The organism is Brevibacillus centrosporus (assembly GCF_046622605.1).
Lineage (GTDB): Bacteria > Bacillota > Bacilli > Brevibacillales > Brevibacillaceae > Brevibacillus > Brevibacillus centrosporus.
This window is the reverse complement of record NZ_CP176856.1, coordinates 5668358-5726028: the sequence shown is the minus strand read 5'-3', so window position 1 is coordinate 5726028 and position 57671 is coordinate 5668358. Positions and strand designations below refer to the sequence as shown.

General features: G+C 50.9%; 46 protein-coding genes (2 of these 46 running past the window's edge). 10 read left to right on the top strand and 36 right to left on the bottom strand.

Going from position 1 to position 57671, the window contains the following annotated elements:
* The 16 genes from ACLIN2_RS28575 to ACLIN2_RS28500 form a co-directional block, all read right to left on the bottom strand.
* Positions 1-67: the 5' portion of a PTS sugar transporter subunit IIA gene (locus ACLIN2_RS28575; RefSeq protein ID WP_092268415.1), read on the bottom strand. It extends 368 nt beyond the left edge of the window; only the first 67 of its 435 coding nucleotides appear in the window; the start codon lies at positions 65-67; its stop codon lies beyond the left edge, outside the window.
* Positions 64-2175, bottom strand: a complete 2112-nt coding sequence (locus ACLIN2_RS28570; protein ID WP_411502827.1) for a BglG family transcription antiterminator — start codon at positions 2173-2175, stop codon at positions 64-66. Before ACLIN2_RS28570 ends, ACLIN2_RS28575 begins: the two co-directional genes overlap by 4 nt.
* 61 nt (positions 2176-2236) lie before the next feature.
* The gene (locus ACLIN2_RS28565; RefSeq protein ID WP_092268417.1) at positions 2237-3679 is read right to left on the bottom strand and encodes a PTS mannitol transporter subunit IICB; all 1443 of its coding nucleotides are present in this window, start codon (positions 3677-3679) and stop codon (positions 2237-2239) included.
* A gap of 353 nt (positions 3680-4032) precedes the next feature.
* Complete coding sequence (locus tag ACLIN2_RS28560; RefSeq protein WP_411502826.1) at positions 4033-5532, bottom strand: DEAD/DEAH box helicase; 1500 nt, start codon at positions 5530-5532, stop codon at positions 4033-4035.
* Between the two features lie 208 nt (positions 5533-5740).
* Positions 5741-6118 carry a PH domain-containing protein gene (locus tag ACLIN2_RS28555; RefSeq protein WP_328210301.1) on the bottom strand — a complete coding sequence of 126 codons (378 nt, stop codon included), beginning with the start codon at positions 6116-6118 and terminating at the stop codon, positions 5741-5743.
* A 116-nt stretch (positions 6119-6234) separates the two neighbouring features.
* A complete protein-coding gene (locus ACLIN2_RS28550; protein WP_411502825.1) occupies positions 6235-6948 on the bottom strand; it encodes a cupin domain-containing protein in 714 nt (237 codons plus the stop codon).
* A 169-nt stretch (positions 6949-7117) separates the two neighbouring features.
* Positions 7118-8746, bottom strand: a complete 1629-nt coding sequence (locus ACLIN2_RS28545; RefSeq protein WP_411504612.1) for a formate--tetrahydrofolate ligase — start codon at positions 8744-8746, stop codon at positions 7118-7120.
* Between the two features lie 163 nt (positions 8747-8909).
* The gene (locus ACLIN2_RS28540) at positions 8910-10274 is read right to left on the bottom strand and encodes an FAD-binding oxidoreductase (RefSeq protein ID WP_411502824.1); all 1365 of its coding nucleotides are present in this window, start codon (positions 10272-10274) and stop codon (positions 8910-8912) included.
* 17 nt (positions 10275-10291) lie between these two features.
* Positions 10292-11566, bottom strand: a complete 1275-nt coding sequence (locus tag ACLIN2_RS28535; RefSeq protein WP_400583466.1) for a TRAP transporter large permease — start codon at positions 11564-11566, stop codon at positions 10292-10294.
* Positions 11567-11573: 7 nt separating this feature from the next.
* Positions 11574-11987, bottom strand: a complete 414-nt coding sequence (locus ACLIN2_RS28530; RefSeq protein ID WP_373863272.1) for a TRAP transporter small permease — start codon at positions 11985-11987, stop codon at positions 11574-11576.
* 123 nt (positions 11988-12110) lie between these two features.
* The gene (locus ACLIN2_RS28525) at positions 12111-13181 is read right to left on the bottom strand and encodes a TRAP transporter substrate-binding protein (protein WP_411502823.1); all 1071 of its coding nucleotides are present in this window, start codon (positions 13179-13181) and stop codon (positions 12111-12113) included.
* A gap of 80 nt (positions 13182-13261) precedes the next feature.
* Positions 13262-14032: an SDR family oxidoreductase gene (locus ACLIN2_RS28520; protein ID WP_092268426.1), complete on the bottom strand. Its 771-nt coding sequence runs from the start codon at positions 14030-14032 to the stop codon at positions 13262-13264.
* Positions 14029-15453: an aldehyde dehydrogenase family protein gene (locus tag ACLIN2_RS28515; protein ID WP_310230071.1), complete on the bottom strand. Its 1425-nt coding sequence runs from the start codon at positions 15451-15453 to the stop codon at positions 14029-14031. The genes ACLIN2_RS28520 and ACLIN2_RS28515 overlap by 4 nt, the downstream gene beginning before the upstream one ends.
* Positions 15454-15476: 23 nt before the next feature.
* Entirely contained in the window at positions 15477-16553 is a 1077-nt protein-coding gene (locus ACLIN2_RS28510; protein WP_310230073.1) for a tartrate dehydrogenase, read from the bottom strand.
* A gap of 193 nt (positions 16554-16746) precedes the next feature.
* Positions 16747-18603 carry a sigma-54 interaction domain-containing protein gene (locus ACLIN2_RS28505; RefSeq protein ID WP_411502822.1) on the bottom strand — a complete coding sequence of 619 codons (1857 nt, stop codon included), beginning with the start codon at positions 18601-18603 and terminating at the stop codon, positions 16747-16749.
* Positions 18600-20333 (bottom strand): sigma-54-dependent Fis family transcriptional regulator, encoded by a 1734-nt coding sequence (locus tag ACLIN2_RS28500; protein ID WP_411502821.1) that lies wholly within the window; start codon positions 20331-20333, stop codon positions 18600-18602. Before ACLIN2_RS28500 ends, ACLIN2_RS28505 begins: the two co-directional genes overlap by 4 nt.
* 216 nt (positions 20334-20549) lie before the next feature.
* Here ACLIN2_RS28500 and adh point away from each other — a divergent pair, with 216 nt between their 5' ends.
* A complete protein-coding gene (gene adh, locus ACLIN2_RS28495; protein ID WP_411502820.1) occupies positions 20550-22070 on the top strand; it encodes an aldehyde dehydrogenase in 1521 nt (506 codons plus the stop codon).
* Between the two features lie 3 nt (positions 22071-22073).
* Entirely contained in the window at positions 22074-22418 is a 345-nt protein-coding gene (locus tag ACLIN2_RS28490) for a DUF779 domain-containing protein (protein WP_327931186.1), read from the top strand.
* A gap of 136 nt (positions 22419-22554) precedes the next feature.
* Here ACLIN2_RS28490 and ACLIN2_RS28485 read toward each other — a convergent pair whose 3' ends face one another.
* Positions 22555-24219: a DEAD/DEAH box helicase gene (locus tag ACLIN2_RS28485; RefSeq protein ID WP_411504611.1), complete on the bottom strand. Its 1665-nt coding sequence runs from the start codon at positions 24217-24219 to the stop codon at positions 22555-22557.
* Between the two features lie 25 nt (positions 24220-24244).
* Positions 24245-24817, bottom strand: coding sequence for a class I SAM-dependent methyltransferase (locus ACLIN2_RS28480; protein ID WP_328201366.1), 573 nt, complete (start codon positions 24815-24817; stop codon positions 24245-24247).
* Between the two features lie 230 nt (positions 24818-25047).
* Here ACLIN2_RS28480 and ACLIN2_RS28475 point away from each other — a divergent pair, with 230 nt between their 5' ends.
* Both ACLIN2_RS28475 and ACLIN2_RS28470 read left to right on the top strand, forming a co-directional pair.
* Positions 25048-25740 (top strand): response regulator transcription factor, encoded by a 693-nt coding sequence (locus ACLIN2_RS28475; protein ID WP_328210312.1) that lies wholly within the window; start codon positions 25048-25050, stop codon positions 25738-25740.
* Entirely contained in the window at positions 25718-27895 is a 2178-nt protein-coding gene (locus tag ACLIN2_RS28470) for a sensor histidine kinase (protein WP_411502819.1), read from the top strand. The genes ACLIN2_RS28475 and ACLIN2_RS28470 overlap by 23 nt, the downstream gene beginning before the upstream one ends.
* Before the next feature lie 71 nt (positions 27896-27966).
* Here the strand turns inward: ACLIN2_RS28470 and ACLIN2_RS28465 are convergent, their stop codons facing one another.
* The 8 genes from ACLIN2_RS28465 to ACLIN2_RS28430 form a co-directional block, all read right to left on the bottom strand.
* The gene (locus tag ACLIN2_RS28465; protein ID WP_092268436.1) at positions 27967-28230 is read right to left on the bottom strand and encodes an HPr family phosphocarrier protein; all 264 of its coding nucleotides are present in this window, start codon (positions 28228-28230) and stop codon (positions 27967-27969) included.
* 99 nt (positions 28231-28329) lie between these two features.
* Positions 28330-29652: a 6-phospho-beta-glucosidase gene (locus tag ACLIN2_RS28460; RefSeq protein ID WP_411502818.1), complete on the bottom strand. Its 1323-nt coding sequence runs from the start codon at positions 29650-29652 to the stop codon at positions 28330-28332.
* Positions 29649-29960: a PTS lactose/cellobiose transporter subunit IIA gene (locus ACLIN2_RS28455; protein WP_411504610.1), complete on the bottom strand. Its 312-nt coding sequence runs from the start codon at positions 29958-29960 to the stop codon at positions 29649-29651. Before ACLIN2_RS28455 ends, ACLIN2_RS28460 begins: the two co-directional genes overlap by 4 nt.
* Before the next feature lie 28 nt (positions 29961-29988).
* The gene (gene chbG, locus ACLIN2_RS28450) at positions 29989-30735 is read right to left on the bottom strand and encodes a chitin disaccharide deacetylase (RefSeq protein ID WP_411502817.1); all 747 of its coding nucleotides are present in this window, start codon (positions 30733-30735) and stop codon (positions 29989-29991) included.
* Between the two features lie 24 nt (positions 30736-30759).
* Entirely contained in the window at positions 30760-32103 is a 1344-nt protein-coding gene (gene celB / locus ACLIN2_RS28445; protein WP_092268440.1) for a PTS cellobiose transporter subunit IIC, read from the bottom strand.
* 12 nt (positions 32104-32115) lie between these two features.
* Positions 32116-32418 (bottom strand): PTS sugar transporter subunit IIB, encoded by a 303-nt coding sequence (locus ACLIN2_RS28440; protein WP_092268441.1) that lies wholly within the window; start codon positions 32416-32418, stop codon positions 32116-32118.
* A gap of 204 nt (positions 32419-32622) precedes the next feature.
* Positions 32623-35313 carry a sigma 54-interacting transcriptional regulator gene (locus ACLIN2_RS28435; protein WP_411502816.1) on the bottom strand — a complete coding sequence of 897 codons (2691 nt, stop codon included), beginning with the start codon at positions 35311-35313 and terminating at the stop codon, positions 32623-32625.
* Positions 35314-35480: 167 nt separating this feature from the next.
* Positions 35481-37238, bottom strand: a complete 1758-nt coding sequence (locus ACLIN2_RS28430; protein ID WP_411502815.1) for a methyl-accepting chemotaxis protein — start codon at positions 37236-37238, stop codon at positions 35481-35483.
* A 209-nt stretch (positions 37239-37447) separates the two neighbouring features.
* Between ACLIN2_RS28430 and ACLIN2_RS28425 the strand changes: the two genes are divergently transcribed.
* From ACLIN2_RS28425 to lplT, 4 genes are all read left to right on the top strand, one after another.
* A complete protein-coding gene (locus tag ACLIN2_RS28425) occupies positions 37448-38824 on the top strand; it encodes a sensor histidine kinase (RefSeq protein ID WP_400583500.1) in 1377 nt (458 codons plus the stop codon).
* A 3-nt stretch (positions 38825-38827) separates the two neighbouring features.
* Positions 38828-39466: a response regulator gene (locus ACLIN2_RS28420; RefSeq protein ID WP_400583503.1), complete on the top strand. Its 639-nt coding sequence runs from the start codon at positions 38828-38830 to the stop codon at positions 39464-39466.
* A 154-nt stretch (positions 39467-39620) separates the two neighbouring features.
* The gene (locus ACLIN2_RS28415) at positions 39621-41735 is read left to right on the top strand and encodes an AMP-binding protein (RefSeq protein ID WP_411502814.1); all 2115 of its coding nucleotides are present in this window, start codon (positions 39621-39623) and stop codon (positions 41733-41735) included.
* Positions 41732-42922 carry a lysophospholipid transporter LplT gene (gene lplT, locus ACLIN2_RS28410; protein WP_411502813.1) on the top strand — a complete coding sequence of 397 codons (1191 nt, stop codon included), beginning with the start codon at positions 41732-41734 and terminating at the stop codon, positions 42920-42922. Before ACLIN2_RS28415 ends, lplT begins: the two co-directional genes overlap by 4 nt.
* A 170-nt stretch (positions 42923-43092) precedes the next feature.
* Here lplT and ACLIN2_RS28405 read toward each other — a convergent pair whose 3' ends face one another.
* From ACLIN2_RS28405 to ACLIN2_RS28380, 6 genes are all read right to left on the bottom strand, one after another.
* Positions 43093-45042 carry a bifunctional metallophosphatase/5'-nucleotidase gene (locus ACLIN2_RS28405; RefSeq protein ID WP_411504609.1) on the bottom strand — a complete coding sequence of 650 codons (1950 nt, stop codon included), beginning with the start codon at positions 45040-45042 and terminating at the stop codon, positions 43093-43095.
* Between the two features lie 191 nt (positions 45043-45233).
* The gene (recQ, locus tag ACLIN2_RS28400) at positions 45234-47009 is read right to left on the bottom strand and encodes a DNA helicase RecQ (protein ID WP_411502812.1); all 1776 of its coding nucleotides are present in this window, start codon (positions 47007-47009) and stop codon (positions 45234-45236) included.
* A 117-nt stretch (positions 47010-47126) separates the two neighbouring features.
* Positions 47127-47669, bottom strand: coding sequence for a VanZ family protein (locus ACLIN2_RS28395; protein WP_411502811.1), 543 nt, complete (start codon positions 47667-47669; stop codon positions 47127-47129).
* Positions 47666-48556: a D-alanyl-D-alanine carboxypeptidase family protein gene (locus ACLIN2_RS28390; RefSeq protein ID WP_411502810.1), complete on the bottom strand. Its 891-nt coding sequence runs from the start codon at positions 48554-48556 to the stop codon at positions 47666-47668. The genes ACLIN2_RS28395 and ACLIN2_RS28390 overlap by 4 nt, the downstream gene beginning before the upstream one ends.
* Before the next feature lie 108 nt (positions 48557-48664).
* Positions 48665-49777, bottom strand: a complete 1113-nt coding sequence (locus ACLIN2_RS28385; protein ID WP_411502809.1) for a sensor histidine kinase — start codon at positions 49775-49777, stop codon at positions 48665-48667.
* Positions 49767-50453 carry a response regulator transcription factor gene (locus ACLIN2_RS28380; protein ID WP_092268450.1) on the bottom strand — a complete coding sequence of 229 codons (687 nt, stop codon included), beginning with the start codon at positions 50451-50453 and terminating at the stop codon, positions 49767-49769. The genes ACLIN2_RS28385 and ACLIN2_RS28380 overlap by 11 nt, the downstream gene beginning before the upstream one ends.
* A 456-nt stretch (positions 50454-50909) precedes the next feature.
* On the opposite strand from ACLIN2_RS28380, the gene ACLIN2_RS28375 reads away from it, so the two are divergent.
* Complete coding sequence (locus tag ACLIN2_RS28375; protein ID WP_411502808.1) at positions 50910-51524, top strand: hypothetical protein; 615 nt, start codon at positions 50910-50912, stop codon at positions 51522-51524.
* A gap of 14 nt (positions 51525-51538) precedes the next feature.
* The gene (locus ACLIN2_RS28370; RefSeq protein WP_411502807.1) at positions 51539-53365 is read left to right on the top strand and encodes a cyclic nucleotide-binding domain-containing protein; all 1827 of its coding nucleotides are present in this window, start codon (positions 51539-51541) and stop codon (positions 53363-53365) included.
* 85 nt (positions 53366-53450) lie between these two features.
* Here the strand turns inward: ACLIN2_RS28370 and fumC are convergent, their stop codons facing one another.
* The 4 genes from fumC to ACLIN2_RS28350 form a co-directional block, all read right to left on the bottom strand.
* Positions 53451-54839 carry a class II fumarate hydratase gene (gene fumC, locus ACLIN2_RS28365; RefSeq protein ID WP_411502806.1) on the bottom strand — a complete coding sequence of 463 codons (1389 nt, stop codon included), beginning with the start codon at positions 54837-54839 and terminating at the stop codon, positions 53451-53453.
* 213 nt (positions 54840-55052) lie between these two features.
* Positions 55053-55730 (bottom strand): MgtC/SapB family protein, encoded by a 678-nt coding sequence (locus ACLIN2_RS28360; RefSeq protein WP_411502805.1) that lies wholly within the window; start codon positions 55728-55730, stop codon positions 55053-55055.
* 186 nt (positions 55731-55916) lie between these two features.
* Positions 55917-57293 (bottom strand): MATE family efflux transporter, encoded by a 1377-nt coding sequence (locus ACLIN2_RS28355; RefSeq protein ID WP_400583529.1) that lies wholly within the window; start codon positions 57291-57293, stop codon positions 55917-55919.
* Positions 57294-57428: 135 nt separating this feature from the next.
* Positions 57429-57671, bottom strand: the 3' portion of a protein-coding gene (locus tag ACLIN2_RS28350; RefSeq protein WP_411502804.1) for an adenine deaminase C-terminal domain-containing protein. Its footprint extends 1467 nt past the window's final position; only the last 243 of its 1710 coding nucleotides appear in the window; the start codon falls outside the window, past its right edge; it ends in the stop codon at positions 57429-57431.

Below are 57671 nucleotides of genomic sequence, written 5' to 3'. Positions count from 1 at the left end.
TGCCTTCTTCTTTGCTCGCTACCTTTGCGTTCATCATGATTTTTTCTGCTGTCAGTACGTTGCTCATTTTACTCTCTCCAATCCTGTCTTTTTCAGGCAGTAGCTGTACAGCCTGCCTGCTATCTCTTCCGTGATGCGCTGTCCTTCTCCTGATTCCATCAACCTCTGCGCTTCTTCCTCAATCAGCATCGAGCTGATCTCACTCAGCACTTCCAGCCCTTCTCGCGGCGTGCCATTGGGACTTAGCAGCATGAGCAGGATGCGAGCGGACATGTTTTCCTCGTCCATCGACCTCAAGGAGACAGGCTCCTCAAGCAGATGAACGGTGAACGACACCTTTGCGACGGCATCGCTTTTGGCGTGAAACAAAGCCATGGAGGTACCGGGTATCCCCAGACCGCCAAGCTTTTCTCGGGCCAGCAAGTGGGCCACAACCGTATGCACCTCGTGAACGCTGCCGCTTTTCTCCAGTTCGCCCACGATCGCGCTCAGCATCTGTTCCATCGTTTTCGCGCGGTTATTCCAGGTCCGCACCAGCATCCCATCCACCAATTCGGTGGCATACCGGGTATATTGACTCAACATCTTCAATTGCTGACTGGCCTGATCTGCTACAAGCGGCCGCTCTGTCCCTTCCCAGTTTGCTTTGCGCGATTGCCCCGCATTCAGCAAGTAATACTTGATCTTTTGAATGTCTTCTTGCGGCAGCAGCGGACTGACTACCACATATTCCATCGGACTTGCTGGCAACGGGATGGTGGAAATGATCAGGTCATATTCACTCTCGGGAACACGACCAAGCTCAAACAAGGACAGATTCTGCAGGCTGACGATCTCCGGAATTTCCCGGCGAATCCGCGTTGCCAAAATCTTGGACGACCCGATGCCGCTGGAGCATACGACAAGCGCCCGATATCGCTGCTGCTCCTGCTTTGTCCTCTCCAATGCGGCACCCAAATGCATCACCAGATAGCCGACTTCCTCTTCCGGCACGTGCAGGTCGGGGAATATTCTCTCCGCCGCCTCCTTGGCAACCGCGAACAATTCGGGATAATTCTGCTTGATCTGCTCCAGGATAGGGTTTCTGATTTCCATCTTTCGTTTTAACCGATAATGAGCCGGCTCCAGATGTGTCAAAAGCCCATGGAACAAAGAAGTATCCCCCCGAAGAGGGATTCCCAACCGCTCCTCGCAAAGCTGAATCAGCTGCTGGGTGGCCACGAACAGTTCCGCATTTTCCGGCCACAGCGACTCATCCTGAGAATTCCTCAGCTTGGCTCCGCGCAGATGCATCGTGATGTAGCCGACCTCGGCGGCAGGAATCTCCATATCGAACGTCTGCTTCAGCCTCTCCATGATGGTTTGTGCAGCCTCGTATTCGGAGGTTCCCATCAGCTCGTTTAGCGTTAGCTCGTCGAAATGAATGTTTTCACCTTTTTCGACCCTCTCCACAGCCAAAGCCAGATGGGTAACCAGACCGATGTACGCACTATCTGCAAGCGAGTACGGCAGCTCCTCTTCCAAATGACTCAGTGCATTTTCCACTTTGATCAGCTTTTCCCGGTCAATCAGGCCCAAAAGACGCTCTGAGATCGAATCGACATCCCGCAGGTTCTTGTTCTGAATGTTATCCCGAATGATCTCGATGACTTGATGGTCGTCCAAATGATCCGATAGCAGCCGGCTGATGGCACGACGCTTGGAGGATTCGGAACCGTTCAGTTCAACGCCATAGCCCCTTTTCCGCAACAGGCTAAGCTCGTACTGAGACAGCATCAGCTCTAGATCGTCCAGATCGTGACTGATGGTTGCCGTCGTCACCTTCAAGTCCAACGCCAGCGAAATCAGCTTCACTGGCTCCGTCGCCTCCAGAAGCGCACACAAAATCAAGACCTTTCTCTCCTGCGGCGTGTACTCCGTCGTTGTCTGGTGCAGGATATTGATGCGCAGCGACTGCTTCTCTTCCTGCGTCCCCACTACCTCGACTCCTGCGCCCGCCTTTCGTACCAGTTTCAATCCATGCTGTTCAAAAAAGGCTGCAAGCACATCCAATTCCCGATGAATGGTGCGTGCACTGACTCCTATCTGCTCGGCGACAGCCCCTACAGTCAGGCTATCCTTCTGTTCTTGCAGCAAAATCTCGATGATGGCTCGTTGACGTGAAGATACCCGCAAGGTTCCACTTCCCTTCGCAGAAAAGAGGGAAAACGCTAGCTCGCACTAGCGTTGGTTCCCTTTAGCTCAGACGTTTGACCAAATTGTCGTATTCCGGGCTGTTCAAAAAGTTATCAATCGAAATATGTTCCGCTTCAGGTGCCTTTGCAACCGCGCGCTCCGTCAGCGATTTATGGGTAATAACAATGTCTGCATCCGCAGGAATGTCGTTGATCGCGGTATTGATTACCGTGATTTCCTCCAGCCCGGCAGCTTTAAATTTCTTCCGCAGGGCCGCAGCTCCCATCGCGCTCGACCCCATACCGGCATCGCATGAGAAGACTACTTTTTTCACATCAGATGCTGCGATTTGAGCTGTAGTTGCAGTTGCAGCTACTTCTTCGGTTTCTACTGCTTGCTGTTTTTTGCCTTTCAGCTCTTGCATCTTCTCTGTCGCTTTCGCCAATTCCTCGTCCTCATTTTTGCTGCTCATTTTCAGCAATGCCGAGGCAATCACAAAAGAGACGACGGTCGCCACAATCACACCTGCCCATACAGGGAGCAATCCTCCGCGTGGGGCCATTGCAGAGAGAGCGAAGATACTACCTGGAGATGGTGGCGCTACCAATCCTGCACCCAGCAGAGTAAAGGTGAACACGCCAGCCATACCGCCGCCAATTACCGCCAAAATCAAGCGTGGGTTCATCAAAATGTACGGGAAGTAAATCTCATGAATCCCACCAAAGAAGTGGATAATCACAGCGCCAGGAGCAGATTGCTTCGCATTGCCCCGACCCACCAGCCAGTACGCGAGCAGGATACCCAGTCCTGGACCAGGGTTGGTCTCCAACAAGAAGAAGATGGATTTACCGACTTTTGACGCTTCATCCAGCCCGATTGGACTTAGAATACCGTGGTTAATGGCGTTATTTAAGAACAATATTTTCGCAGGTTCAATGAAAATGCTTGCAAGCGGCAACAGTCCTGCATTCACGATTACTTGCACGCCAGCAGCGAGCGCTTTGCTCAGACCTTCTACGACAGGACCGATCGCGAGGAAAGCGAGCAGCGTCAGCAGCGCCCCAAGAATCCCTGCAGAGAAGTTGTTGACCAGCATTTCAAATCCGGACTTAATCTTTCCTTCCAGCGACTGGTCCACTTTTTTCATGACCCAACCGCCGATCGGACCCATAATCATGGCTCCCATAAACATCGGGATGTCTGTACCGACGATGACACCCATTGTTGCAATTGCCCCGACGACACCGCCTCGGACATCGTGAATCATTTTACCGCCTGTATACCCGATCAGCAGCGGCAGGAGATACTTGATCGTCGGATCGACCAATTTTGCCAGACTTTCATTTGGTAACCAGCCCGTCGGAATAAAGAGCGCAGTAATCAGACCCCACGCGATAAATGCTCCAATGTTCGGCATGACCATCGCGCTCAAAAAGCGGCCAAATTTTTGTACCGAGACTCGCAATCCACCTGAACCCTGATTGTTTGTGGCTACTTTCCCCATACAGGACCCTCCTTTACCTGAATCTATTTGTTCATGACAGAATTAAAAAGTATGTTTGCTTGCTTCAAATATAAAGCGTTTACATCTGCGCCACAACAAAATCAAAAGGCTATGTTGTCTCGATTAATGTTGACAAAAGTTAATTGAAAAAATCAAAGGCTGTCCCATTCAAGTGAAGAAATGAATAAAAAAAAACGCGGGAAGTTGAAGTGCGCCCGCGTCCTTAGGTTAAGTGGTCGGTGAAGCTGTGGTGGAGAAGGAGGAAAAGGGATGGCTCACGTCGTTTATACTTTCTGATTCAGTAAAAAAGACCCCCGCTTTAGCGGAGGCCCTGCCTGTCATCATCTTTTCAATTAACGCTGTCTGTCACTGCGTGGGCGAGAATCTCCTGTACGTGGACGGGATTCACCGGAACGAGGGCGGAACTCGCCGCTGCGTGGGCGGGATTCTCCCGTACGTGGGCGTTGCGGTCTCTTCGCACCATAACCACCGGAAGTACCTTTTCCTTTTGGAGGGAACTTCTTCTTGCTGACACGAAGCGGTGCTTCTTCTGTGAGGCGAACTGGCGTCAGATCCGGTTCCTTAGTCAAGAGCTTCAGGGCTGCGGACACGAGTGTTACGGAATCAACGTCCTCCAGCAGCTGTTCAGCCAATGTTTTGTAGGCTTGCAGATTTTCTCTGCCTGCTGCCTCCAGCATTTTCTCCACAGCCATGCGTTGTTGACCTTCCATTGCCTCAGACATCGATGGAACAGAACGACGCTCCATGCGACGGTTTGTTGCACGCTCGATCAGACGCAGATGGTCGATTTCACGAGGAGAAACGAAGGTGATCGCAAGGCCTGTTTTCCCTGCGCGACCCGTTCTGCCGATACGGTGAACATAGCTTTCGGAGTCTTGCGGAATATCGAAGTTGAATACGTGGGTAACCCCGCTGATATCCAAACCACGAGCAGCAACGTCTGTTGCTACCAGTACTTCGATGGTGCCTTCTTTAAATTTGCGCAGCACGCTGTCGCGCTTCGCTTGGTTCAAGTCGCCGTGAATTCCTTCTGCTCCGTAGCCACGCTTGGTCAAAGCCTCGGAGAGCTCATCCACTCTGCGCTTGGTGCGACCAAAGATAATCGCCAGCTCAGGGGAATGGATATCGAGCAGACGGCAGAGCACGTCAAATTTTTGCTTCTCCGCTACTTCCATATATTGCTGCTCAATGTTTGGAACAGTTACTTCTTTCGGCTTTACGGAAATGAGGGTAGGATCCGTCATGAATTGCTGCGCGATTTCTTGAATCGCACGTGGCATTGTCGCCGAGAACAACAGCGTTTGACGGTTTTCTGGCACTTCCTTCAGAATTTCCTTGATGTCATCGATGAAGCCCATGTTCAGCATTTCATCTGCTTCGTCCAATACAACAATTTCGATTGCATCCAGGCGAATTGTTCTTCTTCTCATGTGATCCATGAAACGGCCTGGTGTAGCTACGATGATTTGTGGACGTTTTTTCAATGCCTTGATCTGACGAGTGATGTCTTGACCACCGTAGATCGGCAAAGCTGTGATCTTCTTGAATTGAGCGATCTTGTTGATTTCCTCAGCTACTTGCACAGCCAGTTCACGAGTTGGTGTCAGTACCACACCTTGGATATTGCCGTTTTCTTCATCCAATCTTTCGACCAACGGAATACCAAACGCGGCTGTTTTCCCGGTACCAGTCTGGGCTTGCCCGATCAAATCCCGTCCTTGCAGAGCAACCGGAACGGTTTGATCCTGAATGGCTGTAGCTTCTTCAAATCCCATATTGCTCAACGCTCTAACGATAGAGTGATGTAAACCAAAATCAAAAAAAGTACTCAATGCTTTTCAGTCTCCTTTTTCAAAAACCTTCTTCTATAAATATCTCACTAAAAAAGGGCACTATTCCTTACGATCCGGAACATGCCCTCTTATCCCCGATTGTACAAAAGCACCCCACAAAGAACATAGCTGTAATCGTAACACGGATCTTATGAAATTGCAAATAGCAGACTGCCTTTTCAAGACTAGCCAAATTCAACCAAACCCATCACTTCAGCACATAATCAGCCAGGACACTTTGCACCTCAAATATGTTTAGGTTTTTGTTAAACTGGCGTTGAATCGGCATTTGGCTACCCGAGATGTATATCGTAAGTTCGGCATCCAGGTCAAAGCTGCCCGCTGTCTCCACACTGAAATGCGTAATGCTTTTGTAGGGAATGGAATGATACTCCACCTTTTTCCCTGTAAGTCCCTGTTTGTCGATCAGGATCAATCGTTTGTCCGTAAACAGAAAAAGATCCCTGATCAGTTTGTAGGCCTTTTCGATTCGTTCATTTCTCCCAAGCAGATGCCCAAACTCGTTCTGCGCCTCTGCAACGCTGACTTCCGACGCATTTCCCATCAACCCATCAAACAAACCCATTCTTCTCGCCCTCCGTCCCTGTCACATTCGCCATATGTATATGGATTAAATTACCACCCTTTGCATGAAAAAGAAAAGAGACTAGCCGCCTAGATTTCAGGCGGCTGCACAAAAACTTACCAATATTGCTGGGGGTATCCCTGGGCAGATGGATACATTCCCTGCGTTTGTCCGTAGGGAGGCTGCATCATCTGTGGCTGCATCATCTGTGGCTGCGGTTGCTGATAAGGTTGCTGATAAGGTAGCTGGTAGCCGTATACTTGCGGCTGTGGCTGCATCTGACCTTGTATGTGCCCCTGGTGGCAATTCACGGGTGGTCCAATGAAAGTCGATGTCTGGATCGGCGACACTGTCTCCCTCCATTGCCCTTCGTTCAGACAGTACGTATGAGCCATGACGTCGCTTGGCGTTAAACGCAATATATCCGAGCCCAAGATTACCTCAGGGATCGGAGCATTAAAGATGGCGATCAGGTGCGTATTGTCTGCTGTCGCCATCTCCCAGTGCCACCATCCTTGCGGGATGTTCGTCACTTGACCAGGCATGATGTGGTAAGTAGATACTTCATTCGTAAACGGATTGATGAACGAGACATTCGCCGCGCCTGACACACAATACACGAGCTCCGCGGCATTTTGATGGTAGTGCGGCTCTACCACGTTTCCCTGACTCAGAAAGATATCTAGAAGGGAGACATTGTCCAATGAATTGAGCGTTTGTGTAGATAGCACATTAATGTAGTTTTGCCCATCCTTCGTAAAGAGCCTGTTGCGATTGACATCATCGAAGTATTGGATAGAAGGCGATTTATAATCAAGATAAAGCGTCATTCTTGCTTCAGCCCCACTTCACTGCAAATTTCCCTACTCCATATCCGTATGATATCGGCTGACAGGACGTTCGCCCATTTGCCCAGTTGGCTCTCACCCGTTTCCCTCCCCAATCAAAAAAGCTGAAGGCCATGATGCGCCCTCAGCTTCTCTACCATCTTCATTTGACTTAGCTCAGTCCTACTATGTTGCCATCCACGTCGACATAGAGCGATTCCGCTGCAGGCTTCTTCGGCAAACCAGGCATCGTAACCAGACTTCCCGTGAGTGCCACAATGAAACCAGCCCCTGCCGAGATGCGGATTTCACTGACGGAGATGGTGAAATCCGTAGGAGCACCCAGTACATCCGCCCGATCCGTAAAAGAGTACGGTGTCTTTGCCATGCAGACAGGGAAATGCGTGAGACCCATTTCCTCGATTTTTTGCAAGGTCTTGAGTGCAGACGGCGAAAAAACGACGTCCGAGCCTCGATAGATTTCTTTTACGACCGTTTCCATCTTTTTCCTGGTCGTTTGGTTTTCCTCATAAAGAAAACGGAAGGTCGATGGCTGTTCAGCTGCACGAGCCACTTTTTCAGCCAGCTCGATTCCACCTTTGCTGCCCTCAGCCCAAACATCTGAGAGTGCCGCTTCCACGCCCAGCTGTTGGCAGAAGGCCACCACTGCATCTATTTCTTCTTGCGTGTCTGTCGTGAAATGATTGATAGCCACCACGGTAGGCACTCCGAATTTTTTCAGGTTCTCGATATGACGGCGAACGTTGGCAAACCCACGCTCCAGCGCTTCCAAATTAGCTACAGACAGGTCAGATACTTTCACTCCGCCGTTGTATTTCAAGGCCCTCACGGTGATCACGACGACAGCTGCTGCAGGGGTCAGTCCGGCCTTTTTGCACTTGATATCAAAAAACTTCTCTGCTCCCAGGTCTGCACCGAAGCCCGCCTCTGTCACCACGTAATCCGCCAGCTTGAGTGCCGTTTTCGTTGCGATGACACTGCTGCAGCCATGCGCAATATTGGCAAAAGGCCCACCATGAACCAAAACGGGTGTTCCTTCGATAGTTTGCACGAGATTTGGTTTGATAGCTTCCTTCAAAAGCACGCACATTGCTTCTACGGCATGAATTTCTTCGGCACGCACCGGCTCATCATCAAAGTCGTAGCCAATGATGATCTGGTTCAGACGCTCCCGCAAATCTGCCAGATTTTCGCTCAAGCACAAAATGGCCATGATTTCGGAGGCTGTGGTAATCATGAATCCATCTTCCCGTACCATACCGTTTCCATCGCCTACACCGACCACGATATTTCGCAATGCGCGGTCGTTCATGTCCATCGCCCGTTTCCATACGATTTTCTTTGGATTCAGGCGACGCGGATTTCCTTGGAATATATGATTATCGATCATGGCAGCCAACAGATTGTGGGCGGAAGTGATCGCGTGGATATCCCCCGTAAAGTGAAGGTTAATTTCGTCTGCTGGGAGAATCTGCGCCTGACCGCCTCCGGTGGCTCCCCCCTTGATTCCCATACATGGACCGAGAGAAGGCTCCCGCAGTGCAGCGATGGTTTTCTTCCCCAAAGCGTTTAGCGATTGGGACAACCCGATCGTCGTGAGCGTTTTTCCTGCTCCCGCCGGGTTGGGATTCATTGCTGTCACGAGAATCAGTTTACCGTCTGGACGATCCTTTACCTTTTCCCATAGTTCATCCGATAATTTGGCCTTAAACTTTCCGTACAGTTCCAGATCCTGCTCTTCGATACCTGCTGCTTTGGCAATCTCGACAATCGGCTTCATTCCGTGCCTCCCTGCAATCGGTAAATTCGTTGTTTCATGACCAACTTCTACATTCCACATTCTAGTCGCTTCTCCTGTCCCCCGAGCTGCTTTTGTCGTGGAAAAAGGAAAAAACCCGCACTCTGTAGGTTACACAGAATACAGGCTTAGTAGATCAACGAAATTACGCTCCGAAGATTTTCCCAGGATTGAGGATTCCCCTTGGGTCAAGCGCTTGCTTCAGCGACTGCATGACATCGAGTGCTTCGCCATGCTCAATGCGCTGGTACTTCGCTTTTCCGACACCGACACCATGCTCACCCGTGCACGTTCCCCCTCGACTCAGGGCGTATTCTACGAGATGTGCGTTCAAGGCTTCTGCTCGGGCAATTTCGTCTGGGTTGTTCAAATCGATCATCAGGATGACATGGTAGTTGCCGTCCCCTACATGGCCTAAGATCGCACCGTCCAAATCCGAACGGTCTATCGCCTCTCTGGCATCGACGACCGCTCCCGCCAGCTCGGAAAAGGGCAGGCAAACGTCTGTCACCATCATTTTCTTGCCAGGAGACTTGTGAATAAACGCATACGCCATGTTGTGCCGCACATCCCACAGCTGGGCACGTGCCTTGGAATCTGTCTCAAACAGAAACTCCGTGCAGCCATGCTCACCAGCAATGCTTTGAGCGAAATCGATATCGTGTGCAAGCCCTTGCTCACTCCCGTGAAATTCGATGAACAGCGTAGGGTATTCTGGATAGCTTGTCTCTTTGTATGCATTGACCTGACGGATCGAGCGTTCATCAACCAGCTCAATCCTCGCCACCGGCACACCCGCAGAAAGAATATCAACCACGGTATCTACTGCATTCTGGACGGTCGGGAAGCAAGCACGTGACGCCATCGTCGCCTCCGGAATCCCGTACACGCGCAAGGTCAATTCCGTGAAGGCACCGAGCGTTCCCTCCGAGCCGACAAACAGCCCGGTCAAATGGTAGCCCGATGAGGACTTTGCGGTCATGCTGCCTGTGTGGATGATTCGCCCATCTGCCAGCACGACTTCCAGATCGCGCACTTGATCGCGCATGACGCCATAGCGTACCGATGTCGTACCACTCGCATTGGTGGCAGCCATCCCCCCTACAGTTGCATCAGCTCCAGGATCGACAGAGAAGAACAGCCCGTGCTTTTTCAATTCCTTGTTAAGCTGAGTCCTCGTCACTCCCGGCTGTACGCGAACCAGGAAATCCTGCGGCCGTACCTCCAAAATTTGATTCATCATCGAGAAGTCCAAGCTGATCCCACCCTGATACGGGATAGCATGGCCCTCCAGACTGCTCCCCAGCCCAAATGGTGTGACTGCTATATGCTGCTCGTTTGCCAGCTTCATGATCTCACTTACCTCTTGGGCGCTTTGCGGAAACACCACGACATCCGGCAGGTGCGGTGTATGGTACGATTCATCATGACTGTGGTGCTCAAGTACCGTCGGGTTCGTCGTGACTCGCTCGCTGCCCAGCCACTCTTTTAATTGTTGGACGTAATCCACGGTAATGCCTCCTCCCTTTACTTACTCAAGTTGACTAGCCACAAGCTGATTTCCGGTACATAGGTGATGAGCATCAAATCGACACACAAGAGAACCAGGAACGGTATGGCTGCCCGCTCAATCGCCGAGTTGGACAGCTTCGCGATATTTCCGGCTACCAAAAGGTTCAGTCCCACCGGTGGCGTCAGCATCCCAATCGCGGAGTTGACGACCATGATGACCCCGAACAGAACTGGATCAATCCCCAAAGCATTCGTAATCGGCAACAGAATAGGCGTCATCAGGATGATGGTCACCGCTGTTTCCATAAACGTACCCAAAATGAGTAGCAAAACGTTGATGATCAACAGCGTAATAAAGGCGCTATCAGTAATCCCCAGCATGAATTGGGCAATTTCCTGAGGAATATTTTCCCTGGTCATGATAAATCCAAATGCATTGGCTGTCGCGATAATCAGCATGATGACCGCTGTCATAGTAGCGGAGCTTGAAAAAATTTCACCCAAGTCTTTCCATTTGATTTCCCGGTAGACGAACAAGCCTACCACCAGACCGTATACAACGGCTACTACTGCCGCTTCTGTGGAGGTAAAAATCCCACCGTAAATACCGCCCAAAATAATAACCGGCATCAGAATAGCCAAAATTGCCTCTTTAAAAGCCTTCCAAACATCGGAGAGCGAATGCTTTTCCCCACCGCCCCAGCCGTTTTTCTTACTAACCCAAAATGCATACGCGATCAAAGAAAACGCTACGAGAATCCCCGGTCCAATACCGGCAATAAACAAATCGTTAATAGAAGTGCTTGCTGCAACTCCGTACAATACCATCGGAACGCTAGGTGGAATCATAACACCGATCGTACCGCCCGCTGCGTGCAGAGCAGCCGAGAAACGGACGTCATATCCTTTTTTGACCATGTGCGGGATGAGAATGCCCCCTACTGCTGCCGTGGTCGCAGCCGAGGAACCGGATATCGCTGCAAAAAAGGTACAACCCATAACCGCTACAATCGCTAATCCTCCCGGCAAAGTACCAACGAGCGTGTTCGCAAACTTGATCAGGCGCGCAGAAATCCCGCCTGTCTCCATCAGCTTACCTGCCAGCAGGAAGAACGGAACGGCCATCAACGGGAAAGAGTCGGTCCCGTTGAACATTTTTTGAATGACGACCAGCAAAGGGATATTTCCCTCAACCATAAAGGCCACAACTACCGAAAGCCCTAACGCGACGGCAATCGGCACATTAATGATCAGGAGAACCAATAGTGTTAAAAAGAGAACAGTCCCCACAATCGATTCACTCCTTCCCCGTGATGTCTTTCCAAGTGACATGGAGTACGTTCATGATGAGCAGTACACCGCTGATCGGAATCACCATGTAGACGTAGCCCATGGGAACGAGCAGAGTGGGAGATGTCTGTGTCATGCTTCGCGCGGCCAGAGCATATCCCTGTTGAACCATGACCACAAAAAAGAAAATGCTGAGCAGCGCCGCGATACTCAAAACGATCTTATTCATCAACGGCGACAAAAACTTCTGAATATACTCGGTACCGATATGGGCTTTGAGGGCCATTGCATAGGCTGAGCCGAGGAAAGTAATCCAGATCAGCAAATAGCGCGCCAGCTCCTCTGTCCACGCGAGCGGCTGATCAAGGAAGAACCGAAAGAGTACCTGGAGAAAAACAGCCACGATCAGAACGGACAGCATGAGAATGACGACGAAGCGAGTCAATTGATTGAGTTTGGTAATAACAGTGCCCACAACGGTTTCTCCTTTCGCAGGGAAAACGGAGGAGAAGAGCAGCCTATGCTGCCCGTCTCCCTTCTGCCTTTACTTCGTATTCATAATCTCATCAACCAGTTCTTTGCCGAACTGACCGGAAAACTTGTCATAGACTGGCTTCATCGCATCACGGAACGCTTGCTTGTCTACATCCTCCGTGATGGTCACGCCTTTCGATTTGATATCCTTGATCGCTTCCTCTTCCATCTTGATCATCAGCTCGCGCTCGTATTGACCCGCTTTTGTTGCCTCTTCGGAAATCAGCTGCTGCACATCTGCAGGGAGCTTATCCCACACTGGCTTACTAAAAAGGATTAATGCAGCGGAGTACACATGACCAGTCAAAGACATATGCGTTTGCTTGGAATCGTACAGCTTGTACGTTTGTGCGACGATGGCTGGGTTTTCCTGAGCATCTACAACCCCTTGCTGCAGAGCAGTCAGTGCTTCCGTCCATGCCATTGGCGTCGGTTTCGCTCCCAAAGCTTCAAAGGCTGCCAGGTGAATCGGATTTTCCTGCGTGCGAATCTTCATGCCTTGGATATCGGCAGGAGTCTTGATGTCTTTTGTTCCATTTGTGATGTGGCGGAAACCGTTTTCAGCCCATGCCAGACCAACCAGGTTTGCACTGCTCAAGTCTTTCAGAATGTCCTGTCCCACTTTTCCGTCCAGAACCTTGTAAGCTTGGTCCCGGCTTTCAAACAGGAACGGCAGATCGAGCACGCCCAGCTTCGAATAGAAGTTGGTTACAGGTGCCGTAGACGTAATGGACATATCTGCTGTCCCAAGCGTAAGCGCTTCCGTCAATTCGCGTTCCGCACCTAGCTGGCTCAGCGGATACACTTCGATTTTCACTTTTCCGTTGGAGCGCTTCTCCACATCTTCCGCCATCTTTTTCAGAGCCAGGTTATACGGGTGATCTTCTGTCAAAGAGTGACCTGCTTTAAAGACAAACGTTTGGCCATCACTTTTCGGCGCTTCCGTCGTTGCTGCTTGACCGCCGTTGTTTTGTCCGGAAGGCTGAGCAGCTTGACCGCCTCCGCCCCCTCCGCATGCTGTCAGCAGCATCGAAACAGACAGCATGCCCGATAATAGAAAACCCCATTTTTTTCGCAACATCTCTCTAATTCCCCCTGATTCTCTACTCTATTTTTATTACATTGAATTCATTTAATAATATGAAAATTTTATCGATTTGGCTAGATGCCTCTTCCGCCGTCTACATTCATCACTTCACCTGTCACGATCTTGGACAGATCAGAAGCCAGATACAGAGCGGCTTGCGCAATATCCTCCGGTTGGATCAAAGTTCCGAGCGGCACACTGCTGATAAAAATATCCTTTTTGCCCGCTTCGACTTCCGCCTCGTCCCCATTGATGAATTTGCCGAGCATCGGCGTCTCTGCCGGACCTGGGTTAATGACATTTACTCGAATCTTGTACGGAGCCAGCTCGATAGCCAGCGCTTTGCTCAGCATGATCGCCGCCCCTTTGGACGCGCAGTACGCATTCAGCCCTGGACGCGCGCGGATGCCAGCAATCGAGGCGATGTTGATGATGCTTCCTTTATTGCCCGCTTTCATATGGGGAACTGCATGTCTGGTAGTCAGGAAGATCGATTTCGTGTTCACGTTCAAGGTCCGATCCCACTGCTCCAGACTCAGCTCCTCGATCGGGGTAAACGCTTGCGGTACACCCGCGCAGTTGACCAGTACATCCACAGAGCCAAATGTTGAAACGGCCTCCTGAATCATCGCTGCCACGCTCTGATCATCGGATACATCTGTTTGAACAGGCAGAGCCTTTCCTTCTGGCAGCTCCTGCGCGACCTTCTCTGCTGCTTCTTTGTTCAAGTCAGCAAGTACTACGCTCGCTCCCTGTTCGGCAAACAGCGTAGCAATCGCTTTTCCCATGCCCGATGCGGCACCAGTTACCACTGCGGTTTTTCCTGCCAATAGTTGTCCGTTCATAGATTGATAACCACCATCCTCTCTTCTGTCATTTCCTCGACTGCATAGCGAGGACCTTCCTTGCCCAAACCGCTGTTTTTCACACCGCCATACGGCATGACGTCGTTGCGATAAGTAGAAACGTCATTGATCACGACTCCGCCATACTCCAGGACGCGGGCAGCTTTCATCGCAATGTTCAAGTCGCGGGTAAAAATGCCTGCCTGCAGGCCGTATTCAGAGTCGTTGGCTTGTGCAAATGCATCGTCGAGGTCATTGTACGGAATGATCGTTACAACAGGAGCAAACACTTCTCGGCAGACGACTTTCATTTCTGGCTTGGTGTCCACCAGAACCGCTGGATAGAACAAGGCGCCTTCCCGCTTCACTGGCAAGAGTGATGTCGCTCCCTCGCTGATTGCTTCGTTTACCCATTCCTCTGTGCGAATTGCCTCTTTTTCACTGATCATTGGACCTACATCCGTGTCCGGGTCTTCCGGATTCCCGACTTTCAGCTGCTTTACCTCAGCGATGTACAGCTCGGAAAACTCCTGGAAGACAGACTCGTGCACGTAAATGCGCTGAACGGCGATGCAAGCCTGCCCTGCATTGTGGAAGCTTCTCACCGCTGTTTGACGGGCTGCAAGCTCCAGATCGGCATCCAGATGAACGATGTTTGGAGAGTTGTTCCCCAGCTCCAGCGCTACTGGACGCATACCGCTGCGCTCTTTAATATGGCGGCCAACCTCGCCTGATCCGGTAAAGGTGTACATCGCGATCCGCTCTTCGTCGAGCAGCCACTCTCCTACCTGACTGCCCGCTCCGGTCACGATGTTGATGTAGCCTTTAGGCAATCCAGCCTCTTCCAATACCTCGAGCAGCAGGAATGTGGCAATCGGCGTCACGGTAGCCGGTTTGACGACCAAAGTGTTTCCTGCAGCGATAGCAGGAGCGATCTTATGCGTGCTAAGCAAGAGCGGGTAGTTGAACGGGGTAATCGCACCGATTACGCCCTTTGGTACGCGGATCGTAAAGCCCAGACGGTTTTCTGAGCCTTCTGTCGCCTGCAAAGGAATCATTTCGCCGTGAATCTTTTTCGCTTCCTCCGCAGACAAGCGCAAGGTATTGATGGTGCGATCCAGCTCGTTCATGGCGTCCTTGCGCGTTTTGCCGACCTCCCGGATCAGGGAAAGCTCCATCTCGTCGCGGCGAGCCTCCATCAGCTCAGAGGCCTTCAGCAAAATTTTGTATCGCTGGAAAGGAGTCAGGCTGTCCTGCTTGAAGGTTTTCGAGGCCTTCTCGACAGCGTCCGACACGTGATGCTGTTCTGCTTTCGCGATCTGCGCGATGCACTCGCCTGTATATTTGTGGTAGACAGGAATGTAGCTGTCTGTTTTTACCCATTCGCCACCAATGTAGAGATCATATGATTTCGTTTCCATTCTCCCGTTGCCTCCCTCTATTTCTATTTGGTTGCCTGGTAGATTTGACGAACGATTTCGTCGCCCAGCTCTCTGGTGGTAGCTTTGCCGCCCAGATCGGGAGTCAGCACTTTTCCATCTACGAGAACTTGTTCGATCGCGTTCATGATGACCGAGCTGATCTCTGGCAGATCGAGATGATCCATCATCATGCTGAGGCTCCAGATTTGCGCGATCGGATTGGCTATCCCTTTTCCTGCAATATCAGGTGCAGAGCCATGAATAGGTTCAAACATGGACGGGAATTTACGCTCCGGATTGATGTTGGCAGATGGGGCCAGTCCCAGACCACCGACGATGGCAGCTCCGAGGTCTGTTAGGATGTCTCCAAACAAATTACTCGCCACGACGACATCGAACTCTTCCGGACGCGTGATAAAGTAAGCGGCCAGCGCGTCGATATGGTAGAGATTCGTAGTAATGCCAGGGTGCTCCTGGTTCACTTCTTTTACGATCTCATCCCAGAACGGCATGGAGTGGTTGATACCATTGGACTTGGTCGCGGCAGTCAGTCTCTTCTTCGGACGCTTTTCTGCCAGCGAATAGGCATATTTCAAAATTCGCTCTGTGCCGTAGCGGGTAAACACATTGTTTTGCACAGCCAGCTCATAAGGTGTGCCCTGATGCATCCGCCCTCCCATGTTGGAGTACTCGCCTTCGGTATTTTCCCGTACGACTACGAAATCAAGGTCGGCATGGTTTTTGTAGCGAAGCGGGCTCTCCAGACCTTTCAGCAGCTTTACTGGACGCAGATTGACATATTGCTGAAAGGCGCGTCGGATTGGCAGGATCAGTTCCCATACGGAAATATGGTCAGGAACCCCAGGTGCTCCAACTGCACCAAGCAAAATCAGATCATAGTCTTTTAATGTATCCAGTCCATTATCAGGCATCATTTTGCCATGCTTGAGGTAATAGTTGCAGTTCCAATCCATCACATCATTGGCAAAGCGAACGCCACCATGGCTTTCTTCAATTGCCTTCAAAACCTTTAATCCTTCGTCCATCACTTCGGGACCGATCCCGTCTCCCGGTATCACCGCGATTGAATAATGAAGCAATCGACTCCCCCCTCGAAAAAGATCTAAATTTTTTGACGATACAAACAATAGCTATTGCATGTTTAATGCCAACTGCTTTTACAGGGATCTCTTTTCGTAAAACGCTTTCATGACAGGGATAGAAATTTGTCGAAGAATAGAGGGTTCACCTTAAAGCAACAAAATGCTGCAACATAACGTTGCAACACTTTGCTCATTGGATATTGTACTGTTTCATCTTTCGCCATAGTGTCGTTCGGTCCATCCCCAATACTTTAGCCGCCAGCGTTTTATTGTGTTTCGACTGCTGCAAGACGGCGATGATCTTGGCCGCCTCCGGGTCGATATGACCGCTTCGTGATGTTCCTGGGCCGCTAGCAGGTCTTGCCACTTTTCTCGCGTACAAAAACTCGACACTCTCCGCGGTGATTCGTCCGTCCCTGGCCATGAGCACGCTTCTCTCTACCACGTTGCGCAGCTCACGCACATTCCCCGGCCATGTGTGGCCTTGGAGAATTCGATAGACCTCGTCATCAATTCGCTCAATTTTTTGCTCATGATGTTCATTGACCTCTTGCACCATGCTTTTTACCAGCTCCGGTATATCCGTCAAGCGGTCGCGCAAAGGCGGGACATCGAGCTTGAGCATGTTGATGCGGTAGTACAGGTCTGCGCGGAAATGCTCCCTTTCAATCTCTTCTGCCAGGTCGCGGTTCGTCGCAGCTACAATACGCACATCGACAGGAATAATCCTTTCCCCACCTACGCGTCTCACCCGACGCTCCTGCAACACTCTGAGCAGCAGCACTTGGATGCGCAGCGGCATCTCTCCGATTTCATCCAAAAAAAGCGTCCCGCCGTGGGCCAGCTCAAAGAGACCAGGCTTTCCTCCCTTTTTCGCTCCTGTAAATGCACCTTCCTCATAACCAAACAGCTCGCTCTCCAGCAGGCTCTCCGGCAGAGCCGCACAGTTAACCGCTAAAAACGGTCCCATTGCCCGTGTGCTTTCCAGATGAATTCCTTGAGCGAACAGCTCCTTGCCCGTTCCTGATTCCCCTGTGATCAGCACGGTAGCATTTGTCCGGGCAAACATCGCTGCCTGTTCTTTTGTATAGAGAATCTCCGGTGAGGAGCCGATGATGCTCTCCAGTCGATAGCGGGCTTCCAGTCCATTCTCATGCAGCTTTTTGCGCAGCGACATCTCCATCTTCTGTATGTCGATGATTTCCTTGAAATTGGAGACCGCTCCGACGATCTGGTCCTTTACGATGACGGGAATCCGGTTGATGACAATGGATCGATCGAGAACCGTTGCTACATCGCCCAGCTCCTGTCGACCCGTCTTTAAGACACGTAGCATATCAGAGTGGGGAATGTAATCCGTGATTGGCTTACCCAGGACGTCGCCATTTAGCCCTAGCAGCAGCTTGGCATGCTCGTTCACCAGCGTGATATGACTGTGCCGATCAACAGCGATGACGGCATCATGTGCAGAATTGACGACAGCCTCCATCAGATGCTTTTCTCGCAGTCGATCTCGGGTGTAGGTGATCAACGATTCCGCCTGCTGCACGGCACGGCGCAATGTGGCAATCGATGGCTCTACCAGATGCCATTCCCCGGTTGGCGGCTTCTGTGGCAGCATATTTTTGCTCCACTTGGGGCTAAGGTAATGCGTCTGCTCCTGGTCCTCCTGCCATTCCTCTTGCAGCTGAAATAAAAGCTTTGCCTCCCCTGATAGCTTCTGCTCAAGGTCGTACTCTTTCTCCAGCCAATACTTCTCTTTCCGGGAGCCGCAAACGACAACGGCTGGCTTTCGCTCTTCCTTTTCGCACAGCCGCTCCCATACTTTTCTTATGTCATTCAAATCGATCGAGAGGCAAACGACCGGCAACGAGTAGGATTCCAGCTCTTCTCGATACGGCTCGGTTGTGATGACGACGAAAGGATTCAACATTTGGTCAATGATCGACTTGATCGAATAAAAGTACCCAATCGGATGATGACTACTTTCTAGCAAGGCAGCTATTTTTCTCTCCAGCTCTTTGTCCAGCCTGTACAAGGCAATCATAGTTCCTCCTGATTCATCTGCGCCAAGATACGGTAGTCCGCCATTTTTCGATACAGGGTATTTCTCCCGATCTGGAGCAGTTTCGCTGCCTGGCTGACATTTCCTCCGCACTTTTTCAACGCCGTTTTGATCGCCTCGCACTCCATCTCTCGCAGTGACAGTGCAGTCCCTTGGGCAGCAGGAAAACTTTCTTCCTCGACTCCCTCTAGTTGGATATGCTCGCAGTCGATTTCGTCGTCCTCTGTCAGGAATGCCGCTTGAATCAGTACACCTTGCAGCTCGCGCACATTCCCAGGCCAGGAATAGGACTTGAGCATGGCCTGTGCCTGCTTTGTTAGCGTGATCTGACGGTCTGGAGCGATTTGACTGATCTGATGCGCAGCCAGCTGCAGGATATCGCTGCGTTTTCGCAGTGGCGGCAAAGAAACGACTACCCCTTTGAGTCGGTAATACAAGTCCGCACGAAAGCGGCCAGCCTTGACCTCATCCGGCAGATGCCTGTGCGTCGCTGCAACCACTCTCGCATGAACGGGCCGAGCCTGGTTGCTTCCAACCGGAGTCACTACCTTTTCCTGCAGAACGCGGAGCAAGGCAGCCTGTGCCCGCAGCGACATGTCCCCGATCTCATCCAGAAAGATCGTTCCTTTTCTGGCGGCTTCAAACTTGCCGATCCGCCCCTCCCGTTGAGCTCCGGTAAAAGAGCCGCCTTCATAACCAAACAATTCACTCTCGATCAAATTTTCCGATATCGCACTGCAGTTCACCGCTACGAAAGGTTCCTGCGCACGTGGTCCTGTTTGATGGATCATCTGGGCAAACAGTTCTTTTCCCGTCCCGCTCTCCCCTAAAATCATCACAGGGAAGTCGACCTGGGCAGCCTTTTGTGCGAGAGCCTTTGCTTGAAGAAAAAGCGGGCAGGAGCCAACCAGACGCGGAAATGGCTTAAGCAGGGGAGTCGGAGCCGCCGCAGGCCAGATGCGGCGCCGTTTGTCTTGAACGGTCCGTGCGCCTCGCTCCAGGTCGGGGTCCAGTTGTTTGCCGAGCATATCTGATCCGAGCAGCTGCTTTGCCCTCCGGTTTATACCCACGACGCGCTCATCGCGATCAAGCCCGATAAGCGGCAGCCAAGGCTCCCAATCGTTGTGCTCAGGAGTATCCGGCAGCGACATGACTCGCTCCGCCTCCGCAAACAAAAGGCGGTTTTGCAAGGCTTCGGCAATCATGCAGACAATCGTTAAGGCAAAGGTATGCGTGTATTCCTTTCTTGTACTGATATCGATTACACCCAACAGCTCGCCCGAAGGTGAAAAAACCGGGGACGATGAGCACGTCAGGAAGTGGTTCTCACGAAAATAATGCTGTTCTCCAAAAATCTGTATCGGCTGCTGGGCAATCAGGGCTGTGCCAATCGCATTGGTCCCCTTGTTGCTCTCCTGCCAGTTCGCGCCGATCTGCAGCTGCACCTTTTGCGCATGATCGGCAAAGACAGGGTCTCCTACCGTATGAATAATGTTTCCGTTGCGATCGGACAGAAGCGCAATGTGCTCCGTCGAATGCAGGAAGGGAGACAATTTGTTAAAAAGGGGCAGGCTCTCTCGAATCAGAGGGTGATTTTCCTGAATGATTTCTTTGATTCGATTGGTGGAAATGATTTGATCATTCGCCTTCTGCGTGGCTACGAGGTTCGATTCCTGACAGCGCTTCCATGACTGCTGGACAATCGTTGACAACACTCTTCCCTCCCTCAAAATCATTCCCCCTCATTATACCATGACTTGGCAATCTGTTAGCTGTTCCGTTATGGAACACTCCCTGTTCCAACCCGGTCCACTTGCTGCTCGAAAAAACACTGAAAACGCTGTCAAATCAAGGCCTAAGCAGTTGGTACGGGTATTGCTATTAAGAAAGCGTGTAAATACTTACAAGAGATATGAGGAGGCGTTCGCATGATCTATGCTCAGCCCGGCCAAGCCGGTTCAAAGGTGACGTTCAAAAAACGCTACGAGAACTACATTGGAGGCAATTGGGTACCGCCAGTGAAAGGGGAGTACTTTGAAAACGTAACGCCGGTCACTGGCAAAGCGTTTTGCGAGGTAGCTCGTTCCACGGCTGAAGATATCGAACTGGCACTGGATGCCGCACATGAGGCGAAAGCTGCATGGGGACGCACTTCTGTTGCACAACGCTCGAACATTCTGTTGAAGATAGCGGATCGGATGGAAGCAAACCTGGAGCTTTTGGCGACAGCCGAGACATGGGAAAACGGAAAGCCTGTGCGTGAAACACTCGCTGCCGACATCCCACTTGCAATCGACCACTTTCGCTACTTTGCCGGCGCTATTCGCGCTCAGGAAAGCACCCTCGGCGAAATCGACAACGATACAGTCGCTTATCATTTCCATGAGCCACTGGGCGTCGTCGGACAGATCATTCCGTGGAACTTCCCGCTGCTGATGGCTACGTGGAAGCTCGCTCCAGCTCTGGCAGCAGGAAACTGCGTCGTGTTGAAGCCAGCTGAACAAACACCTGCATCGATCATGGTACTGATGGAGCTGATCGGAGACCTGCTGCCTCCTGGCGTGGTCAACGTCGTGAACGGCTTTGGTCTCGAAGCCGGTAAACCATTGGCTTCCAGCAACCGCATTGCGAAAATCGCGTTTACAGGTGAAACGACTACAGGTCGTTTGATCATGCAATACGCTTCTCAAAATATTATTCCGGTTACACTTGAGCTGGGCGGAAAATCGCCAAACATCTTCTTCTCGGATGTATTTGCGAAAGACGATGCGTTCTTTAACAAAGCGATCGAAGGCTTTGTGATGTTTGCGCTCAACCAAGGCGAAGTGTGCACATGCCCATCTCGCGCTTTGATTCACGAGAGCATTTACGAGCCGTTTATGGAGCGTGCCTTGCAGCGCGTAGCGAGCATCAAGCAAGGCAACCCACTCGATACCGATACCATGATCGGTGCCCAGGCTTCTCTGGAGCAGGTAGAGAAGATCCTCTCCTATCTGGACATCGGTAAACAGGAAGCCGCAGATTGCCTGATTGGCGGCAGCCGCGCTCAGCTGGAAGGCGATCTGGCAGACGGCTATTACATTCAACCGACTGTCTTTAAAGGCCACAACAAAATGCGCATCTTCCAGGAAGAGATCTTTGGTCCAGTCGTTTCCGTGACAACCTTCAAAGATACCGAAGAAGCACTCTCGATTGCCAACGACACCCTGTACGGCTTGGGCTCTGGCGTTTGGACCCGCGATGTAAACACAGCTTACCGCATGGGTCGTGAAATTCAGGCAGGTCGCGTATGGACCAACTGCTACCACGCCTACCCGGCTCACGCTGCATTTGGCGGCTACAAAATGTCCGGCATCGGCCGCGAGACTCACAAAATGATGCTCGGCCATTACCAACAAACCAAAAACCTGCTCGTCAGCTACAGCGATCAGGCTCTGGGCTTCTTTTGATCCATGAGCCAACCGGAGAAAGTACTCGCTACCGACGCAGCCCTAGAGCTAATCGAACGGCTTCGCGCCAAACACGGCGATCTGATGTTTCACCAGTCAGGGGGCTGCTGCGATGGCAGCTCACCCATGTGCTACCCACTGGGCGAGTTCCTCATCGGTGAGCAGGATGTGCTGCTGGGTGAGATCGGCGGCTGCCCGTTCTATATGGGAAAAGCTCAGTACGAGTATTGGAAGCATACGCAGCTCATCATCGATGTGGTGAGCGGACGCGGCGGCATGTTTTCCCTCGAAGGACCGGAGGGAGTGCGATTCTTGACACGTTCTCGCGTATTTCCCGACTCGGAATAATTAGAAAACTTGGCTCCGCCAAGCTTTGCGGTGGAGCCTTAGTTGCACTTATACTGGCTAAGAATCTTATAAATTCTTACTGTATAAAAGACAAGACCGTACCCGCCTGAAAAAAGGCTGGCACGGTCTTTTTCTGTTACCGCTGTCGTGTAGGTTTTTTGGCTCCTGCCGGCTTGCGCCCCATTGGTTTGGGACCTGTAGGTGGTTTCGCTCGCTTGCTGTCAGGGCGGCGTCCTGCTTGGCTAGAGCTGTTTTTCGAATGCGAGCGGTCTGGGCGATTGCCAGGACCCCTATGGTCTTGGCGAGTGCCAGGACCCCTATGGTCTTGGCGAGCCCCTGAACGACCCGGTTTGCCGCCAGCCCCAGTTCGCTCCACTCTCTCACTGCTCTTTGGCTTTCTATCGAAGCGGTCATCCTGGCGCTCGTTGCGCTGCTGTTTCTGATCGAAACTGCCCTGCCTTCCTTCACCGCTTTTCGGCTTGTGATCGATGCTTCCTCGTTTCCGTTCCCCACTCTTTGGCTTGCGCTCAAAGCGTTCCTGGTTTCGTTCGCGTCCGCTATCCCGTGCCGCTCGACCAGACGAGCTTTTCTGACTGGCAGAAACCTGTCCGCGTCCATGCTCTTGTTTGGACCCGCGCTTTTTTCCTTCACTACGCTGTTCGATAGCCCCTGGGGTTTCTCGGCCTTGCCTCTCCAGCTTCAAGCCAATCCCTTTTTCAATCATCTCCAAATACGGTCGATCCTTCGGTGTCACCAAAGTAAAGGCAATTCCCCGTTCCCCCGCTCGACCCGTACGGCCAATCCGATGGATATAGCTGTCCACGTCTTCCGGGATATCGTAGTTAAATACATGGGTGACACCTTCCACGTCCAGACCGCGGGCAGCCACATCTGTCGCGACGAGAAACTGTATACGAGACTCACGAAACCGCTTCATGACCGCTTCCCGCTTCGCTTGTGACAAATCTCCATGCAATTCGTCTGACATGTAGTCAAAGCCTTGCAAGGCCGCATTCAGCGTGCTGGCTCGACGCTTTGTCCGGCAGAAGATCACGGCGAGAAATGGCCGGTGTTCATCAATCAGGCTGCGCAGCGTGGATTGCTTAGCACGATCTGTCGTTTCCACTACGATTTGCTTGATATCATCCAGCGTGATACGTTTTCCTTGTACGCGAATATCCTCTGGCTGACGCATAAAACGATTGGCCAGTGAGCGCACTTGGTCAGGCATCGTAGCAGAGAACAGCATGGTTTGACGATCCCATGGTGTCTTTCCGATGATCTCTTCTACTTCCGGCAAAAAGCCCATGTGCAGCATCTGATCAGCTTCATCGAGTACGAGTGTCGACACCGTCGATAAATCAATCGTTCCTCTGCGCATATGATCCAACAGACGCCCAGGTGTCGCTATGACGATCTGCTTTTTACCCGCAAGCTTTCTCATCTGGCGTTCGACGTCTTGTCCGCCGTAAACAGCTAGGACATGGATTTCATCAAGCTTCGCTGTCAGCTTCTGCACTTCTGCTGTAATCTGCAGAGCCAGCTCCCGCGTAGGTGTGAGGATCAACGACTGTACGTGCGTAGCCTCCGGATCAGCCTGCTCCAGTATCGGCAGGACAAATGCCAGCGTTTTCCCAGTCCCAGTCTGTGCCTGTGAGATCACATCTCTGCCAGTCAGGGCGACAGGAATGGTTTTTTCCTGTATCGGGGTCGGTTCGGTAATGCCATTTTCCTTTAATGCCTCAAGGAGTTCCTTGCGTATTCCTACTGCCGTAAAATCAGCCAGTGTAGCCATCTCCATTCTTGATTCCGATCGACTGTCTGCCTTATTTCGTGCACACAGCCATTCCGATAAAATAACGAACACCTTCTCGAGGCTTCTCAAACGTCACGCCTCGCTGGTAGTAAATCTCGACGTGGGAAAAACGGACAAACAGCTCTTCAAACTCCTCGGGGGTCAGCTGATGGACGTGAAACGGCTCGCTCGTCTTTTGGCCTCTTCCCCTGCCAAAAGGACTGGATAGCACCAGTATTCCGCCAGGCTTTAGCATGCGATACAAGTTGTCCATAAACAATCGGTCGTCCGCGACATGCTCGATCGTTTCAAAGCTGAGTATCGTATCAAATTGTCCCAATTGCTCAGGCAAGCTAGGATCTAGGGCATCGCCCTTCTGGTACGTGATCTTTTGGTGATTGTACTCGCGATTGGCGTAGAGAAGCGTCTCTTCATCGTTATCTACCGCGACCAGCTCTACCAGCTCGCGTTTCCTGTCCTTGGCGACCATATGCGCTCCATACCCTGTGCCGCACGCGATATCCAGCACTCGACCTTTGATATAAGGCGTGGCAAAGTAGTAACGGGCGATGTGCTCCAGCAGCATACCGTTCGTAGGCTTCATCAATTTGGGGATGATGCGCTCCCCTGTCCACTCTAGCAAAGCGATCACCGTTTTCCTGGTATTCTTCCCCCCATCTTACCTTATTTCAAGGGAGAGAGGAAACTTGTGTGAAAATACACCCCGAAAAGTCATTTCCGACATGTTAAGAAAAATGTAAGAGTTTTCTATGCTGTTTTGTTCGAACTGCCCGGTAAGATAGAACTAGAAAGAGATACGAGGTGGGACTTATCATGACGAATTACAATGTCCTTGTCGTTGATGACGAACGAGAAATCAGGGACGCGATCGAGATTTACCTCCAGAACGAATCCATCACGGTCTACAAGGCTGGGGACGGTTTGGAAGCTTTGGATGTCCTGACAGAACAGGAAATTCACCTCATCATTCTGGACATCATGATGCCCAGGATGGACGGCATTACCGCCACCTTTAAAATCCGACAAGAGAAAAACATTCCCATCATCATGCTTTCCGCAAAGTCAGAGGATACCGACAAAATACTGGGATTGAACGTCGGAGCGGATGATTACGTCACGAAGCCGTTTCATCCTCTTGAGCTGGTGGCGCGTGTGAAATCGCAGCTTCGTCGCTACACCAATCTGGGCAACTACAAATCGGCAGAAGATGAGATTCAAGTGCGGGGGCTGACCCTGAACAAAACCACGAAAACCGTCACGGTAGACGACAATGACGTTCGGCTGACCGCAACGGAGTACAAAATTCTTGAGCTGCTGATGGAAAACAAAGGACGGGTGTTCTCCATCGAGGAAATCTACGAGCGCGTCTGGAGGGAACCGTATCTGAACGCCGAAAACACGGTAGCCGTCCACGTCCGACGTATTCGGGAGAAAATCGAAATCAACCCGAAGGAACCGAAATATTTAAAGGTGGTATGGGGAATTGGATACAAAATCGAAAAATAAGAGTTATTCGCTGCTGGCCACTCTCGCCTTGTTGGTGACAACGACGCTGTCCTTTCTGACGGTCGCCGATCTCTATGACAAGCGCGAGTACCTGCAAGAGGATTACTATTTTGACAGCTACAACTTCTTCGATCAGCTAAATACCGAGGTGGACCTGATTCGTAGCGTTCATGTCGAGTATGTCGGTTACGAGCAGAAAAAGCCGATGGAGAAAATCGATGCGGATACACTAGAGCAATTCACTCATGAGCGCGACCAGTCCTTACAAGATGAAAAACAAGCCATTGTCGATCAATACAATGACGTAATTCAACAGGCGCAGCAAGCAGGCAAACCTGAGGAAGTCGCCAAGCTTACGACTGAAAGAGACAGTAAAATCTCTGAAAAATACAAAGAGGTTCAGGGAGATTGGGATAAAAGAGTCAGCCAGTTCGTAAAAGACAAGGATCAAGAATACGAGGAGCGCAAAAACAGCCTCGCCTTTCGCGACAGCTCTTTTAAATATTACGTAGTGGATGGAAAAAGAAGCAAGGTCTACACCAACCTTGGATACGAGCCTTCTGATGCTGTCCTGCAGAGAGACGCTCTCTACTCCTTCCAGTTCCCGAAAAACTCGCACTCGAGAACAAACATGTTCGCTGATCTCAATCGCTCATTTCAGTTGAATCAGTGGAAAGGCGTCATCTACGTTCCCAAATCACCTGAAGGGTACAGCCAAATTCACGCAGATGCTACCTATTACAATTCAGTCCGAGAACGTCTCATGCTCGAATACGCTCTTCTGACGGCTACTCTCCTGATCAGCGGAGTATTGCTCTGGTACACCTACACCCGGAAAGCCACGCAGCTGCCGGTTATCCAGAAGAGCTTGGCTTTCATGCGCCGGATCCCACTGGACATCCGACTTGTCCTGTTGTTTCCACTCATCCTGATTTACTTTGCCGTGGCATTTGGTTCGACTTTCTTTTCGTTTCCGATCGGCTTCGACCAATTCTTTACCCTGACCGTTATGCTGCCTCTCACAGCCATCTTCCTGCTGTATATCATGGAAGCCTGGATCATGTACAATGACGGCGAGCAATTGCGTCAGCAATGGAGTAGAAGCTTGCTTTCCCGCCAGCGCTCCCTGCTGAAAGAAAGCTACTCGAACCGCAGTGTTTTCTTCAAGGTAGCATTGATCTTCACGCTGACTGTCGGTCTGGGAATGAGCATAGCTCTAGGCTTGTTCGCCATTGTCGACCGAGCGGAAGAACTGTTGATTCTCGTATTCCTGTACGGCATGTTCTATGTACTTTGCGTCCTGCCTTACATTTTCCGCCGGATCGGGCTTATGAACAGACTCCTGCTCGGCGCTTCACAAATGGCTGCCGGTGATCTGAAGGCAACGATCGTAGAAAAGCCGCGTGGAAAGCTGGCAGACCTGGCACATTCCCTTAACAACATCAGGCAGGGTCTACAGCACTCGGTAGAAAGCCAGATGAAAAGCGAAAGACTCAAATCAGAGCTGATCACCAACGTTTCTCATGATTTGAAAACACCACTCACGTCGATCATCAACTATGTCGATTTGCTCAAACGGGATAACCTGACCCAGGATGACATCAAAAACTATGTGGATGTCCTCGAGCGCAAAACCAACCGCTTGAAGGTGCTGATCGATGACCTGTTCGAGGCAGCAAAAACAGCGAGTGGTTCTGTGGAGCTGAACATCGAGCAAGTCAATGTCTCCGCTCTGCTCAATCAAGCCATCGCCGAATTCAGCGACAAGATCGACGAGTCTACACTGACTTTCCGGGTCAATATCGAGCAGCCCAAAATCATGGCACCCCTCGACGGCAAAAAGACTTGGCGGGTCTTTGAGAACCTGATCGGAAATGCCCTGAAATACTCCATGCCAAATACACGTGTGCATGTCCACTTGACGGAGACACAGAATGAAGTCGTTCTGACGATCAAAAACGTCTCCGCCTACGAAATTGATTTTGCGGCAGATGAATTGTTCGAACGCTTCAAACGGGCAGACCAATCACGCAATACGGAAGGCTCTGGCCTCGGTCTTGCAATCGCCAAAAGCATCGTCGAACTGCAGGGCGGCAAGCTCGCCATTGATATTGACGGCGATTATTTCAAAGTGATCGTTCTCTTCCGCCGATAGATGAAAGGACAGTCAAAAGCCAATCACCTCCCTTAGGTGATCGGCTTTTCTCTCGTCTCTCAGCTTGTGAGCTACCCAGCAAAGTCTCTTTCAAACAACTGCTGAATTTTCGCGGCAACATCCTGTTCGTCTGTACCGTCCACTTCAAACGTAATCTCATCTCCCGTCTTCACAGCAAGTGCCATGACACTGAGAATGCTCTTACCGTTTGCCTCTTTTCCGTTATACAGGATTTTGACCGTCGATTGATGCTGATTGAGCAGATGGACCAGAACGGATGCTGGGCGTGCATGGAGCCCCCCACTCACGGTTACTTCCACGGTGATCCGAATCATTGGCTCCCTCCCTTCGCCTGTCGACCTCAAAACATTTACGAACGACGCACACGACTCCATCCTCATCGTTTCCTAGCAGCTTAACCCCATGCCACTGCTTTATGACACTGGCTTGAAAAACTGAGGCAGGTAATCCTTGTGTGCCTCCAGCATTTCATCCAGAATCTGCTTGGCGATTGCATCAGAAGGTACCAACGGGTTGATGGTCATCGCGAGCAGAGCCTGGTGGTAGTCTCCTGTTACAGCCGCTTCAGCCGCGACTCTTTCGAACGATTTGATTTGCTGCACCAAACCGCGTACAGGCACAGGCAAATCCCCAACTGCCAGTGGAATCGGTCCTTCTTTTGTGATCACGCAGTTGACTTCCACCGCAGAATCGTCCGGAATACTTGCGATGGCACCGTTGTTTCGCACATTGACTGGCTGAATATCTCGCTTGTCATTGTAAATCGAGTGAATCAGATTGCATGCGGCCTCGCTGTAATAGGCTCCTCCCCGCTTTTCCAGCTGTGGCGGCTTGATGGACAAGTCCGGGTCTTTGTACAGCTCAAACAGCTCTTCCTCTACCTTTTTCACGACTTCCGCTCGCGTTCCTGACTTTTGCGACTCCTCCAGCTCATGCTCGAGCATCGTGCGGGTCTGGTAGTAATAGCGATGGTATGGGCAAGGCAAGATCCCAAGGGCCTTGATAAAATCTTTGTCCCAGCCCAGATCCAGTATATTTTTCATCGTGATGCTTGATTGATCACCGGAAAGCTTTTCGATGAGCTTTGCTGTCACATTTTCTCCGTCCAGGAACACACCCAGACCAAAAACCATGTGATTGAGCCCCGCAAAATCAATGTGCACGCGTGACTGATCGACGCCCAGGACAGAAGCCACGCCCATTTTCATTCCAATAGGAACATTGCACAGTCCGATGACCTTTTTTCGATTGGTATAGCGCAGCACCGCTTCGGTCACCATGCCCGCCGGATTGGTAAAGTTGATCAGCCAGGCATCGGGGCATAGCTCCTCCATATCCCGGCAAATGTCCATGATGACGGGAATCGTGCGCAGACCTTTGAACAATCCGCCCGGACCATTGGTTTCTTGTCCGATAACACCGTATTTCAGCGGAATTTTTTCGTCCTTTACCCGTGCATCCAGTAAACCGACGCGAATCTGCGTGGTGACGAAATCAGCGCCCTCCAAGGCTTTTCTCCGATCCAATGTCAGATGGATCTGGATCGGCACGCCTGCCTTTTCCACCATGCGCTTCGCCAAAGCACCCACGATTTGCAGCTTCTTTTCCCCAGCTGGAACGTCTACCAGCCACAATTCCCTCACAGGCAGCTCATCGTACCGTTTAATAAAGCCCTCCACCAGCTCCGGGGTATAGCTCGATCCCCCGCCGATGGTTACGATCTTGATTCCACTCACACTCCCGCCCCCTTGCTCTCGTGAATATGGCCGTACATCTCTACGAATTCACTGGCCAGATCCTTGATCGTCATGGCATTCATCACGTGGTCCTGCGCGTGAATCAACAGCATGCTAAGCTCTGTCTTTTCACCCGAGACTTCTTTCTGGATAAAGGCGGTTTGGTTTTGATGGGCTTTGCTGAGCTCCTCTCCTGCCTCGGCCAGGGCATTTTTTGCCCCAGCAATATCCTTGTTCTTTGCAAGCGCGATTGCTTCCATGGCGAGACTCCTCGCGTTGCCACCGTGCAAAATCAATTGGAAAATCATTTCTGTATGATCCACAGTCCATCTCCACCTATCCGATTTCGTTAAAGGTCACGAGCTGTACCCTCTTTTGCTTGATGTATTCCTTTACCTCTGGCGCGGTCAGGATCTGCAGTTCCCGAGTGCGCTGCCTTGCGTAGGAGCTGCCCGTAAGCAGCTCCTCATCCACATAGGCGGGGTGACTCATGATTTCTGCACTCGAGCTGCCTGATAAACCATCTATAATGCCAATCAACGACTCGACGCTCACATCATCTCCGTAAAAACGCGCCGAGAAGCTTTCTGTTGTGCGCACCTTTGGAGTGTGCTCTCCTCTCTCTGTCTCAAAAGCCCACGGGTATCGCACGGGAAGACTGTGGCGCTCAGCCAGACGCAGAACGATTGGCAAAATAGCTTCGCGAGCATGAACATGGTGATGGCTGTCAATGTGAGTAGGCCTTCGTCCCATGCGGAAAAACCGTTCCAGCTGCGCCGTAAACTCTCGCTCCACCTCTTCGGGCGACACATCTTCCAAAGGAGCCTGGCCCCTGCGGAACTTGCCGCTGCTATCCGTAAGTGTCGGTACATGGGACTCCAAGGGCGCTCCGCACGTGAGCACCAGGTGAATACCCATGCCAAGCTTCGGATTTTCTGCTGCCAGTCGAAAAGCATGCTCCACACCGGGCATGTTCATCATCGTCGTGGCAGAAGTAACGATTCCTTCGACATGTGCCTCTACAATGCCTAGGTTGACGCCTTTTGAATACCCGAAATCGTCTGCATTCACAATCAGCTTCATAGCAGATCCTTTCCCCTTGCAAAATTACAGAGCAACTGTTTTATTTTCGGATTGCGACGCTTGCTCTTCTGCCAGCTTTTGTTTATCCCACAGCCTGAAGAACGGATAGTAGATTAATAAAGATACGACGAAGTTAACCAGCTGTAGTACTGCGCCGGATATTTTTCCGCCCGTCGCCAAGTAGCCACTGATGATCGGCGGTGTTGTCCACGGAACAGCGACTCCACTCGGCCTGGCCACCCATCCAAGCTCCATCGCTAAATAAGTGACGATGACCAGAGCAATCGGTGCCAAAATAAACGGGATAATCAGCAGCGGGTTCATGACGATCGGCATCCCGAAGGTCACAGGCTCGTTAATGTTGAAAAGTCCCGGACCGATGGACAGTCTGCCGATGTTCTTCATCTGCTCGCTTCGGGCTCGAAGGATCATGAGAACTACCAACGCGAGGGTCGCGCCTGAGCCTCCTGCGTAAATCCAGAGATCAAAAAATTGCTTCGTGATGACGTTTGGCAATTCGCCAGTCGGGTCTGCCTGGAACACAGCACGATTTTGGTCCATCAGCGAGAGCCAGATCGGGTCCATGACACCACCGACGATAGCCGCTCCGTGCAAGCCAAGCGACCACAGCACCTGCACCAGCAATACGGCAATGATTGCACCGAACATGCTGCTTCCCAGTGCGTTCAGCGGACCGACCAAAAGATCCGAAACGATGTTGTGGATGCTTTGGAACGATGTATTTTCAATGAGGATGCGCAGCAGCCATACGACCAGAATGACGATAGAGGCGGGAATCAGCGCGACGAACGAGCGGGCTACTGCTGGCGGCACACCGTCCGGCATCGTGATGACGATTTTCTTTTGGATGATCTTGCGGTAAATTTCAGTGGACAACAGAGCGAGAATCATGGCGACGAACAAGCCTTTACTACCCATCAGTGCCACAGGAATGACACCGCCTACTTCTACTGCGGTACTCGCTCCTTCTGGGGTAAACATCGTGTTGTACGGTGTGGCAAGCAAGAAAGCCGCCACTGAGATTGCTCCTGCTGACAATGGGTCGACCTTATACTTTTCAGCCAGCCGGTAGGCGACGCCAAAGCCGACAATCAACGCCATGATGTCAAAGGTAGCGTTCACGGGGTACAGCAGCTTGGTCAGCCATTTGTCACCGAAAATACCTGCCATAAAATCGCCGTAGCCTGGGATCGGAATGAAGCCGATGATGAGGAAAAGAGACCCGATAATGAGCAAAGGCATAGTTAAAATGATGCCGTCACGAATCGCCTGCAAATGCTTTTGTTCCGCAATCCGACCAGCTACCGGCATGACGCGGTTCTCCAAAAAAGAAATAAATCCCGCCATACGCACCCTCCTCTATTTTTTAAGACGAAGCGCAAACTCCAGCACATTATTCCCATTCAACGTGCCATAGTCAACCGTGCTGATGACATCCACAGGAATCCCTCTAGCCTCTCCCTCTTTTTTCATTTCCGTAAGCTTGTAGCGAACCTGAGGTCCCAAAAGGAGTACGTCGGCCTGATCAATATGTCTACTGACTTCGTCTGCAGATACCGCCCAGATTTTGGCTTCGAGCCCTTTGTCATTGGCTGCCTGCTCCATCTTCTTCACCAACAAGCTGGTAGACATCCCTGCGTTGCAACACAGCAAAATATTCAAATCCCATTCCTCCCTTCACCTTGATGCCCCTATGTAAAAGCAAGCATCATGCCAAAACACCAAGTATTGTATACGCTTTCATTTCAAGCCTTGTCGTTAGCTGAATCTTACGCCGGGCTACAGGATCGCTGCAAAAAGTGTTTTCGTGAAAACACCTTTGTGTTTCGATTTTTGCTGCGTTACAAACAAAAAATAAAACACTAATCACACTAGTGTTTTATTGTGTAAAAAGAAATTCATGATAAAACACACGTCGTCTTCACGAATGCTGATCTCATATTGATCCTCTATCAGTTGCAGCTCGTGACGAACGATGCTGTACAATCTCCTGTTTTCTGCGAGAAAGCTCTCTTTTTCAGCGTAGTCCACAGTAGGAAGCCCTGCCTTCAGTCGATCGATCAAGCAGCAGACATGCAAATAGGCACCAATCCGGGTATCAAATACGAGTACGTTGTGCAAGCGCTCCTCCATTCGCCCCATACATGCCCTCACATCTCCAAGTACACGCCGACTGTCTACCATGGTTAAATGCTCGCCAAGTGTCTCCACCATTTTCATAAACGCTTCCTCGAGGTCGATCATCTGCTGGATATCCTGCAATGCCTCCCCGTTCAGCACATCGTCCATCCCGTAGCAGCGCAGGTCTTTGTCCAACATGTAGTTACTCACGATGCAGAGTACCTTTCGCTCATTCTTGATCTGCTTTAGCTGGTTGCGTGCCTGCGCTTTGTCGATCAGCTGAAGTGGAATGATTTCCACTAGCTGGTTGTCGTAACGCAAACGGTTCTCCAGCATCCTTTTCAGAAACAACGCACTTCCTTCACCAGACAGGCATGCCGCTACAATCGCTAGAGCCGGAGCAAGCTCTTGGGCAGGCTCCTGTTTGGGCTGCTCCTCGTTCTGTAATACCGTGAGGCTGCTCAAACTGCTGACATCGCGATAAACGTCCTCCAGCGTGTGCCCCAGCATCGCTTTACGTGTGGCTTCGATCACGTGGGGTGTGCTGACCATGGGAATGACCTTTACCGGGATGCCGACTTCCTTTTCAATGATTTCCCCAAAGCCGAGCAGTGAGCCCATATCCACCAGCAGCAAAAGGCCAGCCGCACTCCCGACCTCCCTGGCGAGCTTGATCGCTTGCTCCAGCACTTTCATGTACTCTTCTTCTAGCGGCAGGTCAATCGCCTTGGCGTAATCGGTGACCAGCAGTCGATTTGTCACATCGACCATCGCGGTCGCACCACCGCTGCCATGAGTGATAACCAGCACACCGACCGTTTCCCGCTCCTGCTGCAGACTCTCGTCATCCAGCACAAAGAACATCGTGAGGTAGCCCGCCTCGTCAATAGGCAGGTCCATCAGGATCGCTTCCTCAATCATGCGTACACATTCCAGCGCCACTGCAAACTCCTTTTTGTATTTGATACGGACGCTGTTGATATGCGGATTGATGATTTGCTTGCCGTGAGCGAGACGTTCCTTGGAGGTCTGAATATGGAGCGCCAGACCGAAAATCACTTTTTGGCTCAAAATCTTGCCAAGCCTGGCTTCAGCATAGCGGACGATCTCCTCCACGAGATTGACGATGATCGGATCAATAATGCGCGACATGTCCTCTTTATTGATGCGCTTGTTGACCCCTTTGATGAACCGGGTGAAGTAGTTCTCGATGTCAAATTCCAGTTCTTCCTCACTGACTCCCTGATTGCGCAGCTCCTGAATTTTTTGCTCGATCTTTTCATAGACGCTGTTCGCTGTATCCTCCGTCTCCCGCTCGATCGAAATGCTGTCCTGTGTCGGCTGTACAACGAAGCTCTTGTGTTCCTTCCCCACCAGCTCCTCCAGCGCCGCTTTACGCTCTTTTGCGAGCAGCAACCCTTGCTTTACGTGGTGCGGCAAATCCTGGACCGACACCTGCAGCTGCTTTTTCTTCAAAGAAATAAAATCGGCGTAAGCGCTGGCGCACGTAAGCTGAATATCTGTTTTCAGCTGGCCGATGTTGTTCGGGCAGTGATAAGACAAAAAGGCGTGGATGGCACTCGCTGATATTTGAATCTCGCGCCCTAAGCGAAAGGCCTCCTCTCGAAAAATATTGATCAAAATACCAAACCGCTCCTCCATACCCCGCTCGACGAGGGAAGGCAGCTTGATTACCATGGGGATGCGTCGAATAAACGTTTTGAGCAGGCTCGACTCTGGATTTTCCGTCGTTGCCGAAATGATCTGCACCTGTGCGGTTCGCTCGACCTCCGTCTCTCCTACCCGGCGAAAGGTTCCTTTGTCCATAAAGGTGAAAAAGATCTCTTGTCCTTCTGCGGGCAGCCGATGAACCTCATCGAGAAACAGAATGCCGCCATCGGCTTTCTCCACCAGTCCTCTCCGGTCGTTTTCCGCGCCGGTATACGCTCCCTTTTTCACTCCAAACAGCTGGCTGTACAAGAGCTGCGGGTTGTTTGCGTAATCAGCACAGTTGAAAACAACGAATGGCGCGTCTTTGTCCAATCGTCCAATATCGATGGAAAACTCATGGATCAGACCGGCAAATCCGGACTTGCCGACCCCCGTCTCGCCCAGAATCAGGCAATGCATTCCTCGTGGCGGATACAACACTGCTGCCTTTGCCTGCTCGATAGGCGTCAGCAGGCTTTTATTTCCCTTTGCCAGCCTGTCCAGCGCGGTTTCTGTATTGTACAAAGTTTCACTCGTTTGCTTGGCAAAAAACAGCGTAGGCCTGCCGTCTGCTTTTTCGATCTTGCCTGCCTTCCACAGCTTGTTCAAATCGCTGCTCACGTTGGCACGACTAAGCCCGAGCATCTCAGCCAATTCACTGGCACTGATTTTCTTACCATGGCCAAAATCCAAAAATTTCTGATAAATTAAATCCAAACGCTTCACGCTATCACCTGCCGTTGCGTAGATGGCACGATCGCCTCATTTCGAATTCATTTCAACACGAAAGAAAGAAAACCTCCCTTACCTGACAATATGAAGATAGAGCATAGGCAATTCCAGCGAAAAAACCAGCTAGCCTCACAAGCAGGCAGCTGGTTTGAAATGAATCCTTATACATTTACTTGTTGAATAGCTTGTCTCATTCCCAAGGTATTTGCCGTCAGTACCGTTGTAGCTTCGTGCACATGCTGCATCATACCCAGCTGTTTATTTGACATAGACTGAATTTGCTGCGTCTGACCGGACACTTCGCTCGCGATATGGGCAATACTGCTGAATTGAGCGACGACTTCCTCAGAGCCTGCCGATAGCTGCTCTGTTGTAGCCGATACCTCCATTATCTGCTCGCTAACCAGGCCAAATGCTTTTACGGCATGCAAAATCGACTGTTCTGCATCCTGTGACAGCTGGACTCCTGCCGCAACTTCCTGGGCGACCACTTCCATCTCTTCGCTAATCGAAGCCGATTGTATCCCAATATGACTAAGCAAATCCGTAATTTGCAAGACCGTCTTCGCGGAGGCGTCGGCCAGCTTGCTGACTTCTTTGGCTACTACCGAGAAGCCCTGTCCATGCTCCCCAGCTCGCGCCGCTTCAATCGTCGCATTGAGTGCAAGAATCTTCGTTTGATCCGTAAAGCTCCGAATCGATTGCAGCGCTTTCTCGATCTCATCTGTATTGCCCTTCATTTCCCTGGCCAGATGCAGTGTTTGCTCGGCCGAGGTAGCGATCCCACGGATTTGGTGGTTCATGCGTTTCATGGCATCGTCACCCGAACGCGCCATTTCGAGAGCTTCGACGGAAGCCGAGGATACCGTCGAAGAGGATTCAGCGATCCGCGTAATGCCCAAAGCGATTTCCTCCATTGCCATGACGCTGTCCTCGGCACTCTTTTTCTGGGTGTTTGCCCCTTCGTAAATCGTCCTCACCGTTTCACTCATGCTTTTGCCCATCTCCAGCATCCGGTTGGCACTGGTTGCAAACTCTCCAGAGGATGTCACTAGTTGATCCGACGTTTGTTCCATATTCATGACCAGTCCACGTACCCTCGCATGCACATTTTCAGACATGATCAGCATGGCCTTGTAAACGCTTCCGATCTCGTCCACCGAACGAACGGGATTCTCACGCAAAATATCATGCGCTGCTGCCAAATCGCCTGTAGCCATTTTTTCTGCGCTCAGCTTCACGATGTGCAAGGGTCGCAGTGCCTTTTGGATAAACCAGACAATGACCCCGATCGCTGCCACCATAATCGCCAGGATGAGGGCATAAAAGGGCAAGCTCTTCTTCATGACATTTGCCGCCAGCTGCTCAAACACAGCCGCATCTGTATCGATGCCCAGAGCGCCGATCACTGTTCCGCTCGCATCCTTTACGGGTACATACGCGGATAAATAGGAGCCGTACTCCGGATTATCAATCACCGGAGAGCTTGCCTGTTTGCCCGCCATGACTTCCTGGACTGCATCTGGAGGCATATCCGTTATTTCGTCGATGGGAGACGCATCCGGATCGTTTGGCGGTCTTCCATCGATCATGATATGCGGAACCTGATTCTCAGCAAAGCGTACAAAATAAACATAACGCGCGCCAATCTGCGTACGGAAAACGTCAAGCTCGTGGCGCAGCGACCAATACAGATCCGTTTCTTCTGGCTGCTTCAGAAACTCGGCATATTGCCCCGGCTTCATCCCGGTCGCGTAGCTTTCTGCGATGCGAATGTTGTAGTTATTGATCCCCTCTTCGACCGCAGATTTGGTCTGTACCATCTGGATCGCCAAATTGCCCGCCGCAATAAGAAGAAGGACCAGTATAATTACGAACAAAATGCGGACAATCAGATGCTTTTTCATGAACATGGCCATGGATGAGCTTCTCCTCCGTGAAATATTGTTGCAATGACTCGATTTTACACGATTTCTGTCGACAGCGATATTCCGAATATTACTTGCACCTGTGACAATTCTGAAAATAAAGCTTGATTGAGCTTTATTAGGAAACAAATGCAGATAAGGCTTCCCCCTCAATGGTACGGTATAATAGATCTATCTAAACGACAGGAGAACAACCTACCATGATGGTTTTCATCTTGTTTACCCTATGGGCTCTCGGTCTTCTCGTCCTGTTTACAGACCCACGGCGCACTTCAATCCGCTGGGCAAGCGCTACGGCATTTGTCGGGGCAGGAGGCTTTTTCTCGGCAGTCATCGATGAGATGATTCTGCCTCATTGGGTAGACGTTTTCGCTCTCCACCCCCAGTGGCAGAGTGCCCTGGTATGGCTGAGCAGAAGCTCTTCCTTTCTCACACAGACCGGACTTCCTTTTACTTTTTTGCTGTTTGCCATACATTCTTTTGAGGCATTCTCTGTCAAAATCAAAGGAATCCTTCAATACGCTGCTCTGATTCCGCCTCTGATCATGCTGGCGATTACACCGATTTATCCAGTGCTGACGTTCAACTACTGGATCATGGTGGCATGGGTGATTCCGTACTATTTGCTTGCCTGTATCTTGCTCGTGCTGCAATACCGTCAGGAAAAAGACCCGTCGGTAAAGAAAAACAGCTTTTTCACCAACATTCTGATCATCATCCCGCTCTTTTTCGTCTTTCTTTTCATTTACGTCATGCGGATTCAGAATGATTATGAGGCGTGGCGCTACAACACGCTCGTGGTCATCGTTCAATTCGTTCTGATTGTTGCCATCAGTTTGAAATACGGCTTCCTCGGTGTCCGCCTTCGCGTAGAAAAAAGACGTCTGGACAGCACCCTGCGAGCACTGACCTCCGGGGCGCAGATCATCAACCATACGATCAAAAATGAGGTAGGCAAGATTTCGCTGTACGCAGACCGCATCGAATCGTACGCCGATGACACCAACCAGCCTGGCTTGAAGGAAGATGCGGCCGTCCTGATTCAGTCATCCCAGCACATCCTGGATATGATGAACCGCATTCAAGGCCAGCTCTCCGACATCGTCCTGCAAGAGAAGACCGTACAGCCAAGTCAAATCATCCTGCAGGTCGTCCAAACACTCGAACCCTATGCAATCAAACAGCAGGTAGAAGTCGTGACCGAGCTGGATGAGACTCTGAGAGTGAGCTGCGATCCGGTGCAGCTGCGAGAAATCTTGACCAATCTGTGCATGAATGCTTTAGAGGCGATGAAATCAGGGGGCACTTTGCACTTGCAGCTGTTCCTGTCCAAAAAACACCTTGTCGCTGCCATTACTGATACAGGCACAGGCATTTCCAAAGAAAATCTGCCACATGTGCTGGATCCTTTCTTCTCTACGAAAAAGACCAGCCAAAACTTTGGTCTGGGCTTGTCCTATTGCTACAACGTCATGCAAAAGCACCAAGGAACGCTGGAAATAACCAGTGAGCTAGGGAAGGGAACAACGGTGTTTCTCTTATTTCCGAAAAAACGTGTAGAAGGGGGGAACTGGTAACTCATGGAGACGATTCGCGTATTTCTCGTAGAAGACGATCCGATCTGGCGCAAAGGATTAGTCGACTTTTTGAGCAGGGATCAGGAGCTGCAGGTCATTGGCGAAGCTGGCACCAAAGAGGACGCGATCCAGCAGTTTTCGGCTGCGGACACTGACGTCGTCCTGATGGATATCAATCTCACGGAAAACAACCTGGACGGCATCGAGACGGCCCTCGCTCTGCTCCAGCTCGCACCTGACTGTAAAATCATCATGCTGACTTCGCTAACCGCCGAGGATGTGATCGTCGAGTCCTTTTCCGCAGGAGCCGTCAACTACATCAGCAAGTCCAGCTTCAAGGAAATTCCGGACGCGATCCGCGCTGCTCATCTGCGGCAATCGGCTATTCATCCAACGGCGGCGGCAGCTTTGCGCAACGAATTTTTACGGATGAAAAATGAGGAGAACCAAAAGCTGCTCTCCCCCGCTGAAAAGGAAATTTTGCAGCTTATCCATCAGGGACATACCCAAACCCAAATCGAGCAAGCGCTGCATATCACCAAACGGACCATCAAGAACCACATCAACCGCATCCTCAAAAAAATGGGCGTGAAAACCAGCAAGGAAGCCGCCGCCAAAGCCAACCAGAAAAAGCTGTTCTAGCAAGCTTTGGCGCGATTTCCGCTCCCTTTGGCTGCTCGTCCCAGTAGGCACTAAGACCAGGTACCAATGAAAGTTGGTACTTTTTTTACACCCCCCGCTCTTTACAATGAAAGCTAACAGATACGCAATTATTTATTGTAAAGGTGTGGTCTACATGTTTCTCATTCATGCCTTCCTGAAAGCTGTTCTGCTGCTTTGGTTCCGACCTCGCGTCCAGGGCATGCACAAAATCGATCTTTCCCAGCCATCGATCATCATACCCAATCACGTCTCTCTCATGGATGCTGTGCTCCTGTCGTTTTGTCTGCCAAAGGGAGCGACCTTCGTCGTCAATACGGATATCGCCAAAAAATTTGCCTTCTTCTTGCGCTTTCGCAAGCACATTGCAGTCGATCCGCTCAATCCGTATTCGATTCGCCACATGCTGCGCGTCATTCGCAGCGGCGAAACGCTGGTCATTTTCCCGGAAGGCCGCATCACCACCACGGGCGGCTTGATGAAAATTTACAGCGGCGTCGGCTATCTCGCCCTGCGGACTGGCGCTACCGTCTACCCTGTCGCCATCAATGGCCTGGAACGCTCGGTTTTCTCGTACTTGAAAGGAAAGCTGCGCCTCCTCTGGTTCCCGGATGTCACGATCGCAGTCGGTACACCGTTCACCATCGAGCGCAAGGAAACACTGTCTATGCGTGAACAAAAAGCATCCGCCAGCGATTTGATTTTACGCACCCTGCAAAACGAGCTGTTCCAAAGCCGATTGAAGCAAAACGTCAATCTGTTTGATGAAGTGCTGGAGGCAGCCCGCGTCAATGGCTCCAAGCTGGAAATCGCCAAGGACTTGGGAGCTGCGATCAACTACCGCACACTTTTGATCGGCAGCTATCTGCTAGGTGACAAACTGAAGGCGCAGTTGTTTGGAAAACCAGTCGTAGGCGTATTTCTACCGAACTCTGTTGGTCATCTGATTACTTTGCTGTCGCTGTTTCGCATCGGCAAAACACCCGCGATCCTGAACTTTTCTCTGGGGGCCCGCTCCTTGCTGGAATGCTGCGAAACAGGGCATATCGATACGATCCTAACATCGCGTGTCTTCATCGAAAAAGGAAAGCTGGAGCACGTGATTGCCGGGCTGGAAGAAAAAATGAACATCGTGTATCTGGAAGACCTGAAAGCCTCGGCTACTGCTTTTGACAAAGTCTCTGCCCTGATCCGCTTTGTGACCAAGCAAAAAGCACAGGCGCTCGAAAACGAACTGATTCTCTTTACCTCCGGCAGTGAAAGCAAACCAAAAGGCGTGGTCCTGACACATTCCAACCTGTACGCCAACATCCAGCAGGTAACCAGCGTCATCGACATCACGTCACGCGACAAGTTTTTCAATGCCCTGCCGATGTTTCACAGCTTTGGACTGACAGCTGGCACGCTCTTGCCCGTCGTAAAAGGCATCCCGGTCTTTTTGTACCCCAGTCCGCTGCATTACAAAGCAATTTCGGAGCTGGTGTACGATCAGAATGCGACGATCCTGTTTGGGACCTCGACCTTCATGGCTGGCTACGGACGGATGGCTCACCCGTACAACTTCTACTCGCTGCGCTACGTATTTGCAGGCGCTGAAAAGCTGAAGGACGACGTGCGCAAGCTATGGATGGAGAAGTTCGGGGTACGCATCTTTGAAGGCTACGGCGCGACTGAGACGGCTCCTATCCTGTCTCTGAACACACCACTGGCAAACAAACCGGGAAGTGTAGGGCGTCTGATGCCGGGAATGTCGTACCGCCTGGACCCGGTCGAAGGGATCGAGGCAGGCGGACAGCTTTTGGTCAAAGGACCGAACGTCATGAAAGGCTACATGATTCACGGGAAAGGCTTTTTGCCCGCAGAGGAATGGTATCAAACGGGGGATTTGGTCGAAGCCGATCGGGATGGCTTTTTGACCATCAAATCTCGCCTGAAGCGCTTTGCCAAAATCGGAGGCGAAATGGTATCGCTCAATCTCGTCGAAGAGCTGGCGATGGAATGCTTTGGCCACTCCGGGTTTGCCGCTATCTCGATCAATGACCAGCGCAAAGGGGAGCGCATCCTGCTGTACACTACGGATGAAACAGTACAGCTAAACCAATTGCGCACCTATCTGACCGAAAAGCAATACTCGCCGCTGCTCATACCCGGCGCCGTCAAAGGGATTTCTGCACTCCCGCTCTTGGGCAGTGGAAAAACAGATTACGTCAGTCTGAAACAGCTGGCGGAAAGCGAGAGGGAAAAATGGTGAAGCTGCGATTACAACCTTTGCAAGCCTTGTATTTTACTCAATTCCTATCTGCCTTTGCCGACAACATGATTTTGTTTGTAATCGCCAACCTGCTGCGGGAGAACGGCTTTTCTCCCGCCATGCTCGCACTCGTATCCATTTCCTTTTTTCTTCCGTACATCCTTCTCGCTCCACTCGTTGGTCCTTTCGCCGACAAGCATCCCAAATCGTTTGTGCTCGTCATCGGCAACCTGATCAAAGCGCTCGGTGTCATTCTTCTCTTTGTCATCGATCACTCGAGCATTCTGCTGCTGATGCTGAGCTATTTTATCGTAGGGGTCGGCGCTGTCGTGTACTCCCCTGCCAAATACGGGATTTTGCCGGAGCTGACGAGCAACGAGCAAGAGCTGTTCCGGGCCAACGCCCGCATCGAAGGCTACACGATCATCGCCATTTTGCTTGGGATCGGAGGAGGCGGAGCTGTCGCTTCCATGACCGCTCCCCTCATCTCCTCGGCCATTTGCCTGTTGCTCTATCTGCTTTCGCTAGCCATGACCTTCTTTATCCCGCGTATGGCGGGTAACGCTTCGATTCGCTACGGTACCGAAGCGCGACGCTTCATTGCAGATTTTGCCGTGCTGATGAAGCGCCCTGATACGCGGTTTTCCCTGGTGGGAACCGGCTCGTTCTGGATGAGTTCCGCCGTGCTGCGAGTCGCGCTGATTGCCTGGATTCCTGTCGCACTGGGAATCGACCCGCAAAGCTTTTCCGTATCCCTTATTCTCGCGACCACGTCGATTGGAATTATCGTCGGAGCGTTTTTGGCTCCCAAGCTGATCCCGTTGAAGAAATTCACGCGATCACTGAACTACGGCTTCGGGATGCTCCTGATCATCGTCCTGTTCCCTTGGATTCATGTCACCGCTGTCGCCATCTGTTTCCTGCTGCTCGTCGGCTTCATGGGTGGTGCCTTTATCATTCCTATGAATACCATTCTGCAGGAGGAAGGAAAGACACTCGTTGGCTCCGGCAAGACGATCGCGATTCAAAATCTGGTAGAAAACATGCTGATGGCCGTGGGCTCCGGCATTTACTACCTGATCGTCTATCTGGGTGTTTCCATCTCAGGTGCAATCGTTGGGCAGGGCTTGCTGCTGCTGGTGTTTCTTCTCTACCTGGCAGGTCAACGAAAGAAATTGGTTGGCTAGCCCAAGGTCTTCTCTTAGAAAACTTGGCTGCGCCAAGCCTTTTGCACCCAAAGGGTACAGGTCTCCGCCTTAGTTGCACTTATACTGGAGAAGAATCTTATAAATTCTACTGTACAAGCAAAAACCGCGTCCCTCAGTTGGAGGACGCGGTATTCTGGTGTTCTCGTGCTTTATTTTTGCGGTACGGCAGCTGCTTCTGGTGCCGGTGCAGCTACTTTCACGGCCTCGTTCAGCAGGTGATAGAATTCGCCTTTCGTTTTTACGTTGGCAAATTTGCTTGCGTCTACCTTTGCCTTCGCTGAAAGCTCGGCGATTTCTTCCTTGGTCACCGCATCTTTGATGTTGATCGATGCGATGTTGGTGTACTTGCCATCCTCGGTTTTCGGTACGCTCAGGATGCCTGCGTTGATCAACGCTACAACATCGGCACGCTCAGGTGCGGTCGTATCCACTCCAATGATCTTCCAATTGTTTTGGACGGTCGGCTCGTACACGCCTTTTTTCACTTCTTTCAGGTAGGCGATGGCACGGTTGCGGATGGTACCTTGTGTTTCCCCAAAAGCACTCTCTGCCTTGGAAGACCAGAGCTGCTCAAACTTGCGGCCTTCCAGCGCTCCGCCCTTTGCCTGCAGAGCTTCCATGCGGTACGCATTCATACCCAGCTTCAAAACATCCTCTGGCTTGATCGGTGTCTCGTCCATTTTGCGCAGGTTGGTGATTCGGCTGCCGTACGGCTTGGACAGATCGATCTCGTATTTCACGTTGCCGAAGAAGTCGTTTGTGCTGTATTTGGAAGCGCGGCGTTTGCTGTCAAAGCTTACGGTCACATCTCCTGGACGAGTCGTATTGAAGTAGCCGACTGCCCACTCCATATAGTCCTTCAGGTCTTTACCTGTTACTTTGTATACCGTGATCTCACCGCCAGCGTACTGGTAGTTGTAGGCGATGTCCTTTTTCTTGATCGGACCGATGTCGAGCTTGGCTTTGTCGTTGTCGATCTGGTGCGCGACCACGTCCGCCTTGCTGTAGTAGAGCATGACTTCATGGAAGAAATCAGACAAAGGCGTCTCTTGAATCTGCACGGTCGGGATGCCTTCGATCTCGTTTTTCTCTACCATGTTCATGCCTTTGAGCTCTGCTACGACGATGTTTGCATCGGCACGTGCAAATTCGTGGAACGGCTGCAGTTTGGCTTCGAGTCCAGGATCAGAAACGGCAGGAGTTCCGTCTGCTCCTTTTACAGGTACTGCAGTCGCTTCCTTGCTTTTCAGCACGACCTTGCCGTCTTTCTTTTCAAAGGACAAGTCGATGCGGGAGAGATGGGTGCCGTATTTGTCTGGTTCGGTGATGAGCACGCCATTGATCTCTTCTTTTTTCACCAGCTTGTGCATGTGACCAGCGAAAATGGCGGTCAGCTCAGGTACTTCGTTGGCGATGTCTGCTACACCGGTTCCCGGAATGCCGTTTTCATTTTCGATCCCCATGTGCATGAGACCGATCATGACGTCTACTTTGCCTTTCAGCTCTTTTACTGCCTTTTTGGTTTCTTCGACCGGATTTTTCACAACGAGTCCGTCCAGGTGATCGGTTCCCTTTTCAAAGTCAGAGATCATCGGCGTATCCATGCCGATCACACCGATTTTGATCCCGTCACGCTCGACGATTGTGTACGCTGGCAGGAAGCGCTCGCCGTTTTCTTTATAGATGTTTCCTGCGAGCACAGGACCCTTGTATTGGCTGCTGATCTTGTCCAAAATATCGAGCCCGAAGTTGAACTCGTGGTTTCCGAACGCCCATGCGTCGTAGCCCATTTCGTTCATCGCTACCATCATCGGAGACTCTGGCTGGTCGTTGAACAGCTCTGCGGAGTTGTCTTGAATGGAGTCACCTGCATCCAGCAATACCGTGTTCGGATTCTCTTTGCGAATCTCTTTGATCATCGTAAAGAGCTGTGTCAGACTGCCGTTTGGATTTGGACCATCCAGCGCATAATCCCACGGCATGAATCTACCATGGATGTCAGATGTGCCGAGCAGTGTGATTTTTGTTTCCGCTGCTGCTGGCGCTGGCGTTGCTGCTGCCTGTGCTGGTACCGACGCGCCTACGAACGCGCTGCCCATCAGCACAGTCGACATTGCCAGACCCAGCAACGTCTTCCCTACTTTGGTTCCCCTTTTGTACATGTCGTCCCCTCAGTTTCTTTTTTATATTTATTTGGTTTATTTTAACTATAGCAGTCTATTTATTCAGACACGAACCATTTATTTCCTAATCCTATGAAAAACAACAAAAAAACCATGACTTTTGAAGGTCACGGTTTTTCAGCTGCGTACGTTTGCAGGCAATCTAGAAAGAGATGCCCATACTTATCGAATTTCGACTCCCCTACTCCTTTTACTTTCAGCATGGCAGCCTTGTCCGTTGGGCAGAGACTGCTCATTTCTTTGAGCGTGCTGTCGTGGAAAATGACGTATGGCGGCACGCCCTCACGCTGGGAAATTTCTTTGCGTACTTGGCGCAGACGCTCGAACAAGTCGTCATCCTCTTCCTGCTGCACAGGTCGGATCGCGATCTTTTGCCAGACTCGTTCTTCGCCTTTTAGCACGGGCAGCGCTTTCTCGCCCAGCTTAACGATCGGGTACTGGCTTTCTGTGACCTGCAAATATCCTTCCGCGATCAGGATTTGAATCAAATCCATAATCTCTTTTTCCTTGTATTCTTTCATCAGGCCATAGGTCGGCAGCTGGTCAAAGCCGAGCTGTGTGACCTTCTTGTTTTTTGAAGCCTTGAGCACCTGCGCTACCAAGGCAGCACCGAAGCGTTCCCGCATTCTTTTCACGCAGGAAAAGATCTTCTGCGCCTCCAGCGTGATGTCGGCAAGCTCTGTATCATCCGTGCAGTTCGCGCATTGACCGCAGGCTGGCGCGTCGTTTTCGCCAAAGTATTGAACGATGTATTGCTGCAAGCATCGCGGTGTCCGGCAATAGTCGATCATGGCGTACAGCTTTTTATATTCATGCTCTTTGCGCTCGTCAGTCAGCTGATTCTGCTCGATGAAAAAGGTCTGGGTCTGAATGTCCTGCGGCTGGAACAATAGGATACACTCACTCTTCTCCCCGTCACGGCCAGCGCGGCCAGCCTCTTGGTAGTACGCTTCGAGATTTTTCGGCATGTTGTAGTGAATCACATACCGCACGTTGGATTTGTCGATCCCCATCCCAAACGCATTGGTGGCGACCATCGTCCGCACATCGTCAAACAGGAAAGCCTCCTGATTTTGTGCCCGCTCTTCCTCTGACAGTCCCGCATGATATTTCGTAACCGCGAAGCCGCGTTTGCTCAAATCAGCATGGAGCGCGTCTACGTCTTTTCTCGTCGCCGCATAGATGATGCCCGCTTGCTGGCTGTTTGCCCGCAGGTAATCGGTAATAAAGGTGCGGCGGTTCTCCCCCTTGCGCACGGACATGATCAGATTGTCTCTGCCAAAGCCCGTGATAAAGGTGCGCTCGTCAACCAAAGTAAGCTGGCGGCGAATGTCCTCGGTGACTTCAGGTGTTGCCGTAGCCGTCAAGGCAGCGACGACAGGGCGCTCGGGCAGTGTGCGTAGGAACCGGGCGATCTCCAGATAGCTCGGGCGGAAATCATGGCCCCACTGGGATACACAGTGAGCCTCGTCTACCGCTACAAAGGAAATCGGCACATCGCGGATCAGTGCCTGGAACGATTCGGACTCTAGACGCTCCGGGGCGATATAGAGCAGCTTGTACCCCCCACTTGCTGCCAGTCTCAGCCTTTCCCGCACTTCACTCGCTTCTAGTGAGCTATTGATCTGCGTAGCAGGGATGCCCATGCTGACCAGTACATCCACCTGATCTTTCATCAAAGAAATTAACGGGGAGATGACGATCGTCACACCGTCAAACAGCATCGCCGGAACCTGGTAGCAGATCGATTTCCCGCCGCCGGTCGGCATGATTCCCAAGGTGTCGTGGCCACTCAACAAACTCTCAATCATTTTCTTTTGCCCTTCCCGAAACGAGGGATAGCCAAAGTATTTTTGCAAGACTTCTAGCGCTTTATCAAACAAAGAGAATTCACCTTCTCTTCCCAAGTGTTTATCCAAAGGATTCTTTTAGTGTACTTGCAGCCTTTGAGACAAAACAAGGGGAAGAGTTGGATTTGATGAAAAACGAATCGCGTTTCTTTATAACGATTCCTCTTGTGTGACTCTTTTCGGATACCGATGTTGAAAAATGGACCGAAATCCTAGGAAGATCCCGTAACCAATCATGCCTCCTGCTGTATTCAGCAAAAGATCATCGACATCAAAGGTCCCGATGCTGGCCAGCAATTGTGTCCCCTCCATACATAGGCTGAAGAGAAAGGCTAGGATCGTTACGGTCACTAGAGAGCGATTTTTCTCCTTTTGCAGAATAGGGAGCAGGAACCCAAAAGGAAGAAAAGCGATAACGTTGCCTATGAAATTCACGTTACTGTGCATATTTCCCCCTGCTAGCAAATTGTCCATATACTTCATGATTTCATGAAACGGGATAAGGTTTCCTCTGTTCGCCAGGCTTTCCCAGATGAGCTGCGGCTGCGAGAGGCTGTGAGCAATCGAGGGGAACACCTTGGCCGCATTCATCCAGCTAAATTTAAAGAGGATTACTTTTATCACCAGTATCAAATACAGGGCAAAGGCGACAGAAAAGGTAGCTCGCAGCAAGAGATTGATCCCTTTTTTCATCTGTAGGAAAACCCCTTTTCCAGCAGCTTCTTTGTTTCCGTAAACCGTCCTACCTCCGTGTCCGTTCCCATCACAACTGAAATCAATCTGCGGCCTTCCCGTTTAGCCGTACCTGTAAAGCAGTAGCCCGCTTCGTCTGTAAAGCCGGTTTTCAGTCCATCCATACCTGACACTCGCAAGGACTCGTTCTGGGAGAGCAGCATCAGATTGGTGTTCGTTACCTTTTCCCCAGTAGAGTTAAGCTGCACCTGCGGATCCGAGGTCAATTCCACGATTTCGGGGAAATCATTGACCAGTCGATACGCCAGACGACCGACGTCTTTTGCTGTCATTTGGTTTTGTCCGTAGCTGTAAACCAGTCCTGTCGCATTCACGAACTGGGAAGATTTCAGTCCGAGCTCCTGCGCTTTCTGGTTCATGAGCGCGGCAAAGTTCGTTGTGCTGCCTGCTAGGTACTCACCGATGGCAACCGCCGCATTATTGGCAGAGCCTACAGCCATCGCCTCGTATAGATCTCGCAGCGGGTATACCTCCCCTGCCCGAAGACTCACTCTGGCCCCTTCTGCTGTTGCCGCATTTTCCGATACCTCCACGCTGTCTTCCCATGTGACCCGTTTATCCCGGATGGCCTCCAGCAGGATGTATTCTGTCATCATTTTCGACATGCTCGCTACAGGATATGGCGTATCCCCATCCTGCTCGTACAGGACATCTCCGGTCTCGGCATCCACCAAAACAGCAGCCCTCGCATCGAGCGTGAAGAACGCTCGATCCAAGCCGCCTAGAAAGCTCTCCTCCTCTTCTCCAGCTTGTATCCACGTCCATATGCCTGCAATACCTGCTATCAGCATGAGCAGCAGCAACCTTCTGCCCTTTTTCCGTTTCATGCAAAAAGCCTCCCTTTCCAGTGTACGAGCAACGTTTCTTCTACACCGCAAGGATAGGCCTTTCGATTTAAAAAACTCAAAATCGTTTCTAAAGAAAGGGTAAAGAGATTATGAAGCTTGCATACTGGAGAGTGGAAGCCATACCGTAAACGTCGTCCATTCTGCTGTACTCGTCACTGAAATCTGACCGTGATGCAGATCGATGATGCTCTTGGCAATCGCCAGTCCCAGACCAGAGCCTCCGGTTTCCTTGGAACGCGAGGCTTCGACCCTATAGAATCGCTCAAATAGATTGGGCAGGGCCTCAGCAGGAATCGGCGTGCCGTTGTTTCCGACCGAAAAGGAAATGCCATCCGGTACACGAAACAGGCGAACGGCGATCATCGTACCGTCTCGACCGTATTTGATGGCGTTGGAAATCAGGTTCTCCAGCACACGTACCAGCTTGTCCGTATCTCCCCACATTTCTACCTTTTCATCCGGTGTTTCCACTTGCAGCTGCAGGCCCGCTTCATGCGCTGCGATTCGAAAGCCTACGGCAACCTGTTCGACCAGCTCCACCAGGTCAAACTGCGTCCGGTTCAAATAGGCGCCGCGGTTGCGCACTTTCGTATACTCAAACAAATCGTTCACCAGTACATTCATCTGCTTGGCTTTTTCATAGGCGATATGAGTGTACTGTCTAATCTGATTTTCATCCTGGTACTTTCCTTGCTCAATCAATCCCAGATAGCCGATGATCGAGGTCAGAGGCGTACGAAGATCATGAGAGACGTTCGTGACGAGCTCGTCCTTTGACTGCTCGAGCCTGCGTTCCTCCTCCATCGCATCGGTCGTGCTTTTGACGAGGGCGTGAATACTGTCCACGACATTCCCCAAGCTCCCCGCGGGCCTGATCGAGATCTGATGATCGTAATTGCCCTTTGCAATGTAGTGAAGCTCCTCGATGATCTGGTTCATTTGTCTTTGTTCCTTGTATTTCCGGATGCGAACCAGCGTCCATGCCGCAAACAGTCCTGTCGACAACAGCAGAATCGGGATTTTAAACGTGTCAAAGCCATAGGTATTGCGGAACTTCCACACAAAGTTTTTGATCTCGGGTATCCGATACAGATAGTTGTTGGCGAAATAGGACAGCGCCTGAAATACAGCAAACAGGATGAGCAAGCCAAGCATGATTTCGAGCAAAATCCGCAGGAAGTCTCGGACGTTAAGCTTCAATTTTATAGCCTACCCCCCATACGGTCTGGATCACCTTTTCTCCGTTGGTCGCCTTCTCCAGCTTTTCTCGCAGGTTGCTGATATGGACCATCACGGTTTTGTAGGACACGTAGTTATCCATTTTCCAGCAGCGGTCGAAGATTTCTTCGGAGCTGAATACGCGGTTTGGGTGACTCGCCAGCAAAAAGAGGATGGAGAATTCCAGCGCTGTCAGCTTGATAGGTACGCCATCCTTGGTCTGCGCCACATGGCTCTGCTTGTCGATGATCAACGGGCCTACCTCGATCACGTTGTCATGCTTTTGTTTGGCATGGCTATAGTTGGCGCGTCGCAGCAGCGATTTGACCCTGGCGATGACCTCCAGCGGATTGAACGGCTTGGCTACGTAATCGTCGGCGCCTGTCATGAGCCCCATGATCTTGTCCATGTCGTTCGTCTTCGCACTTGCCATCAGGATGGGGATCTGCGAGTTTTTCCGCACGCGTTTGGTGACTTCCAAGCCATCGAGCTGCGGCATCATGACGTCCAGAATGACCAGGTGAAACTCCTTTTGGGCGAGCTTGTCCATTGCCTCCATTCCGTCAAACGCCTTTTCGATCTCATAGCCCTCGTTACCTAGATATATAGCAAGCAGGTCCACGATTTCTTTGTCATCATCTACGATCAAGATTCTCATAGCCTACCCTCCTGTTTTTCCGATAAATGTAAGTTCACTATAGCAGAGAAAGGTAAAGAAATCCTAAAGATGGGGGAAGAAAACATTTGATTTCAAGGTTCGGTGGTGGAGCGGTGGAAAAAGGAGAAAACGCTCCGTTAGTAGGGCCACTTCTTACGGGGTCATCCCTGGACGGCTCCATTGCAAAAGCGGAACCCCGCGTCCAAAGTGGTACTTCTGGGATGTTGATTCAGAGGTGGACGCTAAAGACAGGTTCCGCCTTTTCCATTACGCCTTGGCTGTGTCCCTAATGCCTTCGCTTATTCCTCCTTTTTCCTGGAGCTTCCTGCAAAATTAAATGATTTCTTTTTGAGAGATCATCCCAAAATACATTTTTTCAATTTGCGACCCACACCACAGAAATTCATCATCACAGCATCTATAATGAAAGACAAAGACGTGAGAGGATGAAGTAAAATGAGTAAGAAGAAAAAAGCAGTATCTGTCGGTGGCATTTTTTTGGTGGGAGTGCTTGCCGGCTCCGCTCTTATGTATAACAATTCTGTCTATCATTCGGTTAGTGCTGCCTTCGGACAGGGAGCAGCAAAAAATAGTGTCGCTCAAGCTGGCGGAGACTTAAGTGGATCAGATTTAGAAGCGGCATTGCAGGCTGTGCAAAATTCGCGCGCCAATGCACTAGAAGATCAATTGAGAGAACAATTGAAAGCAGTCCAAGACAGAAATGCGACGATCGCTGAATTAAATAAATTGCTTACGAAGCTTAATGTCGCTTTGAAAAATGTGGAAAAGAACGGTGCCTCTCCAGACCAGCCTATTGAAATAAGCGACGAAGTTCTGGACTCGTTAAAAGGAAATGAGATAGAAGTACGTGGTGATTTGACCGTAAGTGAGCTACAAAGGCTGATCGAGAGTGTCAAGGATTCCATCGATGAACAATCCAATGAGCAACAGATGGATATGATTAAGCTGCAAGAGCTGACCAATAAGCGTAATGAAGCTTTTGATACCATGACTGATTTGATTAAGAAAATGCAAGATTCGAGAGGCACTATTATTGGCAATATGAGATAAAGGACGAAACGTAAATGCCAGTTACGGATGTATTTCAATTCTTGCGCGAGCACCCATTGCTGCGAGGAGTGCCAGATTCCGAGTTGGAAATCGTGGCTCGGTTAATTGAACCTATCTATATCAGCGATGGAGAGTCGCTTCTTATCGAAGGAGATGCGAGCACAGATTGCTTCTTTATCCATACAGGCAGTGTGCAGGTATCCTCACGAAATCTGGTAGGCAATACACTCCTGCTCGCAGAGCTAGGACCGGGTAGCCTAGTCGGGGAAATGGGATTGCTTCAGCATGAACGCAGATCTGCGTCCGTAACCGCCTTCCATGATGTGATTGCCCTGCGCTTGGAGCGGCAATCTTTTGAGCTTCTTGCGAAAGTAAGCCCCCTATTCCATGAAAGCTTGCTGTACACCGTTCGTATCCGGATGCTTCATAGAAAGCTTCGAAAAGCTTCCATATGGTCGGTGATCCCTGATGCGGAGCTGCGTGGTCTTGCCGAGGTGATCACGACGCGCAAGGTTGCAAAGGGTGAGACCATTCTAGAAATGGGAGCGTGCGCGGATCAATTCTTTATGGTGAGTAGTGGACGATTCGAAGCGCGCAGAAAGGACCGAAAGAAAAGCCTTCTTCTGGAAGGGGATTTTTTTGGAGAAGAGCTGCTGCTGGCAGATCTCCCGTCAGAGTACACCCTAACGGCTTTAGAAGATAGTGAGCTAATGGTTCTGGGCAAGGAAGAGTTTCTCTCTATTCTTGGCTGCTATGCCCCCATTCTTAAGCAATTTTGCGAGATCATTCGTATCCGTCACCCCCATGCTCTTCCAAAGCTAGCCAACGAGCTTCACACAGAGCAGCAACTGGCTGTAGATACTGCTGCCGCTTTCGTGCCGAAAGCTAGAGAGCGCTGGATAGATAGTCTTCTCTGGCTGGGCGGGGGCTTTCTTGTGCTGTCCCTATTGGCATTATTTTTAAATAACCATATCCTGCACGTCGTAACGTTGTTGGCAGGAGGACTTGTTGGTCCTGTTACCTTTGTTGCATATATGAGGGATCATCAGCTTTTGGGAATTAAACAGACGCAAGTAAGCCTATTATTCGCAGCCTCCGGCATATTCGCTGTTCCAGTAGCTTTTTTATTGGAGCGCGTATGGTTCATGAATAACGCTGTAAGCACGATAGATTATTCGCAGCTTGGTGCTCCTTTGGCTATCTCTCTCATTGAGGAAGGGGCCAAGCTCGTCATTTGCTTTCTGATTGCTCGACCGAAGCGTATGCCATTTTTAATGGACGCGCTTGTATTTGGAGCAGCAGCAGGCATGGGGTTTGCAGCAATCGAAAGCATGCTGTACGGCTGGTCACACTTGGAGCAAGCCTCTTCACTGGGGATGCTCTCCATGCTTTGGATCCGGGCGCTACTATCTCCCTTTGGTCACGGGGCATGGACCGCTATAGCAGCAGCTGGGGTATGGCTGATCGTATCTGCATTGCGTCCGAGGACGCGAAAAAGTGACAAGCGAGCCTGGAAGGTCTTTGGGGCGGCCTTGCTCGTTTTGATTGTCATCACCCTCCATGCACTTTGGGACTTTCAATTCGGGAGCAGCATGGTCACTGTCGGGGTGATGGTCGCCATTGGCTGTATGGATGTCGTTTTGTTATTTATCCTCATTCGCGCTGGTCGCAAGGAAGAGCTACATAGCTTTACAACCATGAATCCATACGTGCAGGAGCAATTGCGGCATCATGTCCCGGAGGATACCGCAACAGGTGAGCTTTACTGTGGAAGCTGTGGCAGTGCCTCTCCTCGAAGCGCGAGATATTGTGCGCGCTGCGGGCATGCTTTGAGAATCTGATACCGTTCTGCGTAGAGCATGAAAAAGCCGCCAGCATTTTCGCTGGCGGCCTTCTTTTTCTATGCATTTGTCTGTTTTTCCGCGTCTATTCTTTTGGATGAATCATTTGCTCAGGACGTACTACTTGATCAAACTGCTCTTCCGTCAGCAGCTTGCTCTTGATGGCCGCCTCTTTTAGGGTGAGGCCTTCTTTATGGGCGAGCTTTGCGACAGAGGCGGCATTTTCGTAGCCGATATGCGGATTGAGAGCTGTGACGAGCATCAGGGAGTTGCTCAGGTTTTTCTCGATGACGGGCTGATTCGGCTCGATCCCGACAGCGCAGTGGTCGTTAAAGGAATGCAGCGCATCTGCTAAAAGCCTGGCAGATTGCAGAAAGTTGTAGACGATGACCGGCTTGAAGACGTTTAGCTCAAAATTGCCTTGGCTTGCAGCAAAGCCAATCGCTGCATCATTGCCCATGACCTGGCAGACGACCATCGTCATCGCCTCGCTTTGGGTCGGGTTCACTTTCCCGGGCATGATCGAGCTTCCCGGTTCGTTGGCCGGAATCGTGATCTCTCCGATACCGCAACGTGGTCCACTCGCCAGCCATCTGACGTCGTTGGCGATCTTCATCAGGTCAGCTGCCAGCGCCTTCAACGCCCCATGCGCATGCACGATCTCATCGTGGCTGGTCAAAGCGTGAAACTTGTTTTCGGCCGTGACAAACCGCTTGTTTGTCACGCGGCTGATTTCCTCGGCGACCATCTCCCCAAAGCGTGGGTGCGCGTTGATCCCCGTTCCGACTGCGGTTCCTCCAATCGCCAGCTCTCGCATGTACTCGTTGCTCTCTTTGATCATTTTTTCGCATTTCGCCAGCATCCGCACCCATCCGCTGATCTCTTGCCCCAGAGTCAGTGGAGTCGCATCCTGCAGGTGAGTCCGACCAATTTTGATGATGTCCATATACGCTTCGCTCTTTTTTAGGAGCGTTTCCTTAAGCACCGCTATCGCTGGCAAAACGAGGTCCTCGATGACGGCTACGCTCGCCATATGCATCGCGGTAGGGAAGGTGTCGTTGGAGCTTTGCGACTTGTTGACATCGTCATTAGCATGGATGCGTGCAGCGCTTCCCTTTTGCTCCAACAGCTGGTTGCCCCGATGCGCGATCACTTCGTTCACATTCATATTCGACTGTGTTCCGCTGCCGGTTTGCCACACCACGAGGGGAAAATGCTCGTCCCAGCTTCCTCCGATGACTTCATCTGCTGCCTTGATGATGGCATCTGCCTTTTCCGGTTCCAGCTTGCCCAGCTTCTGGTTTACTGCAGCCGCACTCTTCTTCAAAATGGCAAACATTCGGATGAGCTCGATCGGCATTTTTTCTCCACCGATCTTGAAGTTCTGAAAACTGCGCTGTGTCTGCGCACCCCACAATTTATCTGCTGGAACCTGTATTTCGCCGATGGTGTCCTTCTCGATTCTGTATTCCATCTCTCATCCTCCTTTTATCATCCATTACCCAGCTTTATGATGCCCAGCTTTTGGCTATGCAATAGTGACAGACGAATACGAAATTACCTGAAACTTCCTGAAGAACGAAATCTATTTCTGAAAAACTTCTAAAAAAGAAGCCACTCATCGCGGCTCTGTGCTCGTCCGCTCTGACATGGCTTCTTTGCTGTTCTTTTCTCTGATCCCTAATTGCTACCGACTTTCTACTTCTACAGAAATCACATGATCTACCGTTTTCAACGAACTATAGATATCGGTCGTGTACGTGTCCTCGGATGAAATAATCATCATCTCCAGCTTTTGCTGGCCATTGTCCACATCCTTCACTTTGACCCGCTTGACCTGTAAATTCAGATGCTTGATCTGCTTGAATACATCATCTAAGTTCCCCATGCCATCAACGACGATCTTGATCGACAAATCCCGCTGACGCAGGGAGCGCGGACCCACCCATCTAAGCAGCAGCGGAAACAAATTAATGGCCAAAATGATCAGGATCGCGGCAGTCGTCGCTTCGAAATAAAATCCCGCTCCCACCGCAATGCCGAGTCCAGATGCAGCCCAAACCATGGAAGCCGTGGTCAAGCCAGAAATGACGTCATTGCTTCTACGCAAGATCACGCCGGCACCTAGAAAACCGACCCCACTGACAATTTGCGCAGCCAAGCGCAGCGGATCCATGTTGGTGTGACCAGGCAAGGAAAATCGATGCACCGATTCAATGGAAACAATCGTGATCAGACAACTGGCTACGGAGATAACCATGCTTGTTTTTACACCAAGCGGTTTGTGCTTCAGCTGCCTGTCCATCCCGATAATCAGTCCTAGTAAAAGCGCAATCCCCAGCTTCATTAAAAAATCGTATGTCATCCATTTCTCCCCCGTTCCATTCACGTCATGTCAGCTTTCCTACCATAGACTAATATAGAAAGTATATACGCTCCCCCTAGAAAATAGGAGTAAAATTTTTTAGATGTTCACACCTATTGTAAACGCGAGCTTTGTTGTCCATGCAAAAAGCGGAAAATCCTTGGAGCAAGGACCTTCCGCTATCTCTTAACCTGTATGAGCTTGTTGCGAATCATGCTGATTGATCAATCGTCTTTGCAAGCCCAGCAAACGGCCAAACAGGAAAACGGCACCTGCCGCCAGACCCGTAATCAGCCCGATCCAATACCCAAACGCTTGCAGCGATGTGTACTGCGCAAGTGCAAAGCCCAGCGGCAATCCAATCACCCAATACGATACGAGCGCTACGATAAAGGTGATCGTCACGTCCTTGTAGCCACGCAGAATTCCTTGAATCGGAGCCGCGATCGCATCCGAAATCAAAAACAAAATCGAGTACATCAGGAAATGCTGGGTCAAGCGGAGCACTTCCTCGTCCGTTGTGTAAAAGCCTGCTACTTGTTCATTAAACGCTAACAGCCCTACTCCAAACAGCAGTGCCAGTACAACGGCGACACTAATACCCAGATAGCTGTACTGCCGCGCATCGCGATAGCGGCGTGCCCCCACTTCGAAGCCGACCAAAATCGTCATCGCCATCGAAATGCTCATGGGCACCATGTAAATGAAAGAGGCAAAGTTCAATGCTGCCTGGTGAGCTGCAATCGTAATAGTGCTGTACTCACTCATGAACAAGGTTACTGCAGCGAAAATGCTCACCTCAAAGAAGATCGAGAAGCCAATCGGCAGGCCCAGCTTCAACAGCTCTTTCCAGGCTTGCAGGGAAACCGCGTAAAATTTCCCGAGCAATCCGTATTCCACAAATGGATGGACACGTTTTACAACAAACAGGCTAATCAGCAAAATGCACCAGTATGTGATAGCAGAAGCATAGCCTGCCCCGACTCCGCCCAGCCGAGGAAAACCCAAATTCCCGAAGATGAGAACATAGTTCAGAAAGATGTTAATCGGCAAGGAGAACAGAGTGATAAACATCGTAACGCGCGTTTCCCCGAGTGCGTCAATAAAGCAGCGAATGACTGTGTAGAGAAACAACGGGATGATCCCGATCGCTATGGCATGCAGAAAATCGATTGCGATCTCGCGTACACTCGGCTCCAAATCCATCAAATCCAGAATCGGATTGAGCACCAAGGCACCTACGATAATAACCGCGATACCAATCGCGATCGCCACGTAAAACGCTTGAACCACAGTAAAAGGAACACGGTCCCTCCGATTTGCCCCGACCATTTGAGCCACCATCGGAGTGACAGCGAGCAGAATCCCCGTCAATCCGGACTGCACAGGAGCCCATAAGCTAGCCCCGATCGCCACACCCGCCAAATCGATTGGACTGGCGTGCCCGGACATGATTGTATCGAAAAACGTCATAGAAAAAAGAGCTAGCTGCGAAATTAAAATCGGCAGCAGCACGACAAGAAATTGTCGCCATTTTCCTTTGATCGAGAAGGTTTCGTTCATTTTCAGTTGTTCCTCGCTCTGTATGATTTTGTAAATACATAAAATAATATTATAGCAAAAGGAAAGAGAGAAAGTAATGAAAAAAAGAGGCGCCCAACTGGTGATAAAATCCACCCTTTGGACACCCAATATTCTTTACATCAAAAGCAGTGGCACGACTTTACCCGCATTTACATCAATCAAGCCGATATCCGTGATCTTCAGTGCTGGACTGACTGGCAAAGAATGCGTGCTGATCGACATAATGGGGTTGTAGTGCTGATAGCCGAGCGACTCCATAGCACGGCGCAGCTGCTCGACTTCCTTCGCCGTTTTTTCCAGCGGCTCCTCGGTCAGGATTCCCCCAACTGGCAAATGAAGGCTGGCTATGACCTCCCC

Excerpts from the sequence above, each read along its gene's own strand:
- celB (WP_092268440.1), bottom strand. The coding sequence starts at position 32,103 with ATGGCGGGATTTATTTCTTTTTTGGAGAACCGCGTCATGCCGGTAGCT.
- ACLIN2_RS28430 (WP_411502815.1), bottom strand. The coding sequence starts at position 37,238 with ATGGCCATGTTCATGAAAAAGCATCTGATTGTCCGCATTTTGTTCGTA.
- ACLIN2_RS28555 (WP_328210301.1), bottom strand. The coding sequence starts at position 6,118 with ATGGGTTTGTTTGATGGGTTGATGGGAAATGCGTCGGAAGTCAGCGTT.
- ACLIN2_RS28395 (WP_411502811.1), bottom strand. The coding sequence starts at position 47,669 with ATGAAAAAAGGGATCAATCTCTTGCTGCGAGCTACCTTTTCTGTCGCC.
- ACLIN2_RS28550 (WP_411502825.1), bottom strand. The coding sequence starts at position 6,948 with ATGACGCTTTATCTTGATTATAAATCGCCTTCTATCCAATACTTCGAT.
- ACLIN2_RS28475 (WP_328210312.1), top strand. The coding sequence starts at position 25,048 with ATGACGAATTACAATGTCCTTGTCGTTGATGACGAACGAGAAATCAGG.
- ACLIN2_RS28525 (WP_411502823.1), bottom strand. The coding sequence starts at position 13,181 with ATGTTGCGAAAAAAATGGGGTTTTCTATTATCGGGCATGCTGTCTGTT.
- fumC (WP_411502806.1), bottom strand. The coding sequence starts at position 54,839 with ATGGAATACAGAATCGAGAAGGACACCATCGGCGAAATACAGGTTCCA.
- ACLIN2_RS28515 (WP_310230071.1), bottom strand. The coding sequence starts at position 15,453 with ATGGAAACGAAATCATATGATCTCTACATTGGTGGCGAATGGGTAAAA.
- ACLIN2_RS28355 (WP_400583529.1), bottom strand. The coding sequence starts at position 57,293 with ATGAACGAAACCTTCTCGATCAAAGGAAAATGGCGACAATTTCTTGTC.
- ACLIN2_RS28390 (WP_411502810.1), bottom strand. The coding sequence starts at position 48,556 with ATGAAACGGAAAAAGGGCAGAAGGTTGCTGCTGCTCATGCTGATAGCA.
- ACLIN2_RS28380 (WP_092268450.1), bottom strand. The coding sequence starts at position 50,453 with ATGAGAATCTTGATCGTAGATGATGACAAAGAAATCGTGGACCTGCTT.
- ACLIN2_RS28480 (WP_328201366.1), bottom strand. The coding sequence starts at position 24,817 with ATGAAGCCTACGAACGGTATGCTGCTGGAGCACATCGCCCGTTACTAC.
- ACLIN2_RS28520 (WP_092268426.1), bottom strand. The coding sequence starts at position 14,032 with ATGAACGGACAACTATTGGCAGGAAAAACCGCAGTGGTAACTGGTGCC.
- ACLIN2_RS28370 (WP_411502807.1), top strand. The coding sequence starts at position 51,539 with ATGCCAGTTACGGATGTATTTCAATTCTTGCGCGAGCACCCATTGCTG.
- ACLIN2_RS28505 (WP_411502822.1), bottom strand. The coding sequence starts at position 18,603 with ATGATTGCCTTGTACAGGCTGGACAAAGAGCTGGAGAGAAAAATAGCT.
- ACLIN2_RS28490 (WP_327931186.1), top strand. The coding sequence starts at position 22,074 with ATGAGCCAACCGGAGAAAGTACTCGCTACCGACGCAGCCCTAGAGCTA.
- ACLIN2_RS28405 (WP_411504609.1), bottom strand. The coding sequence starts at position 45,042 with ATGGGCAGCGCGTTCGTAGGCGCGTCGGTACCAGCACAGGCAGCAGCA.
- adh (WP_411502820.1), top strand. The coding sequence starts at position 20,550 with ATGATCTATGCTCAGCCCGGCCAAGCCGGTTCAAAGGTGACGTTCAAA.
- ACLIN2_RS28375 (WP_411502808.1), top strand. The coding sequence starts at position 50,910 with ATGAGTAAGAAGAAAAAAGCAGTATCTGTCGGTGGCATTTTTTTGGTG.
- chbG (WP_411502817.1), bottom strand. The coding sequence starts at position 30,735 with ATGAAGCTGATTGTGAATGCAGACGATTTCGGGTATTCAAAAGGCGTC.
- ACLIN2_RS28530 (WP_373863272.1), bottom strand. The coding sequence starts at position 11,987 with ATGCTGTCCGTTCTGATCGTGGCTGTTTTTCTCCAGGTACTCTTTCGG.
- ACLIN2_RS28545 (WP_411504612.1), bottom strand. The coding sequence starts at position 8,746 with ATGAAGCCGATTGTCGAGATTGCCAAAGCAGCAGGTATCGAAGAGCAG.
- ACLIN2_RS28565 (WP_092268417.1), bottom strand. The coding sequence starts at position 3,679 with ATGGGGAAAGTAGCCACAAACAATCAGGGTTCAGGTGGATTGCGAGTC.
- ACLIN2_RS28465 (WP_092268436.1), bottom strand. The coding sequence starts at position 28,230 with ATGATTCGGATCACCGTGGAAGTAACCGTGAGTGGGGGGCTCCATGCA.
- ACLIN2_RS28455 (WP_411504610.1), bottom strand. The coding sequence starts at position 29,960 with ATGATTTTCCAATTGATTTTGCACGGTGGCAACGCGAGGAGTCTCGCC.
- ACLIN2_RS28360 (WP_411502805.1), bottom strand. The coding sequence starts at position 55,730 with ATGACATACGATTTTTTAATGAAGCTGGGGATTGCGCTTTTACTAGGA.
- ACLIN2_RS28425 (WP_400583500.1), top strand. The coding sequence starts at position 37,448 with ATGATGGTTTTCATCTTGTTTACCCTATGGGCTCTCGGTCTTCTCGTC.
- ACLIN2_RS28415 (WP_411502814.1), top strand. The coding sequence starts at position 39,621 with ATGTTTCTCATTCATGCCTTCCTGAAAGCTGTTCTGCTGCTTTGGTTC.
- ACLIN2_RS28420 (WP_400583503.1), top strand. The coding sequence starts at position 38,828 with ATGGAGACGATTCGCGTATTTCTCGTAGAAGACGATCCGATCTGGCGC.
- ACLIN2_RS28485 (WP_411504611.1), bottom strand. The coding sequence starts at position 24,219 with ATGGAGATGGCTACACTGGCTGATTTTACGGCAGTAGGAATACGCAAG.